The organism is Rhodococcus sp. 15-649-2-2, from assembly GCF_002258645.1.
GTDB lineage: Bacteria > Actinomycetota > Actinomycetes > Mycobacteriales > Mycobacteriaceae > Rhodococcoides.
Genome location: NZ_NPFM01000014.1, coordinates 1 through 55,897, shown reverse-complemented (window position 1 = coordinate 55,897; position 55,897 = coordinate 1). Strand labels below are relative to the sequence as shown.

General features: G+C 65.1%; 56 protein-coding genes, 1 tRNA gene and 1 riboswitch (1 of these 58 cut by a window edge). Of the genes, 24 read left to right on the top strand and 33 right to left on the bottom strand.

Annotation, left to right across the window (positions count from 1 at the left end; genetic code table 11):
• The 3 genes in view from CH305_RS07230 to CH305_RS07220 are tightly spaced (at most 9 nt apart) and all read left to right on the top strand, a layout consistent with a single transcriptional unit that may run on beyond the window.
• Positions 1-199 carry the end of a type 1 glutamine amidotransferase gene (locus CH305_RS07230; RefSeq protein WP_094703274.1) on the top strand. Its footprint begins 515 nt before the window's first position, so 199 of the gene's 714 nt are visible here — the last part of the coding sequence; its start codon lies beyond the left edge, outside the window; its stop codon occupies positions 197-199.
• Between the two features lie 9 nt (positions 200-208).
• A complete protein-coding gene (locus CH305_RS07225; RefSeq protein ID WP_094608810.1) occupies positions 209-1,387 on the top strand; it encodes an alpha-hydroxy-acid oxidizing protein in 1,179 nt (392 codons plus the stop codon).
• On the top strand, positions 1,387-2,682 hold the full coding sequence (locus CH305_RS07220) for an alpha-amylase family protein (protein WP_094703269.1): 1,296 nt from the start codon (positions 1,387-1,389) through the stop codon (positions 2,680-2,682). Before CH305_RS07225 ends, CH305_RS07220 begins: the two co-directional genes overlap by 1 nt.
• On the opposite strand, the gene CH305_RS07215 is transcribed toward CH305_RS07220, so the two are convergent.
• A complete protein-coding gene (locus tag CH305_RS07215; RefSeq protein WP_094608808.1) occupies positions 2,672-2,986 on the bottom strand; it encodes a hypothetical protein in 315 nt (104 codons plus the stop codon). The two genes, CH305_RS07220 and CH305_RS07215, sit on opposite strands and share 11 nt — an antisense overlap.
• Before the next feature lie 105 nt (positions 2,987-3,091).
• Positions 3,092-3,184, top strand: a riboswitch (TPP riboswitch).
• A gap of 49 nt (positions 3,185-3,233) precedes the next feature.
• Here CH305_RS07215 and CH305_RS07210 point away from each other — a divergent pair.
• On the top strand, positions 3,234-3,995 hold the full coding sequence (locus tag CH305_RS07210) for a 3-oxoacyl-ACP reductase (RefSeq protein ID WP_032402187.1): 762 nt from the start codon (positions 3,234-3,236) through the stop codon (positions 3,993-3,995).
• Position 3,996: 1 nt separating this feature from the next.
• The gene (locus CH305_RS07205) at positions 3,997-5,265 is read left to right on the top strand and encodes an LLM class flavin-dependent oxidoreductase (protein ID WP_094703268.1); all 1,269 of its coding nucleotides are present in this window, start codon (positions 3,997-3,999) and stop codon (positions 5,263-5,265) included.
• Here the strand turns inward: CH305_RS07205 and CH305_RS07200 are convergent.
• Positions 5,259-5,846 (bottom strand): TetR/AcrR family transcriptional regulator, encoded by a 588-nt coding sequence (locus CH305_RS07200; RefSeq protein WP_032402185.1) that lies wholly within the window; start codon positions 5,844-5,846, stop codon positions 5,259-5,261. The genes CH305_RS07205 and CH305_RS07200 overlap by 7 nt on opposite strands.
• An 87-nt stretch (positions 5,847-5,933) precedes the next feature.
• Between CH305_RS07200 and CH305_RS07195 the strand changes: the two genes are divergently transcribed.
• Positions 5,934-6,869, top strand: coding sequence for a zinc-binding dehydrogenase (locus tag CH305_RS07195; RefSeq protein ID WP_094703267.1), 936 nt, complete (start codon positions 5,934-5,936; stop codon positions 6,867-6,869).
• Positions 6,870-6,881: 12 nt separating this feature from the next.
• Here CH305_RS07195 and CH305_RS07190 read toward each other — a convergent pair whose 3' ends face one another.
• The 3 genes from CH305_RS07190 to CH305_RS07180 are packed head-to-tail and all read right to left on the bottom strand — an operon-like array spanning position 6,882 to position 9,787.
• Positions 6,882-7,772 carry an alpha/beta fold hydrolase gene (locus tag CH305_RS07190; RefSeq protein ID WP_032402258.1) on the bottom strand — a complete coding sequence of 297 codons (891 nt, stop codon included), beginning with the start codon at positions 7,770-7,772 and terminating at the stop codon, positions 6,882-6,884.
• 12 nt (positions 7,773-7,784) lie between these two features.
• A complete protein-coding gene (locus tag CH305_RS07185; protein WP_094703266.1) occupies positions 7,785-8,891 on the bottom strand; it encodes a PDR/VanB family oxidoreductase in 1,107 nt (368 codons plus the stop codon).
• Entirely contained in the window at positions 8,888-9,787 is a 900-nt protein-coding gene (locus CH305_RS07180) for a metal-dependent hydrolase (RefSeq protein WP_094608849.1), read from the bottom strand. Before CH305_RS07180 ends, CH305_RS07185 begins: the two co-directional genes overlap by 4 nt.
• A gap of 114 nt (positions 9,788-9,901) precedes the next feature.
• Here CH305_RS07180 and CH305_RS07175 point away from each other — a divergent pair, with 114 nt between their 5' ends.
• Entirely contained in the window at positions 9,902-10,417 is a 516-nt protein-coding gene (locus CH305_RS07175; protein ID WP_052058510.1) for a hypothetical protein, read from the top strand.
• A 48-nt stretch (positions 10,418-10,465) separates the two neighbouring features.
• On the opposite strand, the gene CH305_RS07170 is transcribed toward CH305_RS07175, so the two are convergent.
• The gene (locus CH305_RS07170) at positions 10,466-10,933 is read right to left on the bottom strand and encodes an alpha-isopropylmalate synthase regulatory domain-containing protein (protein ID WP_094703265.1); all 468 of its coding nucleotides are present in this window, start codon (positions 10,931-10,933) and stop codon (positions 10,466-10,468) included.
• 228 nt (positions 10,934-11,161) lie between these two features.
• On the opposite strand from CH305_RS07170, the gene CH305_RS07165 reads away from it, so the two are divergent.
• The gene (locus CH305_RS07165; RefSeq protein WP_094703264.1) at positions 11,162-12,364 is read left to right on the top strand and encodes an ATP-binding protein; all 1,203 of its coding nucleotides are present in this window, start codon (positions 11,162-11,164) and stop codon (positions 12,362-12,364) included.
• Position 12,365: 1 nt separating this feature from the next.
• Here the strand turns inward: CH305_RS07165 and CH305_RS07160 are convergent, their stop codons facing one another.
• Positions 12,366-13,553 carry an alkane 1-monooxygenase gene (locus tag CH305_RS07160; protein WP_094703263.1) on the bottom strand — a complete coding sequence of 396 codons (1,188 nt, stop codon included), beginning with the start codon at positions 13,551-13,553 and terminating at the stop codon, positions 12,366-12,368.
• A gap of 166 nt (positions 13,554-13,719) precedes the next feature.
• Between CH305_RS07160 and CH305_RS07155 the strand changes: the two genes are divergently transcribed.
• Positions 13,720-14,586 (top strand): alpha/beta hydrolase, encoded by an 867-nt coding sequence (locus tag CH305_RS07155; protein WP_094703262.1) that lies wholly within the window; start codon positions 13,720-13,722, stop codon positions 14,584-14,586.
• 29 nt (positions 14,587-14,615) lie between these two features.
• Positions 14,616-15,461 carry a patatin-like phospholipase family protein gene (locus tag CH305_RS07150; RefSeq protein ID WP_037172468.1) on the top strand — a complete coding sequence of 282 codons (846 nt, stop codon included), beginning with the start codon at positions 14,616-14,618 and terminating at the stop codon, positions 15,459-15,461.
• Between the two features lie 22 nt (positions 15,462-15,483).
• Here the strand turns inward: CH305_RS07150 and CH305_RS07145 are convergent, their stop codons facing one another.
• Positions 15,484-16,392: an amidohydrolase family protein gene (locus CH305_RS07145; protein ID WP_094703261.1), complete on the bottom strand. Its 909-nt coding sequence runs from the start codon at positions 16,390-16,392 to the stop codon at positions 15,484-15,486.
• The gene (locus CH305_RS07140) at positions 16,379-17,065 is read right to left on the bottom strand and encodes a dienelactone hydrolase family protein (RefSeq protein WP_256983588.1); all 687 of its coding nucleotides are present in this window, start codon (positions 17,063-17,065) and stop codon (positions 16,379-16,381) included. Before CH305_RS07140 ends, CH305_RS07145 begins: the two co-directional genes overlap by 14 nt.
• A 173-nt stretch (positions 17,066-17,238) precedes the next feature.
• Here CH305_RS07140 and CH305_RS07135 point away from each other — a divergent pair, with 173 nt between their 5' ends.
• A complete protein-coding gene (locus CH305_RS07135; protein WP_032378580.1) occupies positions 17,239-18,216 on the top strand; it encodes an NADPH:quinone oxidoreductase family protein in 978 nt (325 codons plus the stop codon).
• 21 nt (positions 18,217-18,237) lie between these two features.
• Here CH305_RS07135 and CH305_RS07130 read toward each other — a convergent pair whose 3' ends face one another.
• Complete coding sequence (locus CH305_RS07130; protein ID WP_094703259.1) at positions 18,238-19,623, bottom strand: AarF/ABC1/UbiB kinase family protein; 1,386 nt, start codon at positions 19,621-19,623, stop codon at positions 18,238-18,240.
• The gene (locus tag CH305_RS07125; RefSeq protein ID WP_179278219.1) at positions 19,620-20,183 is read right to left on the bottom strand and encodes a TetR/AcrR family transcriptional regulator; all 564 of its coding nucleotides are present in this window, start codon (positions 20,181-20,183) and stop codon (positions 19,620-19,622) included. The genes CH305_RS07130 and CH305_RS07125 overlap by 4 nt, the downstream gene beginning before the upstream one ends.
• A 69-nt stretch (positions 20,184-20,252) precedes the next feature.
• Here CH305_RS07125 and CH305_RS07120 point away from each other — a divergent pair, with 69 nt between their 5' ends.
• On the top strand, positions 20,253-20,870 hold the full coding sequence (locus CH305_RS07120) for a DUF998 domain-containing protein (protein WP_032402177.1): 618 nt from the start codon (positions 20,253-20,255) through the stop codon (positions 20,868-20,870).
• Here CH305_RS07120 and CH305_RS07115 read toward each other — a convergent pair.
• Positions 20,853-21,632, bottom strand: coding sequence for an enoyl-CoA hydratase/isomerase family protein (locus CH305_RS07115; protein WP_094703258.1), 780 nt, complete (start codon positions 21,630-21,632; stop codon positions 20,853-20,855). The genes CH305_RS07120 and CH305_RS07115 overlap by 18 nt on opposite strands.
• A 73-nt stretch (positions 21,633-21,705) precedes the next feature.
• Here CH305_RS07115 and CH305_RS07110 point away from each other — a divergent pair.
• Positions 21,706-21,779, top strand: a tRNA-Met gene (locus tag CH305_RS07110).
• A 53-nt stretch (positions 21,780-21,832) separates the two neighbouring features.
• Here the strand turns inward: CH305_RS07110 and CH305_RS07105 are convergent.
• From CH305_RS07105 to CH305_RS07085, 5 genes are all read right to left on the bottom strand, one after another.
• The gene (locus CH305_RS07105; protein WP_094620305.1) at positions 21,833-22,471 is read right to left on the bottom strand and encodes an LON peptidase substrate-binding domain-containing protein; all 639 of its coding nucleotides are present in this window, start codon (positions 22,469-22,471) and stop codon (positions 21,833-21,835) included.
• Positions 22,468-23,400: an alpha/beta fold hydrolase gene (locus tag CH305_RS07100; RefSeq protein ID WP_037172476.1), complete on the bottom strand. Its 933-nt coding sequence runs from the start codon at positions 23,398-23,400 to the stop codon at positions 22,468-22,470. The genes CH305_RS07105 and CH305_RS07100 overlap by 4 nt, the downstream gene beginning before the upstream one ends.
• Before the next feature lie 102 nt (positions 23,401-23,502).
• On the bottom strand, positions 23,503-26,043 hold the full coding sequence (locus CH305_RS07095; RefSeq protein WP_094703257.1) for an alpha/beta fold hydrolase: 2,541 nt from the start codon (positions 26,041-26,043) through the stop codon (positions 23,503-23,505).
• A gap of 180 nt (positions 26,044-26,223) precedes the next feature.
• Positions 26,224-28,746 (bottom strand): ABC transporter permease, encoded by a 2,523-nt coding sequence (locus CH305_RS07090; protein WP_094703272.1) that lies wholly within the window; start codon positions 28,744-28,746, stop codon positions 26,224-26,226.
• A gap of 53 nt (positions 28,747-28,799) precedes the next feature.
• Entirely contained in the window at positions 28,800-29,534 is a 735-nt protein-coding gene (locus tag CH305_RS07085) for an ABC transporter ATP-binding protein (protein ID WP_032378575.1), read from the bottom strand.
• A 75-nt stretch (positions 29,535-29,609) separates the two neighbouring features.
• Here CH305_RS07085 and CH305_RS07080 point away from each other — a divergent pair, with 75 nt between their 5' ends.
• The gene (locus CH305_RS07080) at positions 29,610-30,374 is read left to right on the top strand and encodes a deoxyribonuclease IV (RefSeq protein ID WP_037152447.1); all 765 of its coding nucleotides are present in this window, start codon (positions 29,610-29,612) and stop codon (positions 30,372-30,374) included.
• Here the strand turns inward: CH305_RS07080 and CH305_RS07075 are convergent.
• From CH305_RS07075 to CH305_RS07055, 5 genes are all read right to left on the bottom strand, one after another.
• Complete coding sequence (locus tag CH305_RS07075; RefSeq protein WP_143545261.1) at positions 30,352-31,077, bottom strand: hypothetical protein; 726 nt, start codon at positions 31,075-31,077, stop codon at positions 30,352-30,354. The two genes, CH305_RS07080 and CH305_RS07075, sit on opposite strands and share 23 nt — an antisense overlap.
• 56 nt (positions 31,078-31,133) lie before the next feature.
• The gene (locus CH305_RS07070; protein WP_052058574.1) at positions 31,134-31,649 is read right to left on the bottom strand and encodes a DUF309 domain-containing protein; all 516 of its coding nucleotides are present in this window, start codon (positions 31,647-31,649) and stop codon (positions 31,134-31,136) included.
• Positions 31,650-31,659: 10 nt separating this feature from the next.
• Entirely contained in the window at positions 31,660-32,907 is a 1,248-nt protein-coding gene (locus CH305_RS07065) for a multidrug effflux MFS transporter (protein WP_032402171.1), read from the bottom strand.
• A gap of 115 nt (positions 32,908-33,022) precedes the next feature.
• Positions 33,023-33,967: an aldo/keto reductase gene (locus tag CH305_RS07060; RefSeq protein WP_094703255.1), complete on the bottom strand. Its 945-nt coding sequence runs from the start codon at positions 33,965-33,967 to the stop codon at positions 33,023-33,025.
• A gap of 51 nt (positions 33,968-34,018) precedes the next feature.
• Positions 34,019-34,951 carry a DNA-3-methyladenine glycosylase gene (locus CH305_RS07055; RefSeq protein WP_094703254.1) on the bottom strand — a complete coding sequence of 311 codons (933 nt, stop codon included), beginning with the start codon at positions 34,949-34,951 and terminating at the stop codon, positions 34,019-34,021.
• A gap of 122 nt (positions 34,952-35,073) precedes the next feature.
• Between CH305_RS07055 and CH305_RS07050 the strand changes: the two genes are divergently transcribed.
• Entirely contained in the window at positions 35,074-36,267 is a 1,194-nt protein-coding gene (locus CH305_RS07050) for an MFS transporter (protein ID WP_094703253.1), read from the top strand.
• Between the two features lie 112 nt (positions 36,268-36,379).
• The gene (locus CH305_RS07045; protein WP_037151792.1) at positions 36,380-36,904 is read left to right on the top strand and encodes a ribonuclease H; all 525 of its coding nucleotides are present in this window, start codon (positions 36,380-36,382) and stop codon (positions 36,902-36,904) included.
• 16 nt (positions 36,905-36,920) lie between these two features.
• On the opposite strand, the gene CH305_RS07040 is transcribed toward CH305_RS07045, so the two are convergent.
• From CH305_RS07040 to CH305_RS07025, 4 genes are all read right to left on the bottom strand, one after another.
• Positions 36,921-37,805, bottom strand: a complete 885-nt coding sequence (locus CH305_RS07040; protein WP_094703252.1) for a pirin family protein — start codon at positions 37,803-37,805, stop codon at positions 36,921-36,923.
• Positions 37,802-38,260 (bottom strand): MarR family winged helix-turn-helix transcriptional regulator, encoded by a 459-nt coding sequence (locus CH305_RS07035; protein WP_037151786.1) that lies wholly within the window; start codon positions 38,258-38,260, stop codon positions 37,802-37,804. Before CH305_RS07035 ends, CH305_RS07040 begins: the two co-directional genes overlap by 4 nt.
• A complete protein-coding gene (locus CH305_RS07030; RefSeq protein WP_094703251.1) occupies positions 38,250-39,341 on the bottom strand; it encodes an LLM class flavin-dependent oxidoreductase in 1,092 nt (363 codons plus the stop codon). Before CH305_RS07030 ends, CH305_RS07035 begins: the two co-directional genes overlap by 11 nt.
• Before the next feature lie 84 nt (positions 39,342-39,425).
• Positions 39,426-39,800 carry a hypothetical protein gene (locus tag CH305_RS07025; protein ID WP_143545260.1) on the bottom strand — a complete coding sequence of 125 codons (375 nt, stop codon included), beginning with the start codon at positions 39,798-39,800 and terminating at the stop codon, positions 39,426-39,428.
• A gap of 195 nt (positions 39,801-39,995) precedes the next feature.
• On the opposite strand from CH305_RS07025, the gene CH305_RS07020 reads away from it, so the two are divergent.
• On the top strand, positions 39,996-40,508 hold the full coding sequence (locus CH305_RS07020) for an N-acetyltransferase (RefSeq protein ID WP_094703249.1): 513 nt from the start codon (positions 39,996-39,998) through the stop codon (positions 40,506-40,508).
• 83 nt (positions 40,509-40,591) lie between these two features.
• Here CH305_RS07020 and zapE read toward each other — a convergent pair whose 3' ends face one another.
• Positions 40,592-41,464, bottom strand: a complete 873-nt coding sequence (gene zapE / locus CH305_RS07015) for a cell division protein ZapE (RefSeq protein WP_094703248.1) — start codon at positions 41,462-41,464, stop codon at positions 40,592-40,594.
• Positions 41,465-41,524: 60 nt separating this feature from the next.
• On the opposite strand from zapE, the gene CH305_RS07010 reads away from it, so the two are divergent.
• Positions 41,525-42,067 (top strand): TetR/AcrR family transcriptional regulator, encoded by a 543-nt coding sequence (locus CH305_RS07010; RefSeq protein ID WP_094703247.1) that lies wholly within the window; start codon positions 41,525-41,527, stop codon positions 42,065-42,067.
• Here CH305_RS07010 and CH305_RS07005 read toward each other — a convergent pair.
• On the bottom strand, positions 42,055-42,942 hold the full coding sequence (locus CH305_RS07005) for an oxidoreductase (RefSeq protein WP_094703246.1): 888 nt from the start codon (positions 42,940-42,942) through the stop codon (positions 42,055-42,057). The genes CH305_RS07010 and CH305_RS07005 overlap by 13 nt on opposite strands.
• A gap of 35 nt (positions 42,943-42,977) precedes the next feature.
• Between CH305_RS07005 and CH305_RS07000 the strand changes: the two genes are divergently transcribed.
• On the top strand, positions 42,978-43,187 hold the full coding sequence (locus CH305_RS07000) for a DNA-binding protein (protein ID WP_094703245.1): 210 nt from the start codon (positions 42,978-42,980) through the stop codon (positions 43,185-43,187).
• Positions 43,188-43,190: 3 nt separating this feature from the next.
• Here the strand turns inward: CH305_RS07000 and CH305_RS06995 are convergent, their stop codons facing one another.
• Positions 43,191-44,000, bottom strand: coding sequence for a pentapeptide repeat-containing protein (locus CH305_RS06995; RefSeq protein WP_094703271.1), 810 nt, complete (start codon positions 43,998-44,000; stop codon positions 43,191-43,193).
• Between the two features lie 43 nt (positions 44,001-44,043).
• Positions 44,044-44,427, bottom strand: coding sequence for an MmcQ/YjbR family DNA-binding protein (locus CH305_RS06990; RefSeq protein WP_037172505.1), 384 nt, complete (start codon positions 44,425-44,427; stop codon positions 44,044-44,046).
• Between the two features lie 83 nt (positions 44,428-44,510).
• Between CH305_RS06990 and CH305_RS06985 the strand changes: the two genes are divergently transcribed.
• The 4 genes from CH305_RS06985 to CH305_RS06970 all read left to right on the top strand — a co-directional run bounded on the left by CH305_RS06985 (position 44,511) and on the right by CH305_RS06970 (position 50,517).
• Complete coding sequence (locus CH305_RS06985; protein ID WP_094608782.1) at positions 44,511-45,272, top strand: putative protein N(5)-glutamine methyltransferase; 762 nt, start codon at positions 44,511-44,513, stop codon at positions 45,270-45,272.
• Between the two features lie 48 nt (positions 45,273-45,320).
• Complete coding sequence (locus CH305_RS06980; RefSeq protein WP_037151761.1) at positions 45,321-46,022, top strand: type 1 glutamine amidotransferase domain-containing protein; 702 nt, start codon at positions 45,321-45,323, stop codon at positions 46,020-46,022.
• 120 nt (positions 46,023-46,142) lie between these two features.
• Positions 46,143-48,458, top strand: coding sequence for an endopeptidase La (gene lon / locus CH305_RS06975; RefSeq protein ID WP_037151758.1), 2,316 nt, complete (start codon positions 46,143-46,145; stop codon positions 48,456-48,458).
• A 100-nt stretch (positions 48,459-48,558) separates the two neighbouring features.
• Positions 48,559-50,517, top strand: a complete 1,959-nt coding sequence (locus CH305_RS06970; protein ID WP_037151756.1) for an ABC transporter ATP-binding protein — start codon at positions 48,559-48,561, stop codon at positions 50,515-50,517.
• On the opposite strand, the gene CH305_RS06965 is transcribed toward CH305_RS06970, so the two are convergent.
• The 3 genes from CH305_RS06965 to CH305_RS06955 all read right to left on the bottom strand — a co-directional run bounded on the left by CH305_RS06965 (position 50,439) and on the right by CH305_RS06955 (position 55,283).
• Positions 50,439-51,428 carry an iron-siderophore ABC transporter substrate-binding protein gene (locus tag CH305_RS06965; protein WP_032402153.1) on the bottom strand — a complete coding sequence of 330 codons (990 nt, stop codon included), beginning with the start codon at positions 51,426-51,428 and terminating at the stop codon, positions 50,439-50,441. The two genes, CH305_RS06970 and CH305_RS06965, sit on opposite strands and share 79 nt — an antisense overlap.
• 85 nt (positions 51,429-51,513) lie before the next feature.
• Positions 51,514-52,728 carry a lipase family protein gene (locus tag CH305_RS06960; protein WP_032402152.1) on the bottom strand — a complete coding sequence of 405 codons (1,215 nt, stop codon included), beginning with the start codon at positions 52,726-52,728 and terminating at the stop codon, positions 51,514-51,516.
• Between the two features lie 233 nt (positions 52,729-52,961).
• Positions 52,962-55,283: an ATP-dependent DNA ligase gene (locus CH305_RS06955; RefSeq protein WP_094703244.1), complete on the bottom strand. Its 2,322-nt coding sequence runs from the start codon at positions 55,281-55,283 to the stop codon at positions 52,962-52,964.
• A 59-nt stretch (positions 55,284-55,342) separates the two neighbouring features.
• Here CH305_RS06955 and CH305_RS06950 point away from each other — a divergent pair, with 59 nt between their 5' ends.
• On the top strand, positions 55,343-55,771 hold the full coding sequence (locus CH305_RS06950; RefSeq protein WP_032378553.1) for an SRPBCC family protein: 429 nt from the start codon (positions 55,343-55,345) through the stop codon (positions 55,769-55,771).
• Positions 55,772-55,897: the final 126 nt, after the last annotated feature.

Here is a 55,897-nt window from a genome sequence, read left to right as displayed (position 1 = left end):
CGGGTTGCAGTTCCACCCCGAGATCGACCTCGACACCTACGACGCGTGGGCGGCCGCGTGGGACCGCGACGGCGTCGAACACGGGGTCGACGTGCACGAGATCAGGAGAGAGATCGCCGACGCGGAACTGGCAGCTCGGGCGCGGTGCTCGGCTCTGCTGGACGCCTTTTTCGCCCGATCCTCGGCGGTGCCCCGGTAGGGTCGAACGATGACCGAGGCCAGGCCCAGCAACTTCAGCGATCACCAACTCGGCATCTACGCCGCCGGGATGTTCGCCCAGCAGACACCGCCGATCACCACCAACCTGGCACGGCTGGAGGACCAAGCTGCCGAGAAGCTTTCGCCCGAGGCGTTGGGCTACATCGTCGCCAGCGCGGGCAGCGGATCGACGGCGCGGGCGAACCGGGCGGCGTTCGACAAATGGGCCATCACGCCGCGCATGCTCCGCAGTTCGGCCTCGCGTGATCACGCATGCACCGTGCTCGGCACCGATATGCCGGCTCCGCTGCTGATTGCGCCGGTCGGCATCCAGACTCTCGCCCATCCCGACGGTGAGCTCGCGACGGTTCGAGCGGCTGCGGAACTCGGTGTGCCGTACATCCATTCGACACAGGCATCGCATTCGTTCGAGCAGATCGCCGAGGCAGGCGGAGACGCTCCGCGCTGGTATCAGTTGTACTGGCCGACGGACGAATCTGTACTGCTGAGTTTCCTGCAGCGCGCGAAGGCCACCGGGTTCACCACCTTGGTGCTGACTCTCGACACCACGTTGCTGGGCTGGCGGCCTGCCGATCTCGACCGCGGGTACCTTCCCTTCCTCGCCAACCTCGGCATCGAGAACTACCTGACCGATCCGGCGTTCCAGGCCGGACTGGCGCAGCCCGTCGAGGAGAATCCTGTTGCCGCCGCGATGCATTGGGCGCAGATGTTCCCCAATCCCGGCTTGTCCTGGAAGAACCTGGCGTTCCTGCGGGAGCACTGGAGTGGGCCGATCGTGCTCAAGGGAATCTGCACCGTCGGCGACGCCCGTGAAGCAGCAGCGCACGGAGTCGACGGCATCGTGGTCTCGAACCACGGCGGTCGTCAGATCGACGGTGCCAGACCGTCACTCGACGCGTTGCCGTCCATCGTCGAGGCTGTGGGCGACGATCTGACGATCCTGTTCGACTCCGGTGTACGCACCGGTGCCGATATGGCCAAAGCGCTGGCGCTCGGAGCGGATGCGGTCTTGCTCGGCCGGCCGTTCCTGTACGGTCTCGCGCTCGGTGGGCAAGAAGGTGTTGCACACGTATTGCGTTGTCTGCTAGCCGAATTCGACCTGGTAACGAGTTTGTCGGGTCACACCGGTGCCGGCGAACTGGGCCTCGACTCGATCTTGGAGTCCTGATGGAGTGGACGAAGCACGCAATCTGGTGGCACCTGTACCCGCTCGGCTTCACCGGTGCGCCGGTGCACGGCTGGGACGGTGAATCGCAGTCGGATCTGCACCGGCTGAACAGAATCGAGAAGTGGCTCGACTACACACTCGAGCTCGGCGCGTCGGGAATTGCCCTCGGTCCGATCTTCGAATCCGAGAAGCACGGCTACGACACGGTCGACTATTTCCACGTCGACGGCAGGCTCGGCACCGACGAGGACATCGACTCCTTGATCGCTGCTGCACACGGTCGGGGCCTGAAGGTCATGTTCGACGGTGTCTTCAACCATGTGGCGCAGAGCTTTCCGAAGTTTCGGCAGGCCCTGGCCGAGGGGCCTGATTCCGAGGCCGCGCAGTGGTTCCACCTCGACTGGTCCGGGGATACGCCGACGCACCGAAACTTCGAGGGCCACGACGAACTGGTCGCGCTCAACCACGAGAGCCCGCACGTGCAGGAGTACGTCGTGGACGTGCTCTCGCACTGGCTCGAGCGCGGCGTCGACGCCTGGCGGCTCGACGCTGCCTACGCTGTGTCGCCACGCTTCTGGGCCGCGGTGCTGCCGAAGGTTCGCGAGAAGCATTCGGATGCATACTTTCTCGGCGAGGTAATCCACGGTGATTACGACCGGATCGTCTCCGCCTCCACGCTGGACTCGGTTACCCAGTACGAACTGTGGAAGGCGATCTGGAGTGGCCTGAGCGAGAAGAACTTCTTCGAGCTCTCGCATGCTCTGGAACGTCACAACGGGTGGCTCGACGCGTTCGTGCCCGCCACGTTCGTCGGAAATCACGACGTCAATCGCATTGCCAGCGTAGTGGAGGACGAGCGACATCTGCTGCACGCGTTGGTGGTTCTGTTCACCGTGGGTGGGATGCCGATGATCTACTACGGCGACGAACAGGCGTTCCGCGGTATCAAGGAAGATCGCGTCGGCGGTGACGACGACGTGCGTCCCGAGTATCCACAATCCCCGGACGATCTGGCCCCGTACGGTTGGCCGGTCTATCGCGTGCATCAGGAGTTGATCGGAGTACGGCGTCGTAATCCATGGTTGTACTCCGCGCGCACCGAGACGCTCGAGCTCACCAACACGGCGCTGCTCTACCGCGTGTCCGGGGAAGACAATTCGATGACGGTGGCGCTCAACCTCGGCGACGATGCCATCGAATACCGGGCTCAGGGTAGCGAAGTACTGGCCGGTGAGGCGCACCTGAACGACGGCCGGGTGAGCGTTCCGCCGCACGGCTGGGCCGTCATCGGCTGAGGGTCCTGGCTGCCTTCGCGCGGTCGAAGAACGCCAGCAGATGCGGCAGCTGTTCGTCGGTCACGGTGAACTTCATTCGGTCGCCCGAGTAGCCGATGCTGCCGTCGGATGCACGCAGACCGAGGACGATCTTGGTGCCGTCTCGCGTCGGCTTCGCGTCCACGCCGAGCTGATCCACGTGCCATCGACAGCGCCCACCGGCTGCGGTCCTCACGGCGGCGTCGAACGCTTCGACCGTGCGGTGGTCGAGTACAAAAATCACGTTCTCGTCGAGGCGATACTCCAGGTAGTCGCGTTCGGCCATGGCGGCACAGTAACTTGTCATCGCTGCATTCGGCTATCTATCACTTGCGCTAGAGAGTTGTATAGACGGCAATGCATTGCCCTACCGAGACCGGTGGGTACAGTCGAGCGCGACACGGGGTGCCCCCAGGGGCTGAGAACACACCCGTCGAACCTGATCTGGTTAGGACCAGCGAAGGGAATGTCGTGACGTTTCGGTATTTCCTGTCCCTCGTGACGGTCCCGACCTCGAACGAGAGGCGAGGCGCATGAAATTCGACGAGCAGACAGTGTTGATCACCGGCGGCGGCCGCGGACTGGGAGCAGCGATTGCCGCTGCTTTCGCCGGTGAGGGCGCACGCGTGGTGATCGACTACCGCACCAGCAAAGAAGCCGCCGAAGCGCTTGCCGACCGCCTCGGCGGAAATGCTTTCGCGGTTCAGGGCGACGTGACCGACGAGCGTGCGGTGGCCACGGTGTTCGACTCGGCGCGTGAGCATTTCGGCACTCCGATCACCACCGTCGTCAACAACGCACTGGCCGACTTCTCGTTCGACGGTGATGCGAGGCCCAAAGCCGACACCATCACGTGGGACCGCTTCGACGCTCAGCTGCGCGGCAGTGTCCGTGCAGCGTTGCTCACCACCCAGGCGGCGCTGCCGGGTATGCGTGAGGTGGGCTTCGGCCGAATCATCAACGTGGGCACCAACTTGTTCCAGAATCCGGTGGTGCCGTACCACGACTACACCGCGTCCAAGGCCGCACTGCTCTCGCTGACCCGCACTCTGTCCGCGGACCTCGGAGCAGACAACATCACCGTCAACATGGTCTCGGGTGGATTGCTGCGCACCACCGACGCCAGTGCCGCCACCCCGGCCGAGGTGTTCGATTTCATCGCGGCCTCGACCCCGCTGCAACGGGTCACCACCCCGGAGGAGTTCGCCGACGCCCTGTTGTTCTTCGCCTCGCCCTGGGCGCGGTCGGTGACCGGTCAGAATCTCGTCGTCGACGGCGGCCTGGTCAAGGACTGACATGCACCTGAACGCGTTTCTCTACGGCTGCGGCCACCACAGCGCGGCGTGGCGTCATCCCGATTCACGAGTGGAGGACCTGGGCAACATCTCGTACTACGAGGAACTTGCCCAGCTCGCCGAGCGGGGCAAGTTCGACGCGGTGTTCTTCGCCGACGGACATTCGGTTCGAGACCCGGCCGGGGCAGGGACCTGGTTTCTCGAACCGATCACCGCGCTGTCGGCCATGGCACGAGCGACCACCCATATCGGGCTGGTCACCACCGTGTCCTCGACGTTCTACACCCCGTTCCATGCCGCGCGCATGCTGGCGTCGTTGGATCACATCAGCAGCGGCCGGGCGGGCTGGAACGTCGTCACCTCCATGTTCGACGCCGAGGCACGCAATCACGGGATGGATGTCATCCCGGCTCGTGAGGAGCGCTATGCTCGCGCCGAAGAGTTCGTCGATACTGCACTGGCGCTGTGGGATTCGTGGGATGCCGACGCGTTGACGCTCGATCGCGCTGGAGCGTATGCGGACCCGGCCAAGGTGCATGCCATCGATCACGACGGCAAACACTTTCGCGTCGACGGCCCGTTGACGGTGCCGCGTTCACCGCAGGGTCGGCCGGTGCTGTTCCAGGCCGGGGCGTCGGGGCCGGGTCGTGATCTCGCTGCGAAGTACGCCGAGGCGATCTATGCCGTCGCCTACGATCTCGTTGCAGCGCAAAGCTACTACGACGACGTGAAGTCGAGAATCGATCGAGCCGGCCGCGACAGTACAGCCGTGGGCATCATGCCGGGTTTGGTGACGTACATCGGATCGACGATGGACGAGGCTCGACGCAAGAAGGCCGAACTGGATCGGCTGCTCCCCACCGAGCAGTCGCTGGCAATGTTGTCGACCTTCACCGGACAGGACTGTGCTGCTTGGGAACTCGATGAACCGGTGCCGCCGCTACCGCCGGCCGCCGAGTTCACTGGACCGCAGGGTCGCTACGAGACGATTCTGCGGATCATCGAGAAGGACGCTCCCACCGTGCGGGAACTGCTCGGCACCCTGGCGGCCGGGGGCGGGCACGCCACCATGATCGGCACGCCGGAGTCCATCGCCGACGAGATGGAATCGTGGATCGGTCGCGGTGCCGACGGATTCAACCTGATGTGCCCGCGCTACCCGGACTCGCTCACCGACTTCGTCGATCAAGTGGTCCCTATTCTGCAGCAGCGCAGTCTCTTTCGTGCGGACTACACCTCGTCGACGCTTCGCGGGCACCTCGCTCACTGAGCGGCCGGCCCGAAGACTCCCCGATCGACGAACGTCACCAGAGCGTCGAGACCGTCCTCGGGCGAGCCCTGCCACAGCCGGGCGAAATTCTCCGCCGCACCGCCGATCAGCACCGCAGTGGTGGCGGGGGACGCCGGTAGCTCGACTCCTGCCTTCTCGAAGGTGCCGAGGCGTTCGACCCAGGGCTCGAACTGGACCTGCGTGAATCTCTGTACCCGTTCGGCGAACTCGGGACTCACCAGTGCGGCGTCTCGAAGCGCATCGATCACGACCCGGTGCCGTGTGAGCAACTGCCAGAAGACCTCCAGATGCGGACGCATGGTGGGGTGATCGCGAGCGGAAGGATCCTGCGCCGCGACGATGACGTCGGCGTCCTCACCGATCTGCTCGGCGAGGGCCAACAGCAGCTCGTCCTTGCCGGAGTAGTGGTTGTAGAACGACCCTGCGGCCCGGCCTGCTTCGCGGGTGATGTCGACGATCTTGGTGTTGAGGTACCCGGACCGGGCGAAGACGGTGCGGGCGGCATTCTCGAGTTCGATTCGAGTCTGCTCGGCCTGTTGTGCGCGACCAGTGGCTGCCACCGCTGTTCCCTTCCTGTTGACATCTCAGCAGTCACGTTACACACTGAATCCAGATTCACTGAATGATAATTCGTCGAAGGGCCGGATATGAAAGCAGTAGTTCTGACCGAATTCGGGGTACCGACATACACGGACCACGACAACCCAGCAGCTGTAGAGGGTTCTGAGGTGATCGACGTGGCGGCTGCGACGCTCAATGCCGTCGACATCGTCATCGCCGCGGGCACGCACTACCTGAGCCCTCGGTCGCTGCCGACTGTGAGCGGCATCGAAGGCGCGGGTACGACGCAGGACGGTCGCCGCGTCTATTTCTCCCTGCCGGTCTCGCCCTACGGTTCGATGGCTCAGCAGGCGTTGGTACGGACGTCGTCGCTTGTCGAACTACCGTGCGGACTGGACTTCTCGACCGCCGCGACGCTGGGCAATGCCGGCCTTGCGGCGCTGATGCCACTGACCCATGGGGGTCGCATGACGCCAGGGGAGAACGTGGTGATCCTCGGAGGTACCGGGGTGGTCGGCCGCCTCGCGGTTCAGGCTGCGCGGTTACTCGGCGCAGGATCGATCACGGTCGTGGGGCGCGATGAGGCCGCACTCGAATCCACCCGTGATCTCGGGGCCACGGCGACGGTTGCCATCGGTGAGAGGAGCGTCGACGAGCTGAGCACGGCCATTCGGCAGGCATCCTCCGGCGCGGATGTGATCGTCGATTACACCTGGGGCGCAGTCGCTCTGGCCGCACTACGTGCCGGCAACCGGCTCGTTCGTCTGGTGCAGATCGGCGACCGAGCCGGTGCCGAGGTCGCCGTTCCTGCGCAGCTCCTGCGATCACTCGGGGCGAGCATCGTCGGATTCATGCCGATGCACTACGGACCCGACGCAACCTCGCAGGCGTATCGCACCCTCACCGACTGGGCCGTCAGCGGGCGGATCGCAGTGGAATACGAGAATGTGCCACTGGCAGAGGTCGCGAGTGCATGGGAGCGAGCCCCACGCAACCGTCACAAGCTGGTACTGGTCCCCTGACCCACCAGCCCATCAGCCCAGCGAGTCGATGAATTCCTTTGTCAGTCTGGCGATGTCGTCGGCATGGGAGATCGGCGACCAATGCCCCGCCGGAATGTCGTTGCGCGTGAGGTTCTTCACCCACTTGCCGGTGTCGTCGTAGTGGTACGGACGCACCGCGACGTCCTCGGTGTTGACGATGAGGTGAACGGGGATGTCGATGTATCGATCCCGCGGATTGGTCAGCAGCGGAATGATGTTGGCCCGATACAGATTGGTGCCGTTGGTAGCATCCGACCACAGAGTGGAGTTCTGGGTGACGAGCTTCGGGTCGACTCCCGAGAACTCCTGGAGGAACGCCGGCCAACCCTTGGCGAACTGTCGCTTGATCCGCAGCGTCGACAGGCCGGGGATGTGGAAGGTGACGGTGTACCAGGACGCCCGTGTCTGGGCGAGGACCTGCTTGATGCCGGTGAGAGTGGGTTTGCGGAGCCGCGACTGCGACCACTTACCGAGATGGTCGAGATTGGGTCCCGAAATCGATGTGTAGGAACGAATTCGGTCCTTCGCCTGCGGTTGAGCTGCCGCCTCCCATACCTCCACGGCACCCCAGTCGTGAGCGAGCACGTGAACGGGAGCATCGGGGCTGACCGCATCGGCAACGGCATAGAAGTCCGATGCCAGCCGCGCCAATTTGTACGCCGACTGCTCGGTGGGCACCGTGCTCTCGCCGGCTCCGCGGGAGTCGTAGCTGATCACCCGGAAGCGATCCTCGAGCTGGGGCACGATGTGACTCCACAGTTCGTGAGTATCGGGCCAGCCGTGCACGAGGACGATCGGATCGCCGTTCGGGTTTCCGCTCTCGAACACCGCCAACCGAATTCCTTCGTTGACGACCGTCGTACGAACCGCATTGCTGCTCAACAATTTTCCGTTCTATAGATCGAGTACGAGACGCCCGCTGCGTGCGCGGGAGACGCAGATGAGCATGTGATCGCGCTGCTCTTCGGGGGTCAATCGCGTTTCGAGGTGCTCGGGCTCACCGGAGAGCACACGCACCTTGCAGGTACCGCAGAAGCCCTGCTGGCACGAGTACGCGATATTGGGCTTCTGTTCCTTGACCGCGGTCAATACGGAGGCGTCGGCGGCTACGTCGAGCACGGCTCCGGTGCTGATCAGCTGCACCTCGAAGGGTCGGCCGTCGAGAATCGGCGGCGGGCCGAAGCGCTCGAAATGCAGTGCGGTGGCCGGGGACTGACGGAAGTCGCGGCGGACGGCGTCGAGCATGGGGGTGGGGCCGCAGCAGTAGACGGCACCGCCGGCTGGGGCGCGCTCGAGCAGTTCGCCCTCACCGGGGTATCCGTGTACATCGTCGGTCCGGACGAACACGCGGTCCGATTCCCAGCTCTCGATCTCGTCGAGAAAGGGCATCGTGTCGCGGGAGCGACCGCAGTAGACGAACTGCCAGTCCATGCCGAGAATCCGTGCGGCACGGACCATCGCGATGATGGGAGTGATTCCGATCCCGCCGGCGATGAAGAGTGCACTGCCGTCGCCGACGAAGGGAAAACCGTTGCGGGGACCGCGAACAGTGACCTCGGTGCCGGGTTGCAGTCCGTGCATCTCGATGGACCCGCCTGCGCCGGTGGGGATTCGGCGCACCGCGATGCGATAGGAACTACGGTCGGATGGGTTGCCGCACAAAGAGTATTGCCGACGGCGACCCGACGGTAGGTGCAGATCGAGGTGGCAGCCCGGATGCCAGATCGGGAGCTGTTCGCCCGTCGGCGACGCGAGGGTGAGGGCAGCGACATCGTTGTCCTCGGCGACGATCTCGCGTTCTGTGACGACCAATCGCAACGCGGAATCGGGATTGTGTCCGGCGACGGCATCGTTGTACTCCGCGCCGGCAGCCGCCTGCATGTACCCGTTGAGGAATGTGCCTAGCAGCTGCATCGAACGATCCGGGCGTCCGCGTCCGCGCAGATCCGGCGGTGCATCCTTGGGGAGCAGCCGTGGGACGCGGCGTGAGGTGAGCTTCACCTCGCCGCAGCCTGCGCGGCCGGGGAGGACGCCAGGTACCGGACGGCCTGGGCAGTGGAGCCTTCCTGGCTGGGGTGGTAGGACTTCTTGAGGTAGCGCGACATGCTGCGGCCGACGTGCGTCAGCGCGGGCAGGGTGCCGCGGCGGACCGACTTTCTCCACAGTGCCGAGCGCGGCTTGCGTACGGATTTCGGTGCCGACTGCAGCTCCGGATCGTTCTTCATCAAGAAGATGATCCCGCGCATCCAGATGTACGCCATCAACGGCACGACGACCACGAACGTGCGCAGCCGACGAACTTCGCGCTTGTCGAAGTAGCGGAGCGTGTCGTAGGCGACCGAGCGATGCTCGACCTCTTCGGCACCGTGCCAGCGCAGAAGGTCGAGCATGGTGGGGTGGATGCCCGCGCGGTCGAGACCGTCGGCGTTGAGCACCCAGTCGCCGAGAAATGCCGTCACGTGTTCGATGGCGGCGATCAGAGCCAGTCGTTCGACCAGGTTGTTCTTCGATCGCAGACTGGTCACCGAGTCGGATCCGAGGACCTTGCCGAAGGCCCACTCCATCTGGTCGGTGAACGGTGTGGGGTCGAGGCCCTTGGTTTGCAGGTGCACGAGCACGCCGGTGTGCGCCTCGGCGTGAACGGCCTCCTGCCCGATGAAACCGATGACGTCGTCGCGCAGCTTCTCGTCGTCGATGTACGGCAGAGCTTCTTTGAAGGTGTCCACGAACCAGTGCTCGCCTGCGGGCAGCAACAGGTGCAGCACGTTGAGAACGTGCGTGGTGTACGGATCGCCCGGCACCCAGTGCATCGGCAGATCGCTCCAGTCGAACTTGACGTTCCTGGCTTGCAGCATCACTTCGCCGGGATCCGATGCAACAGTCTTCCGTTGGCTCATCGAGTCCACCTCCTCCACTCCGCGTGTGTGGCCGATGCCACAGAGCGCAACTTAGTATAAACACCGGTTACAGGTAAAAGGAACCATGTCGGTCGCGAATGAGAGACTTCTGCAATGACCGACCCCTCCCCAGCGGCAGTTCCCCCGAGCACCGTCCCCATCACGTGGCCTGCCGAGTGGCCGGCCGAGGTTCGACGGATCGCCGATGCCACGAACGATGCCCTGGCCGCTGTTGCGGCGGGGGATCCGATCGCGTTCGACGACGCCGTCGAGCTGTTGGGCCGCTCGGACTCGGCGCAAGCCGGTCACGTGCATGCCGAAATGGTACGCACGTTGCTGGAAGAGGTATATAGCGACGGATTGACCGGCGAGAACGTCCAGGAGGTGCTCGGCCGCACCGTACGAGGTGCGCACTGGCTGCCGAATCTGGATATCGCCGGGTTCGTCGAAGTGCTCACCGGAGCCCTGGGTGTCGCAGACACGGAAGAGCAATCCCGCTCCAGGCCCCGTCCGGGGCACGCGTTGTTGGTGGTCGCTGACCTACTTGCGGTGCGCCGCGCCAGGGCCGAGACCTACCTGCGCCGCGCATTGGCCGAGGTCCACCGAGCCGAGACGATCGAGATGCCCTAGCGAGATCTTCGCCTGTCTTGCACGAATGCTAGACAGGCGAAGAAAGTGCTACCGATCCAGAAGGTTGGCGCCGGCGATGACTGCCCTGATGGACGACAGGGTCGCGTCGGCATCCATGCCCATCGACCATTCGCGTCGACCGTCACGCTCGGCCAGCACGAATGTGGCCGTCTCCGAACCGATGCTCTGCTGGTGGAACGAGAGAATCTCGATGCGGAATCCGGCATCGTGCAACATCGACGACAGTGCCTCGATCGGCCCGTATGTCGTTGCGGCACAGTTGATGATGGTGTCGCCGATACCGAAGGTGGCGTCGAATTCGGTCCTGCCACCAGGTGCCCTGCAGGCAGTCCACGACCCCAGTCGGAGCGGTCCGGTGGTGGGTGAGAAGCGTTCGGTGAAATTCGCCCACGACTTGTGTTGCCAGGTGATCTCGTCGCGCATCGTGCGCGGTAGGGCGCAGCCGAAACGGGCATGGAAGGGATCTGTGGCGAAAGAAGAAGCAAGTGCATTCATGAGGATGGTCTTCCGAATGTGAAGGGAGGACCGAGAGAGCACGACGACCCGCAGCGAGGGGTCGGTCCGAATCAGACCCCGCTACGGCGGCGTACTACGAGAATGCGCTTCACACCCCAGAAAGTAGTCCTTCGTCGCAGCCGCGCGCAAGTATCGAGTGAATACAGATCTCTAGGACACGAGCTAGATGTCCGCATATATCGCACGACTCGTTGTAACTTTGGCCCCATGGACCCCGTGCGTAACCCTTACGCTCCCGGCGCCGGCCAGCGCCCACCCGAGCTCGCAGGCCGAAAGAAGCAGCTCGACGCCTTCGATGTGGTGCTCGAACGCATCACCCGCGGCAGACCGGAGCGCAGTGTCGTTCTCACCGGTCTGCGGGGCGTCGGGAAAACGGTGCTGCTCAATCAGCTCCGGTCCGCAGCCATCGCCCGCGGATGGGGAACCGGGAAGATCGAGGCCCGCCCGGACCAGGAACTGCGTCGACCGCTGTCCTCGGCCCTGCACATGGCGGTCCGCGGTATCGCGGCCTCGCATCGCGATCCCGAACGCGTCGACGAATTCCTCGGGGTGCTCAAGGCCTTCGCTCTGCGCTCCACCGCCGACAAGGGCATGCGGGAGCGATGGCAACCAGGCATCGACGTCCCGGCCAAGACCGGCCGCGCCGACTCCGGCGACATCGAGATCGACCTCGTCGAACTGCTGCTCGACGCCTCCGCGCTGGCCGGCGACGTGGGCGTGGGCATCTCCATCTTCATCGACGAGATGCAGGACCTCGGGCCCGCAGACATCTCCGCGCTGTGTGCGGCCTGCCACGAACTCAGTCAGGACGCCGCCCCGCTGATCATCGTCGGAGCCGGTTTGCCGCACCTGCCTGCGGTGCTGTCGGCATCCAAGAGTTACTCCGAGCGCCTGTTCAGCTACCACCGGATCGGTCGGCTCGAACGAGCCGCGGCCGACCTGGCGCTGATCGCACCGGCCGATCGAGAGGACGTGGAATTCACCCCCGACGCCCTCGACGCGCTGTACGCGGCCGCTGACGGCTACCCGTATTTCGTCCAGGCCTACGGCAAGGCGACCTGGGATCTTGCGGCCGACACCCCGATCACCGTCGAGGACGTACGCGTCGCCGCCCCGACGGCGGAAGAGGAACTGGCCGTCGGATTCTTCGGTTCTCGCTACGAACGCGCCACGCCTGCCGAGCGTGAATACATGCGCGCGATGGCCGAACTGTCGGTGGACGACGGCTCGGTGCCGACCTCGGCCGTGGCGACCGAACTGAAGCGCAAGCCGGCGTCACTGTCCCCGGCCCGCGACGGCCTGATCAAGAAGGGCCTGATCTACTCGGCCGAGCGCGGCACCATCGCATTCACGGTGCCGCACTTCGGTCGCTATCTGCGCGCGCAGACCGACGAACCCGCGGCGGTGTGAACTATCGGTGCGCCTCGGCTCGCTCGACGCACAGTTGCTCGAGCTTCCGCACTGCCCTCGGGTCGGAGCGATCGACGTTGACGAGGTCCGCGTCACCGCCGTAGAAATCGATCAGTCGCTGATCCATCACTCTGCGCCACAGCGGCGGAACCAGCGAGCAGAAGATCATCACGGCGTACCCGGCCGGTAGCTGCGGGGACTCGTCGACGGTGCGCAGGGCCTGGTAGCGGCGCACCGGATTCGCGTGATGATCGCTGTGTCGCTGCAGGTGGTACAGAAACAGATTGCTCCAGAGGTGATCGCTGTTCCAGCTGTCCCGATGAGTCGGTTTGCCGTATCGCCCACTGGGCCGCTTCCGCCGCAACAGCCCGTAGTGCTTGAGGTAGTTGGCCGCCTCGTACAGAACGATGGCGATCGCGGCCTGCAGCACCAGATACGGCACGATCACGGTGCCGAAGACGGCGATCAGTACGCCGAACAGTGCGACGCTCATGGCCGCGGCGTTGAACAGATTGTTTCGGTGCGACCACCGCGACAGGCCTTGCCGGGCGAGGCGTCGGGATTCGAGCTCCCAGGCCGATCGCAGGCCGTGCACGACGGTGCGCGGCAGAAACTTCCAGAACGACTCGCCGAACTTCGCCGATGCCGGATCCTCCGGGGTGGCAACGCGGAGGTGGTGGCCGTGATTGTGTTCGACGTAGAAGTGGCCGTACAGAGTCTGTGCCAACGTCACCTTGGAGAGCCATCGTTCGAGGCGGGCACGCTTGTGGCCGAGTTCGTGGGCGGCGTTGATGCCGACTCCGCCGACGATGCCGACGGTGATGGCCAGGCCGACTCGCTCGGGAACCCCCAGCGGCCCGTGCGCCCACAGGTAGCAGGCGGCAACGAGTCCCGCGTACTGCAGCGGCAGGAACAGGTAGACGCACCACCGGTAGTAGGGGTCCTTCTCCAGCGCAGCGATGGCCTCGTCGGGGGGATTGCTGCGGTCGACACCGGCGAACTTGTCCACCAGGGGCAACGCGATGCCCATGATCATCAGGCCGAGGGTCCAGAAAGCGCCGGGACCGAGGAGGGTCACCAGACCCCAGGCCAGGAACGGACTCAACGGAATCGTCAATCCCAGCGGCCACAGGTAGCGCTTGGGGTCGCGCCACCGAGGCGACGTGCTGGTGGCGGACTGATCACGCATTCTGGATTCGTAACTCCTGGTTTGTGGCCGAACCTCGGGCGGAGGTTCGGAGGTAGTGGCGTCTCACAATGACATCGCCCGCTCGGCCAGGATAGTTACTCGAGCGAATCTTTGCGGGTTCGCCGATGGGCCGTCGCACGACCCGCCACCCTTGTACGGTGACCGCATGAAGCATGTCGATTCGTCGTTCACCGGAGTCCACGGAACCCGAATCGTCTACGACGTCTGGACCCCTGAGACTGCAGCCGAGAACACACCGACCGGGGTTGTCGTGCTGGCCCACGGCCTGGCCGAGCACGCGGGCCGGTACCGGCACGTCATCGAACGGCTCGGCTCTCTCGGCCTTGTCGTCTACGCGCCCGATCACCGCGGGCACGGGCGCTCCGGTGGCAAGCGGGTGGCATTGGCGAAGTGGTCCGACTTCACCGACGACCTGCACACGCTGTTCGGAATCGCAGCCGACGAGTACCCGAACAAGCGCACTTTCCTGCTCGGCCACAGCATGGGCGGCGCGATCGCACTGTCCTACGCCCTCGACCATCAGGCCGACCTCGATGGGCTGATGCTGTCCGGCCCAGCAGTGGTTCCCAGCGTCGGGCAACCGAAAGCCCTGGTGGCGGTGGGCAAGATCCTCGGCCGCTTGGTACCGGCCGCTCCCGTACTGAAGCTCGACCCCAACCTGGTCTCGCGGGACAAGAACGTCGTCGACGCCTACGTTTCCGATCCGTTGGGCTACCACGGCAGTGTCTCGGCGGGCCTGGCCGCAGCGATGCTCGGTGCCGGTGACAGTTTCCCGGCGCGCCTGCCGTCGCTGACGATCCCGGTGTTGCTTCAGCACGGAACCGCGGACGGATTGGCCGATGTCTCCGGCAGCGAACTCATCGCCGAGCTGGCCGGATCCGACGACCTGACCCTGAAGAAGTACGACGGGCTGTTCCACGAAGTGTTCAACGAACCGGAGAAGGAGCGCGTCCTCGACGACCTCATCGCCTGGCTGCGTCCGCGAGTACAGACCAGCGCTGTAAGTTCCTGACGGATCTTTTCGATGAAGGGAGTAAGGCCATGACCAGGCGAGCACTCGTATTGGGCGGCGGCGGAGTCGCAGGTATTGCGTGGCAGACGGGTGTCCTACTGGGATTGGCGGAATCCGGAGCCGACGTCACCGATGCCGAGATGCTGCTGGGAACATCGGCAGGCTCCTCGGTGGCAGCGCAGATCTCGAGTGGTGCCACGTTGGCCGAGTTGTTCGAGCGTCAGGCGGACGAATCGAAACAGGACGACGAGCCGCACGCCGAGGCAACCATCGACGAGCTGGTCTCCATGCTGGCTCGGGCGGCCCAGAATTCGGACGGAAGTGCCATCGACACTCGCCGTCGCATCGGCAGCGAGGCGCTGGCGGCCTCGACGATCACCGAGCGTGAGCGCAGGGCAATCATCGAGCGACGGCTGCCGTCGCACTCATGGCCGATCCGCGACCTGCGGATCGTCACCGTCGACGCGCTGACCGGCCGGCATCGGGTACTCGATCGTGGCTCGGGCGTTCAGCTGGTCGATGCGGTGGCTGCGAGCTGCGCCATCCCGGGAATGTGGCCCCCGGTGACGATCGGTGATCATCGTTACGTCGACGGAGGTATCCGCGCGAGCGAAAACGCGGATCTGGCAGTCGGTTTCGAGAAGGTGCTGGTGTTCAGAGTGGGCGCACTCGACCTGGAGCACGATCCCTTCGACATCGAACGAGAGCGGTTGGTCAAGGGTGGCTCGAAGGTGGAAGTGGTTGCACCCGACGCCGATTCGTCGGCGGCAATCGGCCCCGACGCCACCGACGTCGCCGTCCGATCCGCTGCAGCCGTGGCCGGACGAGCGCAGGGCAATGCCATCGCCGAGCGTATCGCCGAGTTCTGGGTCTAGAGAACTGCTCTGCCCTGGGCGCTCAGCCGAACAGTGCGGCCCCGTTTTCCCAGCACACTGCGCGAACCCAGTCGTCTCCCAGGTCGAGTCGGCGCACCGCCTGCAGGGCGTGCAGATACGGGTAAGGGATGTTCGGGTAGTCGCTGCCGAACAGAATGCGATTCTGTAGATCGAGTAGCCGTGGCAGCTCGTGTCTCGGAAACGGTGCGCCCGCCTCCGAGAAGTCGGTGAACGACATCGTGGTGTCCAGTCGAACGTTCTCGTAGCGATCGGCCAGGTCGAGGAAGTCGACATACTCGGGCATGCCCATGTGCGCGATGATCAACGGGAGCGCGGGGAACCGTTGCAGCAGTGCGGCAATCGGCTCCGGTCCGGTGTGGGTGCCGGGTGCCGGACCGGAGCCGCAGTGGATCACCACGGGTACCTGCGCGTCCGAGAGCGCGCCCCAGACGCCGTCGAGCAAGGGATCGTTCGGTGAGTAGTTGCCGACCTGGATGTGCGACTTGAAGATTCGGGCACCGTTCGTCAATGCCTGCTCGACGTACTCGGCGGCACCGTCCTCGGGGTAGAAGGTAGCGGTCTGCAGGCAGTCGGGAGTACGCGCCGCGAAATCGGCACCCCACGAGTTGAGCCACGCCGCCATCGACGGCTTGTGCGGGTAGATCATCGAGGTGAACTTGCGCACCCCGAACCCGCGAATGACCTGTAGTCGTCGGTCTTCGGCAAAGCGATACGAAATGGGCCACACGCTGCCGGTCAACGGCCCGGCACTGTCGAAGTAGCTCCACACCTTGTCCATCACGTTCTTCGGCATGAAGTGTGTGTGGACGTCGAACAGGCCGGGCAACGACAGCTCGGTCCAGAAGGCGACGATGCGTTCCGTCTCTTCGAGAAGTTCGGCGTCGGAGCGCGGTTGTTCAGCGTGCGACATGGGCGTCGAACCACTCGAGAGTCTTGCCCCAGGCATCGGCCGCGGCGTCGGCGTCGAACACGGCGGGGCGGTCGTCGCAGTGGAACCCGTGCTTGCCGTGGGCGTAACGGGTGATCTCGGTGTCGACCGGGGCCGTCGCGGTGATCTCGCGCAGCGTCTCGACGTCCTGGAACGGAATGCCCTCGTCCAGATCTCCGAAGAATCCGTGCCAGGGTGTCTGGAGTGCGTCGCCCACCGAGTCCATCGCGGGATAACCGAAGCGGCCCTTCGTGATTCCACCTCCGTAGAACGTCGATGCCGCACCGAGTTGCCGTCGGACAGCGGTATGGAACGCGACAGTGCCGCCCATGCAGAAGCCGACGATCGCGATGGACGAGGGCTCGAATCCGAGTTCGGCGAGCGCACTCGCCGCCGCGTCCACGTCGGAGTCCACTTCGTCCGCCTTCAATTTCCCGATGGCCGCCATGGCCGAGTCCATGTCCGAGTAGTCGAGCACGGTGACGCCCTCCTGCCGGTGGAACAGATGCGGAGCGACCGCGACCCACCCTGCGGCCGCTACCCGATTGCATACGTCGACGATGTGGTCGGTGACGCCGAAGGCTTCTTGGATGACGATGACGCCGCCGCGGGCGGTTCCGTCGGACTGGACGACGGTGAGGGGAGTGGTGTTCACCCTTCGATTGGAGCACAGCAGGAGTGGAGCCTGCGGAATGACCCAGTAATGCAGGAGTGGAGCCTGCGGAATGACCCATTCGGCCAGCCGGTACCGCATGCCGGTAGCCGCGGTGAGTTCGGCTGTTTTGTACGGTGGCGTGCAGGGAACGATCCCGACCGAGAGGACCATTCATGCGCGCGGTACAGATCTCCAGCCTCGACGGACCCGACTCGGTGAGCGTGGTGGACATCGACGAACCTGCCCCGCGCGACGGGTCGGTGGTCATCGAGGTCCATGCCGCGGGCGTCGCCTTTCCCGATGCGCTGCTCACCCGTGGGCTGTACCAGTACAAGCCGGAATTGCCGTTCGTTCCCGGAAGCGAGATCGCCGGTGTCGTCCGGTCGGCTCCGGCGGAGTCCGGCTTTTCGGCAGGCGATCGCGTCGCGGCGCTGACGGGCTTGAGCGACGGTATGGCCGAGGTCGCCGTGGTCTCACCCGATACGGTGTTCGCACTCCCGGAGTCGGTATCGCTCACTGCAGGGGCTGGGCTGTTGTTCAACGACTTGACGGTGCACTTCGCACTGCGTGAACGCGGCCGGCTGGCGGCGGGCGAGACGGTGCTGGTGCACGGTGCCGCCGGCGGTATCGGAACCTCCGCGCTGCGGATGGCTCCGGTGCTCGGTGCGTCCCGGGTGATCGCCGTCGTGAGCTCGGAGGCCAAGGCCGACATCGCCCGCTCCGCCGGAGCCACCGACGTCGTTCTCGTCGACGGGTGGAAGGACGCGGTCAAGGAACTGACCGGCGGACGCGGCGTCGATGTGGTCGTGGATCCGGTGGGCGGCGATCGGTTCACCGACAGCATCCGATCGCTCGCACCGTCGGGTCGAATTCTGGTGCTGGGCTTCACCGGTGGTGAGATTCCGACGGTGAAGGTGAATCGGCTACTGCTCAACAACGTCGATGTCGTCGGCGTCGGTTGGGGCGCGTGGTGGATGACGCGGCCGGGCTACCTTGCCACCCAGTGGGCCGAGATCGAACCGCTGCTCGCCGACGGTTCGCTCGTCGCTCCCGAGCCCTCTGTGTTCCCGGCTGCCGATGCCGCTGCGGCCATCGCGTCACTGGAAAACCGCACTGCCGCAGGTAAAGTGGTGCTCGACTTCAGTCTGTGATCGGGTGTGCGGGCTGCCGGGTCACTCCGGCAGTTCGACGCCCCTCGCCTCGGCCAAGGCGGCTATCTCGGCGGGGAAGACATTCTTGAAGACGAACGGGTCGGTGCCCAGGGCCCAGTTGGGTGCGAGTTCGATGGCGTATCTCTCGAAGTAGCCGAGTTGCTTGGCCACCAGGATCAACTCCTCGGGGCTCGACGTCTTGTACTGCTTGCCCATGTTCACCAGGGCTCGGATGAAGTCCGCCAGACTGAAGTGCGCGAGGGTCGTCGAGAGCATCGGGGCGAAGACCGACTGCAGTATTGCTCCGACCTCGGCGTCCGAACCCATCTGTGGTGCAACGATTCCCAGGCGTTTGACGGTGCCTGCGAGCCGGGTGAAGTCGCCGTCGATCACGGTGGCATGGAACAGGTCCAGTAGCAGTGCGCGCCACTGTTCGTCCACCTCGCCCATGACTCCGAAGTCGAGGAACGCCACCCTGCCGTCGTCGAGCACCCACACGTTGCCCGCGTGCACGTCGCCGTGAAAAAGGCCGTGCAGCACAAGCGCTTCCATCCAGACCTTGGCCGCTCGGCGGACGATGAGCTCGGACTGCTCCCCGGGCTCGTAGCGGTCGAGTGGGGAACCGTGCATGCGTTCCATACAGATGACGCGGCCGCCGCAGTAGTCGAGGAACACCTCGGGGGCGGTGACGTGCTCGTTGTCGCCGAACGCGCCGATGGCCGCGCGAAAGCTGTCCTGCCGCTTCGCTTCCACGGCGCTGTCGAGTTCCGCGAAGGTGGCAGCATGCAGGTCCACGATGATGGCCGACGCATTGGCGGTGGCGAAGAACGGAATGAACTTCTCCAGCCCCCGGGCGATGAGGTACGCGATCCGTAGATCGATCTTCATGCGGTGGTAGATCCCCCGCCGCTGCACCTTCATGACCACTTCGCGCCCGTTGTCGCGGCGCACGCACAGGTGTACCTGAGCAACCGACGCGGACGAGAGCGGCACGTCGTCGAACGAAGAGAACAGATCGTCGATTCCGCGGCCGAGATCGGCCTCGATCACCGCGCGTGCTTGCGAGCCGGGGAACGGTGGAACCTCGTCGAGGCACCGCAGGCACGTATCGGCGAGGACCTTCGGGAACAGCCCCGGCGACGAGCCCATGAGCTGCCCGACTTTGACGAATGTGGGTCCGAGAGCGAAGAACGCGTCGACGACGGCCTCCGATGCATGTACCGGCCACCCGCGTCGGGGCGCACGAACCCAGCGTCCGATCGCGACGACCTGGAAGTACGTCAACACCGAACCGATGACGATCAGCCGCAGCAGTTCTCGTATGCCGAAAGTCCTCAGCTCGGGTGCGGGCTCGGGCGTCAAGGCTTCGGGTACAGCGGGCTCGGGTGTCGTTGCATCGGGAGTCATGCGTGTACTCCTGCGGGCAGGCGTGCGGCCGATGCTTCCAGCCGCGACAACAGTCGATCGAATCTCGTCGCGTCGTCCGATGCGCGCGAGAGCACCAACGCACCTTGGATGCCGGCGACGATCTCCTCGGCCAGTTCGGCCGCCGACTCGCCGTGTCCGAGCCGATTCAGTACCGGGGTGAGTGCCTCGATCCAGTGCGCGAAATGTGCTGCGACGCGTCCGGAGAAGGCCACCCGCTCCAGTCCGAGTGTGAACGCCCCGAACAGGCACACCAAGCGATTGGAGCGGAAGTAGCGGGCGGTCTGCTCGAACATGTCGTGCGTGGTCGACGCGGCATCGGTGCCGTGCCGCAGCGGCTCGAACACGTTGTGGTGAAACCACTGCTCCACGTCGTCGAGGACGGCCTCGGCCATCTCCTGCTTGCCGCGCGGAAAGTAGTGGTAGAGACTGCCTTTGCCCAGGCCGGTCTGCCTGCTGATGACCGCGAGAGACGAACCGTCGAACCCGTGGTCGCGGAACACCCCTGCGAGTATCGGCACCACGTCGTGGCGATCGCTCATGAGCCGGTACTGTACCAATCGGTACACGCCGGGTGTATCGGGGTCGAGTAGGCAGTGAATACTGCAGTTGTGAAGAGAACTACGGTCCTGGCCGCTGGAGCCTTTCTCGTCGGCGGGGTGACCTATCTGGCCGCCGAAGCAGTTGCGGCGCTGGGCTGGACCGATCGGCCGTACAGCTACGCGCGCAACAACATCAGTGACCTCGGGATTCCGGACATCTCACCGTGGCACTCGGTGATGAACACCGGGTTTGTGGTCGACGGCACGCTGTTCGTTCTTGCCGGCCTCGGATTGTCGGTGTTGTTCGAGGGTCGAGCGCGGTGGATCGTGCTGGGTACCTCGGTTGTGCACGGCGTCGGCAGCATCGTGGTCGGGCTCGCGCATGCTTCGGTCGACGGAGCGTCGGCACCGCACGCGGCGGGCGCGGGTATGGCCATCATCGGCGGAAACCTGGTGCTCCTGGCTGCAGGCCGGTACGGCGGCCGCGTCGGAGCGCCGCGGTGGTACACGGCGGGCAGCGCCCTGGCCGGTGTCGCGGGGCTGGCAGGTTTCGCGCTGTTTCTCGCCGACACGGGCATCCTCGGAGGCGGAACGTTCGAGCGGATCTCGGTCTACACCATCATCGGTTGGGAGATCGTCACCGGCGCAACGATTCTCGCGGAGCGACGCCTATCGAAATCTCGGTGACTCCTTGGCGAGAAAGGCGCGCACGCCTTCCCGGCCGTCCGTCGACCCGAACGCTTCCTCGAACACCGGCAATGCCCGTTGTGCCGGTTCGTACGGGGATGGCCCGAAGGTGAGCTCGAGTGCTCGCTTGTTCGCGTGCACCGCAGAACGGGATTTCCGAGCGAGCGTCTGCGCCAGGTCCAAGGCGACCGACAGCGATGCACCGCGCGGCGCCACCCGATTGATCAGACCCCACTCGAGCGCGGTCTCGGCGGTGATCGGCTCGCCGAGCAAGACGATTTCGGCTGCGCGGGCCTGACCCACACGGCGCAGCGCGCGCATCGATCCGCCGCTGCTGGGGATGACGCCGAGGTCGATCTCCGGCAGTCCGAGTCGAGCTCCTGCATCGGCGACGACAAGATCGCAGCACAGCGCCATCTCGAGTCCGCCGCCCAATGCGAATCCGTCGATCGCCGCGACCGTCGGAAGCGGCAGTGCGGCCAGCAGATCGAGCGTGGCGTTCTCGAGGGTGCTCTTGCGTGCGAGCACGTCACCGTCGTTCTGCATCTCCGGCATTTCGGAGATGTCCGAACCGGCGCTGAACACCCGCTCGCCGGTGACGACCACCGCTCGAATTGTGGCGTCCCGAGCCAGTTCTCGCAGAACGGCATGCAGCCGCCGCGTCGCCGGACGGGTCAGCGCGTTGACCGGTGGATTGTTCAGCGTGACCTGTGCGACGGCATCGAACGGATACGACAGGACAGGCGAAGACTCGGTGGGCATACCGAGAACCGTAGAGCGTTGACCAGGCGATTGGGAGACTGCCGGGATGGCATGTACGGTTGTGAACACACAGCGCGGGGTGGAGCAGCTCGGTAGCTCGCTGGGCTCATAACCCAGAGGTCGCAGGTTCAAATCCTGTCCCCGCTACTACGTACGTCAGGCCCGACACATCGTGTCGGGCCTGACGTGTTTCGTACGTATCAGGGTTGCAGTCTGAACTGCACGACGGCCGTGACGTTCTCGATGGCGTCGTCGAGTGCCGTCTTGCGGGCCCGGGCGTCCGGTGCCGACAGAATGTCGAGGCGATCGGACTGACCCATCGGAATCAGTGCAGCCAGTGACCAGATTTTCTCGGCGGCCGAGATCGGCAGGCTCAGAAAGTCCGGAAAGCCCGGAGTGGCAATGTTTTCGGTGGATTCGAGTCGGCCGATGAGCTCGTACAGATCCTCGACCCGCGCCCAGGTGGTGTCGAATTCGGTATCGGCGATCACCGACTCGGCGTCCTCGTCGAGCCACGGTCGAACGTCTGCCAAGGGGTAGGGATCGTCGGGCAGCCAGGCGTCGATCCGGATCCGTTCGCCGCCGACACACTCGAGTAGGTACCTGCCGTCACCGATGGCCTCGTGTCCGATGATGTGCGCAACCGTCGCCACGTCGTGCCGAACGTCGCCGCCCCCGGCCTCGTGGCCACGCGCGATGAGCACAACGCCGAAGCTCGGGTCGTCCTGCTTCAGACAGTCTTGGACCAGCGCCTGGTAGCGAGGCTCGAAAATGTGCAGCGGTAGACGTTCGCCGGGAAGCAGCACGCTCCCGAGCGGGAACATCGGGATGACACTCACGGGCGTTGCAGCGGCATGACTGCCGGAGTGATGTCTTCACGCGCGTCGGTCCCTGCCGCGACGTCCTTCCCCTGTCCGTTCGAGTCCAGGAACTCGTCCAGAAGTCGGAAGAAGAAATCGGGCTCGTCGAGCTGCGGAAAGTGGCCGGCATCGGGGAAGATCTCGACGCGGCTGTTGGGCACCTCGCGTCGGATGTTGTCCGCGTGTTTGGCGGGAATCATGCGATCTTTACCGCCCCAGACGAGCAGAGACGGAATCGACTCGAACTTCTCGAAATGCTGCTTGGCGCTCACGGTCTGACCGCGCGGGCCGACCACTGCTCGCGTCGACGCCAGAAAGGCCTCGCGAGTGGAGCGGTCGGCGACCGACCGGAACGATCGCCAGGTCTCGGCCATGCTCGGACCGGGCTTGACCGGAAGGCCCCACTTGCCCAGCTGCGACAGTGCGCCCTCGGCGTTCTTGCGGAACCAATCGGACGCAAGCAGCGGCAGTACCAACTCGCTGCCGGGCAGCGTCGCGGCCTTGAGCAGGAGGCTCACTTCGGGGCCGAGGCCGCCACTGCTGACCAGGGCGAGGCGATCGACCCGTTCGGGGAAGAGATACGTCAACTGCATGATGATGCCGCCGCCGAGGGAGTGACCGACCAGGGGAGCGGAGTCGATCTTCAGATGATCCATCAGATCGCGAATGGTGGCCGAGTGCGAGCTCAGCGAGTAGTCACCGGTCGGCTTGTCGGACTCGCCGTGCCCGAACAGGTCCGGCGCGATCACCCGGTACTTGTGCGAGAGGCGCTCGAGCTGGGGGGCCCACGATTGATGCGACCCGAGCAGGCCGTGCACGAGGATCACGGGCGGACCGTCGCCGATGTCGACGTAACGCAGGACGTCCTTGTGTAGTTCCACGGACTGCAATTCGTACGATGAACTCATTGTCGGCCTCCCTGTCGAATAGTTCGGACCTGTCGCGCCTTCTGGCACAAACGTACAAGCTGTACCGCGGTCGCGACAGACCGTCCTACGGGCTGCCGGGCTTCAGCGCCCGCTGCCGACGGTGTCGTCGATGATCTTGGCCAGCTCCTCGGCCATCGGTTCGCTCAGCATGTCACCGTGATCGCCGTTGATGTCAACGAAAGTCAGTTCACCACGAGCAACTGTCTGCCACGACCGGGCATCTTTCACGTTCTCCGCTGTGCGAACCACGGTCATCGAGCCCGACCACGGAGTCGGCACGTGCTTGTTCAACGCCACGTACCCGATGCTTGCGAAGACCAACCATTCCATGGTCGTCGGGTACCGCAGCAACCCGGCGAACTGCATGCGGATCCACAGAGCGGCCGTGCCGAGGCGGCCGAGGTGGAAGCCCGCTTCTTCCCGCGTCTGGGCCGGAGGTGCAGCCGGAACGTCGGTACCGCCGGGCAGCTTGTCCAGCAGATGCCGAAACAGCCGGGTGTCCAACAGAAGCAGGTGCGGAGATCCGAGACCACAGTCTCGGATTCTCTCGGCCATCGCGATGGCGATCCACCCGCCGAGCGAATGGCCGACCAGATGGAACGGTCCCTCGGGCTGGACGGTGCGTATCGCGTCGACGTATCGCCTCGCGGTTCGCCGGATGGTGCGGTCCGGTCGTCCGCGCTTACCCCGGCCGTGCGCCTGCAATGCGTACACCGGATGGTCGTCGTCGATGTGCTTGACGAGTTTGAGGAATGCCATCGCGCCGACGCCGGCTCCGCCGATCAGGAAGATCGGTGCCTTGCTGCCCTCGGTGCGCAGGGGCACCAGCACGTCGTGTTCGCCGGACGTGCGTCGACGAACGGTGGCCGCGTCTCGCAGGCGGGCATCGACCGTCGTTGCGAGCGTTCGAACGGTCGTCGCCGCGAACACGTCCTCCGCCGTGAGATCGACCTTCAACGTGTCCCGCAGTTGGGCCAGCATCGCCGTTGTCGTCAGCGAGTTACCGCCGAGAGCCAGGAAGTCCTCGTCTCGGCCGATGGAGTCCAGACCGATGGCAGCCCGGGCAGCCTCGGCGACGATGTATTCGGTCGGCCCGGCCGCTGTTCGCTCGACCCGCCGATCCGCAGGCTCGGGCAATGCCCTGCGATCGAGCTTGCCGCGTTCGTTGCGCGGCATCGCGTCGAGCGCAACTATGTGCGTGGGCACCATCCATTCCGGCAAGGTCCGGCGCAGCGACGCTCTGATCTCGCCGACGGAGGGCCGCTTGGCCGATCCCGCCGAGCACACGTAGGCCACCAGGTCGGTGTCGGTACCCGAGTGTCTGCCGATCACCGCGGCCTCGTCGATCTCCGGCATGGCTCGCAGGGCTGCCTCGATCTCGGCCGGCTCGACCAGGTAGCCGCGAACCTTGACGGCGTCGTCGATGCGTCCGGCCAGATGCAGCGTCCCGTGTTCGTCCAGACGCCCCAGATCGCCGGTTCGGTACCGGAACAGGCCATCGTCGAGGGCGGCGAATCGTTCGGAATCCAGACCGGCATCGCCGAGGTAACCGTCGGCCAGGCAGGTGGACGTCACCCGAACTTCGCCGATCGCGTCGGGCACACACACCGAGCCGTCGGTGGCGACGACCTCTACGAGCTTGCCGGGGATGGGCCTTCCGGCCGGTAGGAAGCCGGACGGCAGCGTTCGCTCCGGAGGGAACTCGCTGTAGGCGACGGCACCCGCCTCCGTGGTCGCGTACCAGTTCACCACCGTGGCTCGCCCGTCGAACATTTGCCTGAAATTGTCGACGTCGTCGGAATGCAGGGACTCCCCGTACGTGGTGACCACGCGCAGACTGGGCACGGCAGCGTGCCCGTGGTCGGCTGCCGCGATCGTGCGCAGAAGTGACGAGGAGCAGTGCAGCGTGGTCAGTGACTGTTCGGCGATCCATTCGGCGGTGTCGGACGGGACACCCGACCGAGGGTCTCGGCAGTGGACCGCGGCACCGCTGAGCAGCCCTGCGAAGAGCGTGTTCAACCCGGCACCGAAACTGACCGGCAGCGAATTTCCGATGCGATCGTGCGGGCCGACCGACAACGCGGTGGCGACCTCGTATGCCTTGGTCAGACACATGCGATGGCTGAGGATCACGCCCTTGGCGGTGCCTGTCGATCCCGAGGTGTAGTTGATCACCGCGGTGTGATCACCCGACAGTGTCGGTAGCGGCACGCAGGAATCCACGGTCTCGGCAACGGTGGAAGCGTCGATCGCCGTCGCACCGGCTCGGTCGATGATCGTGGCGCGTCGCTCGGCGGGAAGCATGGGATCGAGGGGCACGAGAGGGTGACCGGAGGCGACGACGGCCAGCATCAGCACGATCGAGATCGGAGTGTCGTCGGTATCGACGGCAAGCGGCCGAGAGTCCCCGGGGAAGAGGGTGGCGATCTTCCGGGCCTGCGAGTATGCGCGGTGCAGCAGTTCGTCGAAGGTGAGCGAGGTTCCGCCTACGGAGAGTGCAACGGCGTCCGGCAGGACGTGAGCGACTTCCCGGTAGCGCGCCATCAGCGTGTCGCGGCTCTCGGGCCGGCACAGTGGAGCCAGTGCGGGACGGGTGGGTGCATCGATGTCTTGAACCGACATGATTCTCCTTGCACGAGCCCGACCCGTGATGACAGAGTTGGTTTGCGGACTGCAAACCTACTTGAAGACTGTTTTACCGTCTCAAAGGTAGACGTGCATCACCTTTCGGCGCAAGCCAAAAACCGGACATTTCACAACAAATAGGTGTCGTTGCGAAATGCCCGGTCGGGTTCGGCAGTACTAGAGGTCTGCGATCGCCTCCAGAGGCTTCGTGCGAGCCGCCCGCACAGCAGGCCACAGTGCGGCCAGAACTCCTACGACGGCGGATCCCACCAACATGGACGCCACCTGACCCCAGGGGACGGTCATGGTTCCCAGGCCCTCGTCGCGCAGGGTCTGCACGAATCCCCAGCCGAAGGCGATGCCGAGGACGACGCCCACGATCGCGCCGAACAGCGCGATGAGCAACGACTCGAGGTAGATGATGCGGCGAACCTGTGGACGCTGCATGCCGATGGCCCGCAGCATCCCGATTTCTCGCCGACGTTCCACGACGGACAGGGCCAGCGTGTTGACGATACCGAGCACGGCGATGACGACGGCCAGTGCCAACAATCCGTACAGCACCGCGAGCAGGGTGTCGATCTGTTGTCCCTGGCTGCCCTTGAACTCTTCGACGTCCTGAACCTGAACGACGACGAACGGCTTGGTGGCGGCCTCGAGGTCGGTGCGAAGCGTCCCGAGATCGGTCCCCGGCACCGCCTTGACGAGCACCAGAAGATCCGACCGCGTGATTGATGGCGTCACTTTCTGATAGATGTCGCCCGAGACGATCCAGTTTCCGATCAGCGGATTGTCGGTGAACACCCCGGTGACCGTGACCGGCACCGAAGCCCCGTCCACGGTGTCGAAGGTGACCTGGGTGCCCACGGTCCATCCGCGGCCGGCGGCCTCGGTTTCCGATACCGAGAAGCCGTTGCTGTCGAGGTCTGCCGTGCCCTGGACCATCGACAGATCGAGCAGGCCTTCCGGCGAACCGTCGATGGCGGCTCCGTACTCCTCCTGGCCGGCGATCGTGACGAACACCGGGTGCAGAACTGCGGTTCGGTCCACGCCGTTCACCTGTTGCGCTGCTGTGGTGGCACCGGTCGGAACGCCGATCGACTGGGGGCCCGAGAGGATGTAGTCGGCCTCCACACCGGTGTCGACGAGCGAATCGACGCTGGCCTTCGCAGTGGATCCCAGTACGCCGATGACGGTGACGAGCATGAGGCCGAGCATCAGAGCGAAGGCGGTGGCCGCGGTGCGACGCGGGTTGCGCACGGAGTTGGTCCTGGCCAGCCGTCCGATCGCTCCGAACGGACGGGTGATGACGGCACCGAGTGCACCGACGATGGGCCGCGACAGGGACGGCGCGGCCAGTGCGGTGGCGACGATGAGTGCGACCGCACCTGCCCCGACCGTCGCGGCCGCGGCTCCGCCGGTCGATTGTGCGCCGATGACCAGTGCAGCCGCACCGGCGATTCCCAGCCCGACGCCCACGAACGTCCGAGTGCGCAGGGTGTCGCCGGCCGAGGCGAACTCCTCGCGCATCGCGGCGACCGGCGGAATCTTGGCCGCTCGACGCGCCGGTGCGTATGCGCTCAGGACGGTGACGATGATGCCGACCGCGAAGGCGACAGCGACGGTGCGGGGTTCGAGTGCCAGTGGTCCCGACGGCAATCCCAGATCGAAGGCGTTGAGCAGTGCGCGCAGGCCGTAGGCCAGCCCGACTCCGCCCGCGAAGCCGAGGACACTGCCGATGACGCCGACGACGAGTGCTTCGAGTACCACCGAGCGGCTGACCTGGCCGCGGCTGGCCCCGATGGCCCGCAGCAGCGCCAGCTCACGGACTCGCTGGGCAACGATCATCGAGAACGTGTTGTAGATGATGAAGGTGCCGACGAGCAGTGCGATTCCGCCGAAGGCGAGCAGGAAGTAATTGATGAACGACAGGGCCGACTCCACCTCGGCCTGGGTCTCTTCCTGTACGTCCGCGGCCGTCTGCACCTTCAGGCCGGGGAGCGCCGCGGAAATCTCGTCCCGCAGATTGCTCTGCGTGAGCCCCTGGGCGGTGAGATCGTTACCCGCGACGTCGATGTACTGCACGTGGGCCCCGTCGGTGAACAACTCGTTCGCCTGGCTCTGCACGAACTGGATTCCGATGTAGCCGCCGGATTCTGTTGCAGTGGAATAGATTCCAGAAATCGTGATATCGGTGATGCCCTTGGACGGCACGAGCACCTGGGTGGCGTCGCCCACTTTCAACCCGGCGCGCTCGGCACCACCGGCATTGATCGCGACCTGCCCGGGAGCGGTGGGAGCCGAGCCGTCGACGAAGGTCGTCGGATCGCCCAGTCGTTGGTCTTCCGGTAGGTAGGACTCGCCGATGGTCGGCGCCCCACCGGATTGCACGGCGGCACCGTCGGAGCCGAGCAGTACGAGCTGTCCGCCGACGTACGGCGACACGGCGCGCACGTTCGGCAGGGCCGAGATCGCTGCGATGTCCTCGTTGGGCACCCCGCTCGAGCGCGCGTCCTCCGGGCTCACTCGGACGTCTGCGCCTTGCGCAGTATCGGCGAACAACGAGGAGAAGGTGCGCTGGAGGGTGTCGGTGAAGACGAACGAACCCGCGACGAACGCGGTGCCCAGGACCACGGACAGAACCGTCAGTGCCAACCGAACCTTGTGTGCTGCAAGGTTTCTCAGTGACACCTTGCGCATCGGATTGCCCGCCGACTTTTGTCGTGGAGGCTTGTTGGAGACAGAATGCGCCATTATCGGACCGTCTCCAGCTTCTTCATCCGCTCGAGTACGGCGTCGGCCGTGGGCGAGTTCAGCTGATCGATGACGGCACCGTCGGCGAGAAACACGACGCGGTCCGCATAGCTGGCCGCGCGTGGATCGTGGGTGACGATGACGACGGTCTGGTCGAATTCGTCTGCGGCAGTGCGCAGAATCGACAGGACCTCGCCGGAGGAACGGGAATCCAGGTTGCCGGTGGGCTCGTCGCCGAACACGATGTCGGGTCGGCCGGCGAGCGCGCGGGCGCACGCCACTCGCTGTTGCTGCCCGCCCGAGAGTTCGCTGGGGCGGTGATCGAGGCGATCGCGGAGGCCGAGTCGGTCGACGACGGTGTCGAGCCACCCCTGATCCGGGGCGCGGCCCGCGATGTCGAGCGGCAGGGTGATGTTCTCCAGCGCGGTCAGCGTGGGCACCAGATTGAATGCCTGGAACACGAATCCGATTCGGTCCCTGCGCAATCCGGTCATCTCCTTGTCGGAGAGCGCCGTCAGCTCGGTGTCTCCGATGGTCACCGTGCCCGACGAAGCGGTGTCCAATCCGGCCAGGCAATGCATGAGAGTGGACTTGCCCGAACCCGACGGGCCCATGATGGCGGTGAATTCTCCGCGAGCGAACTCGACGCTCACCCCGGACAGTGCGTGCACCTGGGTGTCCCCGGAACCGTAGACCTTCGATACGTCGACCGCGCGCGCGGCAATGTCGCTCATACGCTCCAGTGTTTCAGTGTTCTGCGCCGGTTGCTATCAGGGGAGACCCTGAACACGACCCCTATGATGGACGTCATGCGCATCGGAGCACACGTCCGCGACAGCACCGACCCTCTCGGTACCGCCGAGGCGCTCGGCGTCGATCTCGTCCAGATGTTTCTCACCGATCCGCAGAAGTGGAACAAGCTCGAACCACACCCGCAGGGCGAGGCTCTGTTGACCGGCTCGGTCGATGTGGTGGTGCACTCGTCGTACGTGCTCAACGTCGCGAGCTTGAACAATCGGATTCGCATCCCGTCCAGGAAGGCCGTCGTCGAGCAGGCGGCTGCAGCAGCCGAGATCGGGGCCATCGGGCTGGTCGTCCACGGCGGCCACGTCCGCGAGGGCGAGGACACCGCCAAGGGAATCGACAACTGGCGCAAGCTCTTCGAGCGTCAGGCTGAGCAGGGCGGCTTCGCGGTGCCGATCTTCGTCGAGAACACCGCGGGTGGGGATTCGGCGATGGCGCGCCACTTCGACGACATCGCCCGGCTCTGGGATGCGATCGGCGAGTTCGGTGCCGGCTTCTGCCTCGACACCTGCCATGCGTGGGCCGGGGGCGAGGATCTCGTCGACGTCGTCGACCGCATCAAAGCCATCACCGGGCGAATCGATCTGGTGCACCTGAACAACTCGCGCGACGAGTTCGACTCGGCCAGGGACCGACACGCGAACCTCGGCACCGGAACCATCGACGCCGAGATTCTGACCGCCGTCGCATTGGCCGCCGACGCGCCGGTGATTCTCGAGACACCGCCCGAGGGCATCGAGGACGACGTCAGGCTGCTGAAGAGCCTGTAGCGGCGGCGACCATCGTGGTCAGGTGGTGGACGGCTACCGGCCACAGTCGGATCAGCTCGTCGACTCCCTGCAGTTCGCCGGCCCAGCTGACCCGTGCCGCCGCGGTACCGGCGTCCGTGACGGCAATCCTGACATCGATCGCGTACCCGTCCTTCGGCTCCGTCGATGTGTGGTCACGCACGATGATCTGCGCCCCGGCGCGTGAGGCGAGCGCGGGATAGTTACGGGTGAGCGCGTAGTCGCGGCCGCCGTTCGGCACCGAGTCCAGCTTCCTGGAGACATCGTCGACGAGGTTCTTGCCGTGCGCGGGCACGGCGAGCGCGTCGGTGTGGACGGCGGGGAGGCGAACCGGGTGCACCGCGTTCGTGGCGTCGAGGTCCAGATCCACCAGGACGCCGGCCGACGAGCCACGCCGATTGTTCCTCTGCCACGTACACACCGCCGAGCCGAGCGCCGCGAGCAGCAGGGCATGGGGTCGGTGAGGGCTCTGGGGAAGTTCGAGCGTCACCGAAGCCTGCTCGGAACGACCCGATGCCGATCGGGCGTCGAGCAGAGGCCGCTCGGCGGGGGTCAACACGGCAACCCAGTACGGAACCTGTTCGGCGACCTCGGTGCACAGGGTGCGTCCGAGCTGAGCTGGGCTGATGGTCTCCCCGCCCGAGAGTCCCTGTCGCGCGACTCTCAGCGGTGCGAACACGGTCACGCCGACGAACCCCACTTCCGGTGCAGATTGTCCTAGCCTTACCTAATTCTCTCAGGCTAGCTCGAGCCGGAATCGGGTGCCAGCACACCCCGGTGCGGATCGGTGGCGCGCAGCATCGGAATGCCGGGGGAGACCGGCAGGGTTCCGGTCTCCAGGTCGTCGAGCAGCCCTTCGGACCAGACCAACAAGCCGCTGACGTCGACACTGTGCGGTGGGTCGGCTTCGAAGCCGATCAAGCGATCGTGTCCCTGTCGAAGCAGCGACGCGGCACCGATGCGATTACCGCGCAGGAGGTGCGTCAGCCCGACGGCGAGTTGGGCGAGACCCTGCCACAGCGGACGCTCGTCGGTCGGGCAGCTCTTCCACGTTCCTTCGAGTACTTCGTGTGCGTGGAACGGCATGTTCGCATCGAGGAATTTCTGCGCCTCGACGAGAGCTGCGCCGGGCGGAAGTCGTACGTCGTCGGGCACGCGTGGGATTCCGCTTCCGCCGCGGGCGAGTGGCCGCCCGAGACCGTCGCGAGGCCTGGCATTGAGGGGTTTACCGCGCGCATCGCGCTCGCGTTCGGTCATGGCGGTCACCCTAGTGGGTAGGCGCTGCTCCCTCGGCAGGTTGCCGCGCGGACGACCGCGCGGTGATGACGCCCAGGGCGATCAGTGCTGCAGCGGACGTCACGACCATCGTTGTGGACACTGCCACCGCATCGTTTCCGAGTGCGCCGACGATGGGCGCGACGATGGCACCGAGACCGAACTGCGCAGCTCCGAGAAGTGCGGCAGCACCACCTGCGGCCTCGCCGTGCCGGGACAGGGCGAGTGCAGGCGCGTTGGGCATCACGAATCCGACGGCCCCCAGCACGAACCACAGGGGGACGACGAATCCCGCCATACCGCCGGTCCCGGTCACCGCCAACGCCACCATGACTCCGCCGGCGACGACGCCGAACGACAGTGCCGACAGGACGATCTGTACCGGTGCGAAGCGTCCGAGCAGCAGGACGTTGAGCTGGGATGCACCGATCAGCGAAATCGCGCCGGCAGCGAAGACGATCGCGAACTGCTGCTCGTCGAGGCCGAACTCCTCCTGCAGCACGAACGACGACCCGGCCACGTAGGCGAACAGCGACGACATTGCCAGCGCGGCGACCAGGACGAGTACGACGAACTGGGCGTCACGCAGCAGCGAGCGGTAGGTACGCAACACCGGCATGACGCCACTGGCGCGACGACGCTCGGGTGGCAGGGTCTCGCGCAGCGACACGATCGCCAACGTCAACAGGCCGACGCCCAGGATCGCCAGCGCAGCGAAAACGAGACGCCATGATCCGACCAGCAGCACGGCACCGCCGAGCGACGGAGCCAGCACGGGCGCGACGCCCATCACGAGCATCAGACGCGACAGCACGGTGGCGGCAGCGCGGCCGGTGAACAGATCGCGCACGATGGCCATCGCCACTACCGCTGCCGCCGCAGCTCCGAGACCCTGCACGACGCGTAAGCCACCGAGCACGGCGATGTTCGGGGCCACGATGCAGGCCACGGAAGCGAGGATGTGCACGCCGGTACCGACGATCAGGGGAAGCCGTCGGCCGACGATGTCCGACAGCGGACCGATGACGAGTTGGCCGAGGGCGAGCCCGACCAACGTGCCGGCGAGCGTGAGCTGCACGGCGGACGACGGAGTGTTCAGGTCGTCGGCGATGGCCGGTAGAGCCGGCAGGTACATGTCGATGGTCAGCGGACCGAGGGCGATGAGCGCGCCGAGTACGAGGATCACCCGCAGGCGCTCCCGCGACGTCGGCTCGGTCACCGGAGCCGAGGTGTCGGTCACCGGTGTGTTGGTTACGACTGTGTCCGTAGAAGACGTGTTCGATGCTGGGGCCACCCGAAGGTCAGCAACCGGGGAACTCGTTCTGTTCCCGGTTGCTGACTACAACTTTCGTGTTCTATGCCACGGCGTCGGACAGAACCGTCAGTTTCTCGACCTCCTGACTGGTCAGAGCCAAGGCCGGTGCGTCGAGCAGGGCGGGCAGCTGAGAAATCTTGCTCGCACTGGCAATGGGCGCCGTGATGCCCGGACGAGCCAGCAGCCAGGCCAGAGCAACGCTCGAAATCTCCGCGGATCGCGATTCGGCGATCTCACGCAGACCCTGCACCACATCGAGCCCGGCATCGGAGAAGTATCCCGTGGTCAGCCGCTCGCGCTGTTTGCCGGCCAGGTCCTCGCGGGTGCGGTACTTGCCCGTCAGGAATCCGGCGGCGAGGGAGAAGTAGGGAAACACGCCGAGGTCGTGATCGACGGCCAGCTTCTGCAGTTCGCCCTCGTAGTCGCGGCGGGCGACCAGGTTGTAGTGCGGTTGCAGCGCGATCGGAGCGGCGAACCCGTTCTCCTTCGCCAGTTCGAGCCACTCGCGCACCCGCGCCGGGGTGTAGTTCGAGATGGCGACATAGCGAACCTTGCCAGCCGTGACCAACTCGTCGAACGCGGCGAGGGACTCCACCAGCGGGGTCTTGTCGTCGTCGTAGTGCGCGTAGTAGACGTCGATGCGGTCGGTCTGCAACCGAGTCAACGACGCGTCGGCGGCCGCTCGGATGTTGTCCGGGGCCAGCCCGCGAAAGTCGGGATGCTGGCTGACTTTGGTGGCGATGACCACGTCGTCGCGGTTGCCACGAGCGTCGGTCCACTTGCCGATGATCGTCTCCGACTCGCCGCCGGAGTTGCCGTCGGCAAAGGCCGAGTACGAGTCGGCGGTGTCGACGAAGTTGCCTCCGCCGGCGGTGAAGGCGTCGAGAATCTCGAAGGACGCAGCCTCGTCGCTGGTCCAGCCGAAGGTGTTCCCGCCGAGGGCGAGCGGAAAGATGTCGAGGTCGGACGTGCCGATGGCAACCACGAAGTACTCCTTACGTTGGCGAACAACTCGACTGTACGAGCAGCCGAGGGCTCAGTGCCACGTGTGATCCACCAGAGCGGTTCGCGGACCGAACTTCGGCTTGGTGGCCTTCCCGCTCAGATACAGCAAGCGAATTGCGCGATGTCGATGCGGAGCCAGGGGCCGCATGTACTCGACCATTTCGGCGTCGTCGATGGGCCTGCCCAACAGCGACCAACCCACCACCGCAGCCAGGTGATAGTCGCCGACCGACAACGCGTCGGGGTCCCCCAGGGCGCGCTGCGCGGTCTCTGCCGCGGTCCAGATGCCGATGCCCGGGATCGCCCGCAGCCTGCGTTGCGCATCCTCGGGCGTCATCGTCGACGCCTCCTCCAGGCGTCCGGCCGCCTGCGCGGCGCGGACGATGGTCTTCGACCGGGCCGGGTCGACGTTGGCGCGGTGGTACTCCCACGAGGGGATACGACGCCACACGTCGGGTGTGGGGAAGACGAACATCGGCTTGGGAGTCGGCCCCGGTGCGCTCTCGCCGAACTTGCTCACCAGATACCGCCACGAACCGAACGCCGAAATGCCGTGTACACGTTGCTCGATGATCGCCGGGATCAACGCCTCGAGCACCAGGTCGGTTCGGCCGAGACGCAGGTGCGGCAGCTGCCGGTGTGCCTCTCGCAGAATCGGGTGCTCCGGTACGAATGTGCTGGCGTCGTCGCCGTGGCCGAGCAGCGCGGGCACCGCGTCCAGCAGTTCGAGTGCGCCGGGGCCCCATGCTCGGGCCTGGACGCTGGTCGGCGACGCTTGGGTCAGACGGTAGGTCACCGGACCCGACTTCATCCTCGACGTGCGCCAGATTCCGCCGTCCGGCGTCGACTCGTAGGTGGGATCGCCGCGGCCCCGACGCAACGGCGACAGCGACATCCGCACGTCGAGCCGCTTCTCGGACGTGACAACGCGTACGGTTCCGCTCGACCCGGTGGCGTCGGACATTGCGGTTCGTCACCTCCCGGACTGTCAGGACCAGCGTCGACGGTGTATCTCTGGCAGAGCCCAGTCAACACCTTCGGCGGAGTCGACGGGAAATATCGTGTACCCGGACAAGGAGGACAACCGTGACTCGATCGAGGGCAGCATCGTTCGTCGGGGTCGCATTCGCGTTCGTCGTCGCGATGATGGGCACGACGATGCCGACGCCGCTCTACGCGTTGTACGAGGTCGAATTCGGGTTCTCCGTCTTCGTCGTCACATTGGTGTTCGCCGCGTACGCCGTAGGCGTGCTCGGGGCACTGTTGGCCTTCGGTCGCTGGTCCGATTCGCTCGGTCGACGTCCGATGTTGTTGGCGGCGATCGCTTTCGGTCTCGTCAGTGCCGTGGTGTTCGTGACCGCGGACTCGCTGACGGCCCTGGTGGTCGGGCGCGTGTTGTCCGGTGTCTCGGCCGGGATCTTCGTGGGTACCGCCACGGTGACCCTGCTCGAACTGGTTCCCGACGCGTGGCGTGATCGGGCTCCGGCGATCGCCACGGCCGCCAATATCGGAGGTCTGGGTCTCGGGCCGCTGGTGGCAGGTCTGTTGGTGGAATACCTGCCGCAGCCCTTGCGGCTGACGTTCTTCGTCGACATCGCGCTGCTTCTCGTGGCTGCAGCGGCGGTGTACTTCGCGCCCGAAACCGTCCGAGTCGTCGCCGGTGCGCGTCCGCACGTGCAGCGTCTGTCCGTTCCGGTGGAGGTGCGCGGCACGTTCTTGCGCGCTGCGGTGGGTGGTTTCGCAGGGTTCGCGGTACTGGGATTGTTCACCGCCGTCTCACCGGGATTCATTGCCGGTGTGCTGGGGATCGACAATCACGCCATCACAGGTGTGGTGGTGTTCGCCGTCTTCGCCGCGTCCGCGACCGCCCAGATCACGCTGCGCGCAGCCGATCCCACCTCGGCTCAGCGCTGGGGATGCCTGGTCTTGGTGTTCGGTCTGGTGCTGCTTGCCGCGTCGTTGCTGCTGACGTCTCTGTTCGTGTTGGTGTGCGCGGCGCTGCTCTGCGGAATCGGGCAGGGCGTGACGTTCAGCAACGGGATGGCCGCGATCGGTGCGCAGCTTCCGCAGCACCGGCGTGCCGAAGTGACCTCCACCTTCTTCGTCGTGCTCTACGTTGCGATTTCGGTCCCGGTGATCGGTGCCGGGGCTGCGGCGACGGAGTGGGGCCTGGTGACTGCGGGGCTGGTGTTCTCGGCGCTGATCGCGGCGCTGGCAGCGGTGGCGTTCGTGCTGCTCACCCTCGACGGCCGAAGGGCCACGGATACCGGCACGTCGTGACCCGGTTCGCCGAGATCGGTTCTCGGCACAGCGCAGACGGCCGCCAAGTAACTCGATGTTCTCGAGCGAGTCACCCGGAGTTTGTCGGTGGCCCGACGTAGGGTCTGAGACCGTGATCATCGTGAGTACGGACGGCTCGTGTCTGCGTAACCCCGGCGGAGCAATCGGGTGGGCGTGGGTCAATCACACGGGGCCGAGCAACTCCGGTGGTGAGCCCTCGGGCACCAACCAGGTAGCCGAGCTCCGTGCCCTGCTCGAGGCAGTTCTGGCTCACCCCGGCCCCGAACCGCTGTTGATCGAGTCCGATTCTCAGTACGCAATCAAGTGTGCGTCCGAGTGGCTCGCCGGCTGGAAGCGCAAGGGTTGGAAGACGGCGAGCGGCACTCCGGTACGCAACCTCGAGCTCGTGCAGAACATCGAGCGGGCCATCACCGACCGTGAAGGGCCCGTACGGTTCCGATGGGTCCGTGGACACGTCGGCAATCATTTCAACGAAGCAGCCGACGCCTTGGCAGGCGAAGCTGCGCGTGCCATCGCAGCAGCGGGTGCAAACGCCGGATCCAAGCCGGCCGTGACCAAGCCTGCTGGGAGTGCTGCACCGCAGTCCTCGGAGCCGGAGATCGCGACGCTGTTCTGACGGCCGTGCTCGGTAGTCAGCCGCGAGGTTTCATGCGGGCGTTCGGAAGTTCGGGCGCATGGAGCCGCGGCCCGGGATAGCCCTCGACTGTGCCGAACTGGCCATTCTCGGCCTCGTAGGCCGCTCGATACTCGACGACGTCTTCGTGACTGCGGCCGACGAAGTTCCACCACATCACGATCTGCTCGCCGAACGGCGGGCCGCCCAGTAGCAGGAACCGAACCGGCTCCTGCGTCGAATTGTGCAGGTGCAGTTCGTGTTCACCGGGTTCGACATAACCCAGTTCGGCAGCGCTCAGATCGGCGTCGGCCAGGGTCAACGATCCTCGGTCGACGATGATCCCGTGCTCGAACGTCGGGTCGACTTCGAGAGTGACCCGCGCGCCGGCGTCGAGCACCATCTCTGCCCCGAGCAGTGGGGTGTACGTCGACACCGGCGAGGTCTCGCCGAGCACGGTGCCGAGGAACACCCGGGCGGCGAGTCCGGGTGCAGTGACCGGTTTCGGCACATAGTGCTCGAATGTCGGTGCAACAAAACGGGATACGGCCGGAAGGGCGACCCACAACTGCATGCCGTGCAGGATGTCGGTCTGCGGGGTGGAGACCTCGGAGTGACTGATGCCATGCCCGGCCGTCATCAGGTTCAGTTCGCCGGGCCGGACCATGGCATGCGAACCCACACTGTCGCGGTGCTCGATCTCGCCCGAGAACAGCCAACTGACCGTCTGCAATCCGGTGTGCGGGTGCGGTGCGACATCCATGCGCGAGCGTTCCGGGCCGTAGTGGTCGGCGAAACACCATGCGCCGATGAGGGATCGGTCCTTGTGGGGCAGGGTGCGTCGAACCTTCATGGCGCGGGGACCGCCGAGTGGAACTTCACGAGGGGTGAGGACCTGGATCATGTGTTCTCCCGGATGTCGGTCTGGGCGAGTCTGAGCTTGCTGCACAGACTGTGGAGTGTCTTCAGCTCGTCGGCATTCAAAGCATCGCCGACGTACCGTCTGATGCGGGCGGCGTGTTTCCGTCCGATCGTCGTCTGCACGTGTGCTCCCGCATCGGTCAGGCAGATGACCGTCCCACGTTTGTCCGACGGATCGGGTTCTCGGGCAACGTAACCCAACGCTGCGAGGCGGTCGCACATCCGACTGAGCGACGGTTGGCTGAGCAGGATCTCGTCGTTGAGTTCGTGCAATCGGAGTCTGTGATTCGGACTGGCACTCAGGGTGAACAACACGTCGTACTCACGCATGCCGATCGGATCCCAGATGTCGTCGGCCGTGAACCGGCGCATCAGGGCGACCTGGGAGCGAAACAGTGCCTCCCAGGCCTCGATCGACAACTCTGTGTCAGACGGCAACAGCTGCTTCTTTCTCCGCCAGCATCGACGCGTGAGTCGGGGGATTCTCCGGAACACCCTCGGGGCGTCGGGCAGCGAATTCCTTCCGCAGTACCGGCACCACGTCCTCGCCCAGGATGTCGAGCTGTTCGAGCACGGTCTTCAACGGCAGACCCGCGTGGTCCATCAGGAACAGTTGACGCTGGTAGTCGCCGAAGTAGTCCGCGAATGCGAGCGTCCTTTCGATCACCTGCTGCGGAGATCCGACCGTCAGCGGCGTCTGCTCGGTGAAGTCCTCCATCGTGGGACCGTGGCCGTAGACGGGTGCGTTGTCGAAATACGGCCGGAACTCGGTCACCGCGTCTTGGCTGTTCTTGCGCATGAACACCTGACCGCCGAGTCCCACGATGGCCTGGTCGGCACGGCCGTGGCCGTAGTGCTCGTAGCGTTCCCGGTAGAGGTCGATGAGCTGGACGTAGTGCTCCTTCGGCCAGAAGATGTTGTTCGCGAAGAAACCGTCACCGTGATACGCGGCGATCTCTGCGATCTCCGGGCTGCGGATCGACCCGTGCCAGACGAACGGCGCAATGCCGTCGAGTGGCCGCGGTGTCGAGGTGAACCCGTCGAGCGGGGTGCGGAAGTTGCCCTTCCAGTTCACGACGTCCTCGGTCCACAGTCGTCGGAGCAGCTGGTAGTTCTCCAGCGCCAGCGGAATTCCCTGACGGATGTCCTGGCCGAACCACGGGTAGACCGGACCGGTGTTGCCGCGACCCATGATGAGGTCGACGCGTCCCTCGGAGAGATGCTGGAGCATCGCGTAGTCCTCGGCGATCTTCACCGGGTCGTTGGTGGTGATCAGCGTGGTCGACGTGGACAGAATCAGCTTCTCGGTCCGGGCCGCGATGTAGCCGAGCATCGTTGTGGGCGACGACGGCACGAACGGCGGGTTGTGGTGCTCGCCGGTGGCGAAAACGTCGAGGCCCACTTCTTCGGCATGTTCGGCGATGGTGATCATCGAGCGGATGCGCTCGTGTTCGGTGGGCGTCGCACCTGTCGTGGGGTCGGTCGTGACGTCTCCGACAGAGAAAATTCCGAACTGCATGGTGCGCTCCTACCGAACAAAGTTCATGCGTTTGCATCGACTACGTCGTACAACCGGTGCGTGGTCCGGGCTATTCCGTATCGACTACTGGACGAGCGACGCGGTTCCGACGAGCGAACGCACGTCGTACGACTCGGCAGCGCCGTGCTGCTCGGAGGACCCGCCGTGCACGGTGTACAGCACTGCGTAAGAGGTGAACGTGACGTCTTGGCCGTCATCCGTATCGATGGTGACACGCGGCAGAACGATGAGTAGGTGGGTCCGGTTGCCGTCCGAGAGAGTCTTCACGAGGGTGCGCACCTCGAATCCCAGATCGGAGCGGGTGACGTCCGTGGATTCCAGCGTCTCACCACTGAGGACGAGCTGCGCCGCCCAGACGCCGGCGGATCGATGGGCGTCGACGGTTCCGGTGATGTCGTCGCCACTGAACTCGTAGTGGTTCGCTGCTGTGAAAGGCATGGTCACAGGCTATGCCCGGGCGGGTGAAAAAACTTCGAAAGAATTTCCCATCCGATACCCATCCACCCGGTGACGGGCCCCGAATGGTCAATGAGACACCCGCTGCTGCTGTCGCCCCCGACCGCCGTCAGTAGTGGGTGTCTCCCTTAATTTGTGAGCCCTCGTCGGCCTGACTCTTTCCCTAGCATCGACGTCATGGCGTTTCGCATCGTTCCCGTCACGGCTGAGTCCTGGCCGCTGTTCCGCGCTCTTCGGCTCGAGATGTTGGCAGACTCGCCGAAGGCGTTCGTCGAGACTCTCGATGCTGCGTCGCGGCAATCGGATGACGACTGGCAGCGGCGAGCCGCCGAAACCAATTCTGCGTTGTCGTGTGGTTTCGCCGCGGTGGACGACGCGGGTCGGTGGGTAGGGATCATGCGGGCGCGGGTCGAAGACGGTAGGACATTTCTGCTGGGCGTCTACGTGACGCCTCTCCTGCGCGGCGAAGGCTTGGCCGAAGCGTTGCTGCTCGAAATCGAGCGGTGGGCCAGCGAACGCGGGCACGACCAGCTGACACTGGAGGTGCACGAGCACAACCAACGCGCCCAGGCCTTCTATCGGCGCAGAGGATTCAGCGCCACCGGTGACAGAGTTCCCTACCCCTTGGCTCCCCATGAGCACGAAGTTGTGATGATCAAACCACTTGGGGCGCGACCACAGACCCGTTGATGACGGGCGCGGCAGGGAGAATCGCTCGCGGCGAAGAGCTACTGCGAGCCGGGGATCCGGACGCTGTCCGCCGCGCACTGGCGTTAAGGAGACCCCAATTCACTGAGCCGACTGACCAATCGATCGGTGTCGAGACCGGCACACCCGACGGCAAATTCATGCCGCGGGACGAGAGCGTGGAAGTCGGTCCGTACGTCCCGGTCGTACAGGACATCCACGAGATTCGCGAAGCGCTGAGCGGCGAACTCGTCGACACTCGCAAGAGCCGGAATCTCTGTGATCGTCACACTCGTTGCCGTCTCGATCATCTGGAGGTAGTCACCTGTCGAACGAGCGGCGCAGCACAACTCGGCAAACGTATGACCACCCAAGACCGGCTCGAGACTCCAACTCCCCGAAGCGAATCGCGATCCGCTGGCGCCGCCGGAACGGTAGTCGACGGGACCGTCGACGCAGACCACGTCGAGTTCTTCCTTCAGTTTCTCGATCGTCGGCAGGAACGTCGGGTGGTACAGCGGATTCGGCAGCAACTCGTCGGGCGCGTAGTTCGACGTGACGACCAGGACGACGCCGCGAGCGAAGAGCGCGTCGAGCATGCGGGTGATGAGGCGGGCATCGCCGATGTCGTGGACGTGGAATTCGTCGAAGCACAGCAGTGATGCAGGAGACGATTCTGTCGACAGGATGTCGTCGATGGCCGCGTCGATCGAGAAGTTGCGGCGAAAGTACGCCGCGTGCAGGTCGCGGAAGAAGCTGTGGAAATGGACGCGCTTTTTGGCCGTGACGTCGATGTTCTCGAAATAGGTATCGAGCAGCCAGGTCTTACCGCGTCCGACCGGACCCCACAGATAGAGGCCCTTCGTGCCGGGCGTGGACAGCGCGTCGGCTGCTGCGGCCTGGGCATCGTCCAGGATGAAGTCGGTGTCGAAGGTGCATCGCGGCGGAGTCGGCCTCATGAACCGAACCGTACGCCGACAGGCTCTACATTTGTAGAGGGAGTGTGTAGGCTCACGCCCATGGATCGTCGAACCGCCATCGCCGACGCCGCGCTCGGCGTCGTTGCTCGCGACGGCCTGCGCGCGCTGACCCACCGCGCGATCGACTCGACGCTCGACTACCCGGCGGGGTCCACGTCGTACTACTTCCGAACCAAGTCCGATCTGCTCGCTGCGGTGGCCGCCAGACTGGTCGAGCTGTCGCACGCGTCGTTCGTGGACATTGCCGACAACGAGACCGATGTGGCCACGGTGGTAGGGCAGTATCTCCACGGTGCGCTCACCCATCGCATGACCGAGCTGCGGGCTCGTTACGCGTTGATGCTCGATCCTGCTGTCGCGCAGGATGTTCGAGACGTTCTGGCGCGCTCGTTCTTTTCGCTCGAACTGGCCCGGGAGCTGTTCGAGGAACCCGCCCACGGCGACGGACTCGTCTCGCTGTGCGAGGGCTTGATTGCCGACGTGGTGTTCGGTCGTCGGACATCGAATACCGTTGCAGCGCTACGGCATCCGATCGCCGTCTACCTCCAGGGCGCTGAGGGCTCGGAGGATCAGAGTGGGTAGCCGACTCCGGTCAACTTCTCGCTGACGTCCCACAGCTTTGCCGCGAGTGCGGGATCCTGCGCCATGCGAGTCATCGACGCCGGGCCCGGCTTGCCGCGTGACTCGAACAGCGATGTGGGGCCGCTGTAGGTGCCGCCGCCTGCGACGTCGACGGCATAGATCGTGGGAAGTGCTCCGGCACGGGCGGATTGCGAGATGAACTTCAGTCCGATGGGTGCCAGTGCCGCCAGGATCTTGTTGCTGCCCAAGCCGTCCGGGCTCGAGTACAGCTCGGTCGAGGAGATGCCGGGGTGCGCAGCATTGCTGGTCACCTTGGATCCGGCCTTGTCGATCCGACGCTGCAATTCCAGCGCGAACAAGATGTTCGCGAGCTTGGAGTTCGCGTACCCACGCTGAGCGCTGTAGCCCCGCTCGAGCTGGAGATTGTCGAAGTCGAGCTTGGGGCGCTGACGGTGCGCGACGGACGCGATGGTGGTGATCTTCGCGTCGTCGGCGAGCTTGGGAAACAGTAGGCCGGTCAGGGCGAAGTGGCCGAGGTGATTGGTGCCGAGCTGAAGCTCGAATCCGTCCTCGGTCTCGGTCCGCGAGGCCGGCATCATGACGCCTGCATTGTTGATCAGTACGTCGATCGACTCGGGAGCCGACGCGGCATATTCCCGCACCGAGGCCAGGTCGGCGAGATTCAGGTTCGCCGTGTCGACGGTTCCGTTCGGTGCCTCCGCTCGGATCTTCGCCGCTGCGGACTCGGCTTTCTCCTGGTTACGGCAGGCGAGCGTCACGTGGTCGCCACGGTTCGCGAACTCCAAGGCGGTGAAATAGCCGATACCGGTGTTCGCTCCGGTGATGACAACGCGTCTCTGCTTGGTTTCAGGCACGGCGCCAGGCTACCGGTCTGCTTTAGGATGCGCCCGTGAGCACAGCAGAAAGCGGTGAACATCCGGCCTTTCCGAAGGGGACCGGAACTCCTGCGTCTCGGGCGTTCCGCGCGGCGGGCTACCTGTGCCTGGACGACCTCGCAGGTGTGTCGGCGGCCGAGTTGAGAAAACTGCACGGTGTAGGTCCGAAGGCGCTCACGGTCGTCCAAGCAGCATTGGAGCAGACCGGTAGATCACTCGGCTGATGGTCAGGCCCAGTGACTCGGACGGGTCAGGGATTCGGGTAGCCGTGTTGCTCGGTCACCCCGTGCGGCGTTGATCTGGAACTGCGTGGCATAGATGCTGCCGCGCAGGTCTGCGCCTCTGAGGTCGGCACCGCGAAGATCCGCACCGATCACGTCCGCCAGTCGCAGGTCGGCCCCGCGCAGGTCGGCTCCGATGAGGTAGGTGCCGCGCAAGCTTGCGCCGCGCAGATCGGCACCGGCGAGCTTCGCGCCGATCATGTCGCGTCCGCGGTAGTTCGTCTTCTTGCCCACGACCTCGGCGCGCACCTGGTCGCCGGCATCGAGCAGGACGTCGTTGATTCGCAAGCGCAGGACGGAGATGTCGACCGACATCAGGATCTCGGGAGTCGCCGACGTGAGCGCATCCAGCTCGTCGTACTCGCTGCTGAGCCGGGTGTGCAGGCTTTCGGTCGATGTCCGACCACGTGCATCCGCCAGATACCAGAGTAGTTCGTGCAGATCACGCATCACCGGAAAGACCGCGAACATCTCCGACGCGTTCGACGGCTGCTGCCGCCAGTCCCGTCCCTCGAACGTGGATTGCGACACCTTCTGGCCCGCACCGAAGCAGTCGTACACCGTGCACCCGGGAAAACCCTTCTCCCGGAGCGACGAGTGAATCCCGCACCGCGAGTCCTCCAGGAGGTTGCGGCATGGCTCCCCTGCGGCCTTGTCCATTGCGAAATCCGATGACTTCGCGAAGGGCAGAGCGACGCAACAGAGCCCGAAACAACTGCCGCAATTGGCCAGCAAGTTCTCGCTCGGGGCAGCCATGCGTCCACTGTGTCCCTCGGCGTGCGTCAGCGTCAAACGAGATTCACTCGGGTAGATCGAGTAATGCGACGAGCTTCTTCGGTGCCCGGTTGCAATAACTCTCGGTGATCAGCTCGCCGAGTTCCACGCGGTCCACGGAGCCGTCGAGTTTCATGCCGATGATCTCGGGTCCCCAACCCGGAGCGAAGAAGCCGTCCCGCTTCGACAATGCGTCGAGTTCGATTCCGCGAGAACGGAAGATGAGGACATGGGCTGGGCCGTCGGTGCCTGCGGCCTTCGCGAATGCCGGCGGACTACCGTCGCGAATCTCGAGCAGGTGGGCAAACGTGCGACCGCGTATCCGCCAGCGCTCACCGACCCAGGCCTGTTCCTCGTACGTCTCGGGCAGCGCCAAGCACATTCGACGGACTGTGGCATCCCAGCTCATCGCCTCTCCTTCACTGCGACATACCGGGCTACAGTATTTCAGCGGGGTAGCTGGACGCACAGCAATCCAGGAGGTCGAGCGCGTTGGAACCAGGGTTCGACGACGTGGTGTCCGCGCTGCGCGCTGCCGGGTGTGTGTTCGCCGAGGAGGAAGCACGCATCCTCGTCGAGTCCGCCTCGAACCCGGCAGAGCTCGCCCACCTGCTGGGGCGACGCGTCGCCGGTGAACCGCTCGAGCACGTCGTCGGGTGGGTGTGGTTCTGTGGTCGACGCATCGCCGTCGAACCGGGTGTGTTCGTTCCCCGCCGCCGCACCGAATTCCTCGTGGAATGCGCTGCAGCACTGCATCCTTCGACGCTCCTCGACCTGTGTTGTGGTTCCGGTGCGATCGGCCTGTCGGTTCCGGGTGTCACCGAGTTGCATGCGGCCGATGTCGACGCCGCTGCGGTGGAGTGCGCCGAACGCAACCTGGAGGCCGTCGGAGGAACGGTGCACCGCGGCGACCTGTTCGACGCGCTGCCGCCGGAGCTGCACGGCAGATTCGACGCGATAGTCGTCAACGCCCCGTACGTCCCCACGGGCGAGATCGAGCTGATGCCGAGAGAGGCGCGACTTCACGAGCCGCACATCGCACTCGACGGCGGCGAGGACGGTGCTCGTCTCCATCGGCGGGTTGCGGCGCACGCCCACGAGTGGCTGGCTCCGCACGGCAGTCTGCTCATCGAAACCAGTGCCCTGCTGGCGAATTCGACGTTCGAGGCCATCCACGAGGCCGGGTTCACGGCCGGTATCAGCGAATCCGAGATGTTCGACGCCGTCGTGGTGATCGGTTCGACAAGCGAGTAGTGATCCACATCGTGTTTCGATAGTGGGTCTTGGTGGCATGCGTCGATCATGACTACTTTGCTGTTTGCGGTAACCGCTGCCGACCACTGGACCTTGAACGACGGAAGCAAGCACCCCACCGGGTACTGGGCCGAAGAGCTCGTCGAATCCCACCGCACCTTCGTCGACGCAGGATGGGACGTCACGGTGGCCACGCCGGGCGGCAAGGCACCGGTCGTCGACGAGGGCAGCCTGGCGGTCGACGCCAACGGCGGTGACGAGCAGAAGGTAGCTGATCAGAAAAGCTACCTCGCGTCCATCGAGTCCATTCTGTCCTCCCCCGCAGTGCTGGAGGAGCAGAAGGCGTCGGACTTCGATGTCGTGTTCGTTCCCGGCGGTCACGGACCGATGGAGGATCTCGCCGTGTCCGAGAGTTTCGGCGCGCTGGTGGTCGACTTCCTCGACGCCGACAAGGTGGTCTCCGCGGTGTGCCACGCGCCGGCGGCCCTGCTTCCTGCCGTGCGTTCCGATGGATCCTGGGCGTTCGACGGGTACGAGCTCACCGGCTTCACCGACGAGGAGGAGACCCAGGCCGGGCTCGCAGACAAGGCCCCGTGGCTCCTGGAAACCCGGTTGCGTGAGAACGGTGCGAAGTTCGAGAACGCCGACGCATGGTCACCGCATGTGGTCGTCGACCGGAACCTCTACACCGGCCAGAACCCGGCCTCGACGCGTCCGCTCGCGGAGAAGCTGGTCAGCGCGCTGAAGTAGTCGCCCTGATGTAAAGACGGTGGCGGCCGGTGTTCTGCCCACGGAGAACACCGGCCAGCAGCGGGAACATCACTACTGCTTTCGAAGTTGAGTCCCGATAGCTCAATCTTTGGAGGAGAAGTGACCGAAACCGTTCGTGTCCCCGTACTGTTCCTGACCGACCCGATAGTCCTGCCCGGAATGGTGGTGCCCGTCGAACTCGACGAGGCCGCGCGCGCCGCCGTCGATGCGGCGAAGGCGAGCAATGACGGCACGCTGCTCGTCGCACCCCGTCTGGAAGACCGCTATGCCGCGTACGGAGTCCTCGCGACGATCGTGCAGATGGGCCGCCTGGCCGACGGGCGACCGGCCGCCGTCATCAAGGCCACGCGCCGCGCGCACATCGGCCACGGAGTCAGCGGTCCCGGTGCCGCCCTGTGGGTCGAGGCCGAGACCGTCGCAGACGTGGCCGCGAGTGATGACCTCAAAGCCCTTGCGGCCGAGTACAAACAGCTCGTCGTGGCGATGCTGCAACGCCGAGACGCCTGGCAGGTGATCGACTCGGTCAACAAGCTCACGGATCCGAGTGCCATCGCCGACACGGCCGGTTACGCGTCCTACCTCACCGACGTGCAGAAGCGTGACCTTCTCGAAACCCCGGATGTGGCAACGCGTCTGGATTCGCTGATCGAGTGGACCAAGGCCCATCTCGCCGAGGTCGAGGTGAACGACAAGATCTCCGGCGACGTACGCGAGGGGATGGAGAAGACCCAGAAGGAATTCCTGCTCCGGCAGCAGCTGGCCGCCATTCGCAAGGAACTCGGCGAGGACGAGCCCGACGGTGCCGACGACTATCGTGGCCGCGTCGAGGCCGCCGACCTGCCCGAGAAGGTGCGCGAACAGGCGCTCCGCGAGGTCGGCAAGCTGGAGCGCGCCAGTGATCAGAGTCCGGAATCGGGCTGGATCCGTACCTGGCTCGACACCGTGCTCGACCTACCGTGGAACAACACCACGACCGACAACACCGACATCGATTCTGCGCGTGCCGTCCTCGACGCGGATCATCACGGACTCGACGATGTGAAGGATCGAATCGTGGAGTACCTGGCGGTCCGTGCGCGACGCTCCGAACGGGGCCTGCAGTCCGTCGGTGGGCGCGGATCCGGTGCCGTCATGGTGCTCGCGGGCCCACCCGGGGTAGGCAAGACCTCGCTCGGCGAGTCCGTCGCACGTGCGCTCGGCCGTACCTTCGTGCGCGTCGCTCTCGGTGGAGTTCGAGACGAGGCCGAGATCCGTGGGCACCGTCGCACCTACGTCGGCGCACTGCCGGGCCGAATCGTGCGGGCCATCGGTGAGGCGGGATCGATGAATCCCGTTGTGCTGCTGGACGAGATCGACAAGGTCGGTTCGGACTACCGCGGCGACCCGAGTGCCGCACTGCTCGAGGTGCTGGACCCGGCGCAGAACCACACGTTCCGTGATCACTACCTCGATCTGGATCTCGACCTGTCCGACGTGGTGTTCCTCGCCACGGCCAATGTGATCGATCAGATTCCCGGCCCGTTGCTCGATCGCATGGAACTGGTGACCATCGACGGATACACCGAGGACGACAAGGTCGTCATTGCGCGGAACTACCTGCTTCCCCGTCAGATGGACAGGGCTGCAGTCACGTCCGAGGAGGTCACGGTGACCGACGCCGCACTGCGCAAGATCGCTGCCGACTACACCCGCGAGCCCGGGGTGCGGCAGCTGGAGCGGTTGTTGGCAAAGGCCCTACGTAAGGTGGCGACGAAACTCGCGGGTACCGCTGACGTTCTGCAGATCGACGAGCCGGATCTGGTGACCTACCTCGGTCGTCCACGCTTCACGCCCGAGGCGCATGAGCGAACGGAAGTGCCAGGTGTGGCAACGGGTCTGGCGGTCACCGGACTCGGCGGCGATGTGCTGTTCATCGAGGCGGCCTCGACCGACGGCGATCCCGGGTTGAAGCTCACCGGTCAGTTGGGCGATGTGATGAAGGAATCCGCGCAGATCGCGCTGTCCTATGTGCGTTCGCACGCAGCACAATTCGGCGTCACGCCCGAATCGCTCGATCGCAGCATTCACGTGCACGTTCCGGCGGGCGCGGTGCCGAAGGACGGCCCGTCGGCAGGGGTGACCATGGTGACGGCATTGGTGTCGATGGCCACCGGACGGCCGGTGCGATCGGATGTCGGCATGACCGGTGAGGTCACGTTGAACGGTCGAGTGCTGCCGATCGGCGGGGTGAAGCAGAAGTTGCTCGCTGCGCAACGAGCGGGGCTGAAGACGGTGTTCATTCCGGCTCGCAACGAACCGGATCTGGACGACGTGCCCGCAGAAGTGCTGGAAGCGTTGGACGTCCGTCCGATGACCGATGTCGCCGACATCCTGGCGCTCGCGCTGGAACCGGTGGCAGCGTCCGCGGCGGCTTGATCGTGGAGACGGGAGCCGCGCTTGACCTCGAGCTATGTCGAGGTTCTACCGTGATGACATGAGATCGACGACATGAGGGTGATGACATGAGGGTGCTGGCATGAGTATGGAGATGACCGCCTGGAACCAGATGTATCGGTCGATGAACAGGCCCGATACCCAGTCGTCGTTCTCGAAGGAGACAGCCCGCAGGATCCTGACGTTCGCGGCACCGCATCGTCGCGCTCTCGGCGGGTTCCTGGTGCTGAGCGTGGCCTCCGCTGTTCTCGCGGTGGCCACGCCGGTACTGGCAGGCCGGGTGGTGAACGCCATCGTCGACGGGCGCGAGCTGCGCGTGGTTGTGCTGCTGGCAATCGCCATCGCGGCGATCGCTCTGGTGGACGCCGTGGTCGGTCTGATCAATCGGTGGCTCTCGGCGAACATCGGCGAAAGCTTGATCCTGGATCTGCGGACCGCGGTGTTCGACCACGTCCAGCGCATGCCGATCGCCTTCTTCACGCGAACGCGTACCGGTGCGCTGGTGAGCCGGCTCAACAACGACGTGATCGGAGCGCAGCGTGCATTCAGCACCACGCTGTCCGGGGTCGTCAGCAACCTGGTGACGTTGGCGCTGACGTTGGTGGTCATGATCGGAATTTCCTGGCAGATCACGCTTCTCGCACTGATTCTGCTGCCGGTGTTCGTGCTTCCCGCGCGACGAATGGGTCGACGCCTCGCTCGGCTGCAGCGTGAAGCGGCAGCGCACAATTCGGCGATGAGCACGCAGATGACCGAGCGATTCTCGGCTCCTGGAGCGACGCTGGTGAAGCTGTTCGGTCATCCCGAGCAGGAATCGGTCGAGTTCGCGGTACGCGCCCGGCGCGTGCGCGACATCGGCGTTCGCAGTGCCATGGTGCAAACGGTGTTCGTGACGGCACTGACGCTGGTCTCGGCGCTGGCTCTGGCCGTGGTGTACGGTCTGGGCGGCTTCTATGCCCTCCGGGGGTCACTCGACCCGGGTTCGGTTGTGGCACTGTCACTTCTGCTTGCGCGGCTCTACTCTCCCCTGACCGCGCTGGCCAGCGCGCGCGTCGAGGTGATGAGCGCGCTGGTGAGTTTCGAGCGGGTCTTCGAGGTGCTCGATCTCGTTCCGCTCATCACCGACAAGCCCGATGCAAAGACTCTGCCGGCGGGGCCGGTGGCCGTCGAACTCGACGATGTTCGGTTCGCGTACCCCTCGGCGGACAAGGTTTCGCTCGCCTCGCTGGAAGAGGTGGCGACCTTGGATTCGCGCGGCGGAGAACAGGTTCTGCACGGTGTGTCGTTCCGCGCCGAGCCGGGCCAGATGGTGGCGTTGGTCGGGACCTCCGGTGCCGGCAAGTCCACGATTGCGCAGATGATTGCCCGCCTGTACGACGTCGACGGCGGCGCCGTCCGCCTCGGCGGTATCGACGTGCGAGATCTGACGGCCGAATCAGTCCGCGGCACAGTCGGTATGGTGACCCAGGACGGTCACCTGTTCCACGAGAGCATCCGGTCCAACCTGTTGTTGCCCAGGCCCGATGCCACCGACGACGAAGTGTGGGATGCCCTGTCGAGGGCGCGGCTCGCAGATCTCGTACGCTCCTTGCCCGACGGCCTGGACACGGTCGTCGGTGAGCGTGGATACCGGCTCTCCGGTGGTGAGCGTCAGCGCCTGACGATCGCGCGGTTGCTGATCGCGCAGCCACGGGTCGTCATTCTCGACGAGGCCACGGCGTCACTGGATTCCACGTCCGAGGCCGCGGTGCAGGCGGCGTTGGCCGAGGCGTTGGAAGGGAAGACCTCGGTGGTGATCGCGCACCGACTGTCGACCATCAGGGCAGCCGACGTGATCCTGGTGATCGAGGACGGGCGAATCGCAGAGCGAGGCACGCACGACGAGCTCCTCGCGGCGGGAGGCCGCTACGAGGAGCTGCATCGGACGCAGTTCGCTCAGTCGGGCAGGTCGGACCAGGCACTTCAGGGCGCCGGCACCACTGTGGACGGGTCGTCGTCGGTTGCCGCGGCGAGCATCGGGGTGAATCCGTCGATTGCGTAGTCCAGCGACAGCGGGCTCGAATAGCCAAGAGCCGAGGGCAGATCCGTGCTGAACGAGCCGATGTAGACCGTTCGATCCTGCTTCACGACGTCGAGGGCCGCGATCAGTGGGTTCGCCTGGAGTTGCTCGCGGGTCTGGCCGGCGATGACGAGGACGTCGGTGTCCAGACGCCCGAGGTTCTCGGGACTGATCGTCTCGGATGCGTCGGGAATCTCGAAGCCGAGGTCGGTGAAGAACAGCGCCCGGATGTCGTCTTTGCCGAGCAGTAGGTAGCTGCCGTCGTCCATGACGAACGCGAGAGACAGTGACTTGCCGGTGAACTGGGGGTTCTCGGCCTCGGTGGTGGCGAACTTCTGCTCGAGCGTGGCCGTCTGGTCCTGGGCTTCCTGACTCTTGCCGAGGGCTTTGCCGACGACCGCGAACTCCTCTTGCCAGGTTGCCGCGGGCACGTTGTCGTAGCCGCCGATGTCGGCGATCGTCGGAGCCATTCCCGAAAGTTGGTCGTACTGACCCTGATCGATGAAGGAGTACGGCCCGAGGATCAGATCGGGTGCCTGCGCGGCGATCTGTTCGAGGTTGAGGTCGGTGCTGCCGACCTCGGGAATCTCGGTGCCGCCCAGTGCCTCCTGGGCCCACGGGCGCTGGCGGTAGTCGTAGCTCAGGTTGCCGCGCGTCGCCACAGGCTTGACTCCGAGAGCGAGCGTGAAGTCCTGCTCGTTGAACCCGATCGTCACTACGCGGGTGGGCTCGGCGTCGACGACCGTCTCACCGAAATGGTGCTCGATGGTGACGGGAAAGCCCGCCTCGCTTCCGGAGTCACCGGATGTGGCGGTTGTGTTGTCGGACGAACAGCCGACCGCCAGTGCCAGAACTGAGGCACCGGCGGCGACGAGCTGTACAGACTTCTTCATGTGATCTCCTCGCGCGGTAACTGAGCGAGGTTAGCCTAACCGACCTATCAAGGCTTCGATCACGTGCCATAGGTCGGTGGTGCGATCAGCAGTTGGTCGTGGCCGGCACACCCGCGAATCGCTGGTCGATCCATTCGAGGGCTTGCGGCAGGCCCAGTACTGCAGCGGTCAGGTGATCGTTGCTGGGCACCTTGACCTCGGTCACCAGCACCCCGGCGCGGCAGTATCGGGCGATCGTGTTGTCGATTGCGCTGACCGGGATCAACGCGTCGGTGGGGCTGTGCCACTCGAAATACGGGGCCTTCGGCACTCCGGGATACAACTCGACGCTGTTCTCGTTGACGGCGGCGATCATCTCCGGGCTGTTCATCAGGTCCAGCGTGCCGGCGACCTCCATGGCACTCTTGCCTGCGCCCGCGGCGATGATGTCGTTGGTGCACCCGTTCTGGATCTTGCTCTCGATCTCCTTACCCACCGGGTTGAGCTGAGAGCTGATCGGGATGCGGGTGGGGTACTCGCGTTCGATACCGAGCGCGGCCGCAAACGCGAGGCCGAACATGGGGTGCGGGGCGAAACCGAGATCGCGGGCCATGCGCTCGAGGTTCATCGGAGCGCCACCGTTCGCGCTGCCGACGATGTTCAGCTCGGGTGCGTAATCGTTCTGCAACGCCGCCGCCCATGCCGTGGCCATGCCGCCGCCGGAGTAGCCGGCCAACGCAACCGGGCTCTGCTGAACCTGGATGGGCTCGAAGCGCTGAGTGGCGCGAATGCTGTCGAGCACGATCTGCCCGCCGAGCTTGGCGGCACCGTAGGCGCTTCTCGGTCCGAGGTGATCGGCGATGACGACAGTCCAGCCGCGCTGCAGGACAGCGTTCAGTGCCGGTGCCTCGCGAATCGCCAAATTGGGGTCATTGGACCAGAGTGCTTGTGAAGGTGCACATTCGAGACCGAGTGCATTGATGATGTGTTGGTAAGAAAGCAATGGGCCGTTGGGCGCTTTGTTATGCGGAACCATAATCGTATTGATTGCAGCAATGGGATCACCCGCCGAGTCGGTCGAGCGGAACTTCAGCTGCCACACGTCGATATCGAAGAATCCGGGCGGCGGGGGCATGGGTCGGCTGGAGATCACGTCGCCCGGTTGGAGGGCGTCCAGATCCGCAGGCGGCGCACCGAACCCGTCCGCGATGGGGGTCGGCATCAGTGGCTCCGCCGCCGCCTGACCTGCGCCGACGACCGACGAACACAGCAGTGCTACCGCCGTCATTCCGGCAGCGCCTGCCAATTTGAGAACCCGCATGTGTTAAACCCCTCCGTGCCTGAATCGAAACGACGCGCGTTCCGATGATCCGGCAAGCCCCCGTAGAGCCGGCCCGCAAATCGGTATAGCTGTTAGAGCGTGACTCGTTACGCTCCCCCCGGAAACGATAGGACGAACGGTACGCACTCGGACATTCTATGGCAACAGAAGAACGGTCTCCGTGCCGGTTTCTCTCGAAAGTGCCGAACGTCGTGTCGGGCGTGACGGTATCGCTATTCGGGAGCGACGTCGTCGGGTGCCTTGTCGGGGCGCAGACCGCGCCAACTCGGATGCCGTAGATGACCCGATTCGGTCGATTCGTAGAACCGGACCTCGCCGACGAGAGTCGGTTCCACCCACACCGCACCGTTCCTGTCGGCGGTGGGCAGCGCCGAGGAGAAGGGACTGTCCGACGTCTCGAGAGGCGTGAGAAGGGCGGCGAGAGTGTCGAGTGCGCGATCGTCGAACCCGGTCCCGACGCGACCCACGTAGCGGAGGCCGTGGCCGTCGGGGATCCCCATCAACAACGAGCCGAACCCGCCCGCGCGACGACCCTGGCCCCGACGCCACCCACCGATCACGACTTCCTGCGTCCGCCAGTTCTTGTGTTTGATCCACGTGTGGGCGCGCTTGCCGGGTTGGTAGACGGAGTCGGTTCGCTTGGCGACGACGCCCTCCCACCCGCGTTCTCGGCTTTCGGCGACGGCATCCGCGGCGGAGCCGGTCAGTTGCGGAGGCACCAGCACCGAGTCGAGTCCGGTGGTGAGAAGCTCGAGCAGCCGTCGTCGATCGGAGTACTTCTTACGCAGCAGTGAGGTGCCGTCGAGGTAGAGCAGATCGAAGGCGATGAAACGGATGTCGTCACGGTTCGCGTTCTGCAGCATCTCGAAGCTGCTGATGCCGTTGTCGTCGAACACGACGACCTCTCCATCGACGACGGCGTCGTGGTCGGAAAGGTCGTCCGCCAGAGATTGAAGCGCACCGAACTTCTCGGTGTAGTCGTTGCCGCTGCGGGTGCGGAGCGTCATGGACCCGTGCGTGAGTTCTGCGACGATGCGGAACCCGTCCCACTTGCCCTCGAACGACCACTCGTCGTCGCCGAGACCCAGAATGTCGCCGGCGGTGGCGAGCATCGGCGAGATGTTCTTGGGTGGGGAATTGTCGCTCGTTGCATTCTCGGTCGTTGTATTTTCCGTCGTCGCGCTGGAAGCGCCCTTCATCAGATGCATCAGCCACTGGTTGCCCTTGGTGCGAATCAGGGCGAACCTGCCGCGGGCCTTCGATCCGTTCAGGACGACGATGACTTCGTCGTCGCGCCATTTCTCCAGCTCGTAGGTTCCGCTGTCCCAGATCGATACGTCGCCACCGCCGTACTCGCCCTTCGGTATCCGACCGGAGAACGTCGCGTACTCGAGTGGGTGGTCCTCGGTGTGTACCGCCAGCCGGTTCTGCTTGGGATCGTCCGGGATGTTCTTGGGGACGGCCCACGAGACCAGGACGCCGTCGTGTTCGAGTCGAAAGTCGTAATGCAGGCGTCGGGCATGATGCTCTTGGATGACGAAGGTGTCGTTGTTGCCCTGCGGCTCGGCGGTCTCGGGCACCGGCTCGGGAGTTCGGTCGGCGCTCCGCATGCTGCGATACTTGTCGAGTTTGTCTGTGGTGGTGCCGCTTTGGGGTTGCTTCTCGTCCGAGTTCACGGCGGGATCCAGGTCGGCGAGTAGATCGCCGACATCGCTGAGGCGCTCGAGCACTTCCTCGAACCGAAGCTGTTGCAGGCCAGGCGCTTCCAGCTCGTCCCAGGTGCGAGGTGCCGCGACGGTGGGGAGTGCTCGCCCGCGGAGTGAGTACGGTGCGACCGTCGTCTTCTTGCCGTTGTTCTGGCTCCAGTCGACGAACACTCTCCCGGTGCGCTTCGCCTTTGCCATGGTGGCGGTCACCCGATCCGGCGAGCGCTCTTCGAGCAGCGTGGCAACACGTTTGGCGACGGTGGACGCGCCCGACGTCGACAGTGGCTTCTCGAGCGGAACGTACAGGTGAATTCCCTTGCTGCCGCTGGTGACCGGATATGCCGTCATGCCGATATCGCCGATCAGATCTCTTATCTCGCAGGCTACTTCGGCGCATCGGGCGAGGTCGACGTCATCACCGGGATCGAGATCGAAGACCATGCGGGTGGCGGGGCCGGGCTCGTTGCCGTCGAACCGCCATTGGGGCACATGCGCTTCGATGGCTGCCTGTTGGCCGAGCCACGCCAGATCGGCTGCGGTGGAAAACAGTGGGTAGGTGACGACGCGATCCGAATGTTGCATCGACCGGCGATCGAGCCAGTCGGGTGCCGATGCTGCGAGGTTCTTCTCGAAGAACGAGGACTGGTCGACGCCGTTCGGCCAACGTTTGCGGGTCACGGCGCGGCCGACGAGGTGCGGCAGCATCGCATGCGCGGCGGCAACGTAGTACTCGATGATGTTGCCCTTGGTGGTGCCGGTGTCGGGGAACAGCACTTTGTCGAGGTTGGTGACGGAGACCTTCCGTCCTTCGATCTCGAGCGTGGCCATCGTCTCAGGTTAGTGGCCGACGTCAGAACCTGCGGGCAAGTTGTGACAGGCTCGATCCCATGGCGACGATCAGTGTCTCGGTACAGATGCCCGAGAATCCGCAGGGCGCGTGGGACAAGGCTTCCGCGCTCGACCGCTTCGACGAGTGGATGACCATCCATGGTGGGTGGTGCAGCCCACCACCGAAGAAGGTCGGCAAGGGCACCGAAGTGGAGTCGCTGGTGAAGGTGAAGGGCTTCAAGAACACGATCAACTGGACCTTCACCCAATACGACGAGCCCAAGCTGATCGAGATGTCCGGACGCGGCAAGGGCGGGGTGCGAATCTCGCTGACCGTCCATGTGCGTGAGGCCGAGGGCGGATCGGAGCTGACGCTCGACGCGAAATTCGGCGGGGGTGTGCTGTTCGGTCCGGTGGGATCGGTGGTGGCGCGCGCTCTGGACACCGATGTCAAGAAATCCGTTGCGAACCTGGCGGCGTTGAAGTGACCGATCCATGCTGAAGTAGCTGCACGACAACCTCTTCCAGCCCCGCACCGTGTTCTCGGTGCGGGGCTGGATTGTTTGTATGGGCTTACGCGATGTGGGGCCCGGCTCGGGCGTGGGATTGTCTGG

Bases quoted from the DNA above. Each gene is read 5' to 3' on its own strand.
- CH305_RS07195 (WP_094703267.1), top strand. From the start codon at position 5,934: ATGAAAGCAGTAGTTCTGACCGAATTCGGGGTACCGACATACACGGAC.
- CH305_RS07225 (WP_094608810.1), top strand. From the start codon at position 209: ATGACCGAGGCCAGGCCCAGCAACTTCAGCGATCACCAACTCGGCATC.
- CH305_RS07080 (WP_037152447.1), top strand. From the start codon at position 29,610: ATGCGCATCGGAGCACACGTCCGCGACAGCACCGACCCTCTCGGTACC.
- CH305_RS07135 (WP_032378580.1), top strand. From the start codon at position 17,239: ATGCGCGCGGTACAGATCTCCAGCCTCGACGGACCCGACTCGGTGAGC.
- CH305_RS07040 (WP_094703252.1), bottom strand. From the start codon at position 37,805: ATGATCCAGGTCCTCACCCCTCGTGAAGTTCCACTCGGCGGTCCCCGC.
- CH305_RS07115 (WP_094703258.1), bottom strand. From the start codon at position 21,632: ATGCCCACCGAGTCTTCGCCTGTCCTGTCGTATCCGTTCGATGCCGTC.
- CH305_RS07070 (WP_052058574.1), bottom strand. From the start codon at position 31,649: ATGACCGAACGCGAGCGCGATGCGCGCGGTAAACCCCTCAATGCCAGG.
- CH305_RS07055 (WP_094703254.1), bottom strand. From the start codon at position 34,951: ATGTCCGACGCCACCGGGTCGAGCGGAACCGTACGCGTTGTCACGTCC.
- CH305_RS06950 (WP_032378553.1), top strand. From the start codon at position 55,343: ATGGCGACGATCAGTGTCTCGGTACAGATGCCCGAGAATCCGCAGGGC.
- zapE (WP_094703248.1), bottom strand. From the start codon at position 41,464: ATGAGGCCGACTCCGCCGCGATGCACCTTCGACACCGACTTCATCCTG.
- CH305_RS07170 (WP_094703265.1), bottom strand. From the start codon at position 10,933: ATGAATGCACTTGCTTCTTCTTTCGCCACAGATCCCTTCCATGCCCGT.
- CH305_RS07090 (WP_094703272.1), bottom strand. From the start codon at position 28,746: ATGCGCAAGGTGTCACTGAGAAACCTTGCAGCACACAAGGTTCGGTTG.
- CH305_RS07030 (WP_094703251.1), bottom strand. From the start codon at position 39,341: ATGCAGTTCGGAATTTTCTCTGTCGGAGACGTCACGACCGACCCCACG.
- CH305_RS06980 (WP_037151761.1), top strand. From the start codon at position 45,321: ATGACTACTTTGCTGTTTGCGGTAACCGCTGCCGACCACTGGACCTTG.
- CH305_RS07180 (WP_094608849.1), bottom strand. From the start codon at position 9,787: ATGAGCCAACGGAAGACTGTTGCATCGGATCCCGGCGAAGTGATGCTG.
- CH305_RS06995 (WP_094703271.1), bottom strand. From the start codon at position 44,000: ATGGCTGCCCCGAGCGAGAACTTGCTGGCCAATTGCGGCAGTTGTTTC.
- CH305_RS07205 (WP_094703268.1), top strand. From the start codon at position 3,997: ATGCACCTGAACGCGTTTCTCTACGGCTGCGGCCACCACAGCGCGGCG.
- CH305_RS07085 (WP_032378575.1), bottom strand. From the start codon at position 29,534: ATGAGCGACATTGCCGCGCGCGCGGTCGACGTATCGAAGGTCTACGGT.
- CH305_RS07165 (WP_094703264.1), top strand. From the start codon at position 11,162: ATGGACCCCGTGCGTAACCCTTACGCTCCCGGCGCCGGCCAGCGCCCA.
- CH305_RS07215 (WP_094608808.1), bottom strand. From the start codon at position 2,986: ATGGCCGAACGCGACTACCTGGAGTATCGCCTCGACGAGAACGTGATT.
- CH305_RS07160 (WP_094703263.1), bottom strand. From the start codon at position 13,553: ATGCGTGATCAGTCCGCCACCAGCACGTCGCCTCGGTGGCGCGACCCC.
- CH305_RS07025 (WP_143545260.1), bottom strand. From the start codon at position 39,800: ATGCCTTTCACAGCAGCGAACCACTACGAGTTCAGTGGCGACGACATC.
- CH305_RS06970 (WP_037151756.1), top strand. From the start codon at position 48,559: ATGAGTATGGAGATGACCGCCTGGAACCAGATGTATCGGTCGATGAAC.
- CH305_RS07095 (WP_094703257.1), bottom strand. From the start codon at position 26,043: ATGTCGGTTCAAGACATCGATGCACCCACCCGTCCCGCACTGGCTCCA.
- CH305_RS07100 (WP_037172476.1), bottom strand. From the start codon at position 23,400: ATGAGTTCATCGTACGAATTGCAGTCCGTGGAACTACACAAGGACGTC.
- CH305_RS07210 (WP_032402187.1), top strand. From the start codon at position 3,234: ATGAAATTCGACGAGCAGACAGTGTTGATCACCGGCGGCGGCCGCGGA.
- CH305_RS07020 (WP_094703249.1), top strand. From the start codon at position 39,996: ATGGCGTTTCGCATCGTTCCCGTCACGGCTGAGTCCTGGCCGCTGTTC.
- CH305_RS07220 (WP_094703269.1), top strand. From the start codon at position 1,387: ATGGAGTGGACGAAGCACGCAATCTGGTGGCACCTGTACCCGCTCGGC.
- CH305_RS07150 (WP_037172468.1), top strand. From the start codon at position 14,616: ATGACCAGGCGAGCACTCGTATTGGGCGGCGGCGGAGTCGCAGGTATT.
- CH305_RS06965 (WP_032402153.1), bottom strand. From the start codon at position 51,428: ATGAAGAAGTCTGTACAGCTCGTCGCCGCCGGTGCCTCAGTTCTGGCA.
- CH305_RS07145 (WP_094703261.1), bottom strand. From the start codon at position 16,392: ATGTCGCACGCTGAACAACCGCGCTCCGACGCCGAACTTCTCGAAGAG.
- CH305_RS07130 (WP_094703259.1), bottom strand. From the start codon at position 19,623: ATGACTCCCGATGCAACGACACCCGAGCCCGCTGTACCCGAAGCCTTG.
- CH305_RS06955 (WP_094703244.1), bottom strand. From the start codon at position 55,283: ATGGCCACGCTCGAGATCGAAGGACGGAAGGTCTCCGTCACCAACCTC.
- CH305_RS07155 (WP_094703262.1), top strand. From the start codon at position 13,720: ATGAAGCATGTCGATTCGTCGTTCACCGGAGTCCACGGAACCCGAATC.
- CH305_RS06960 (WP_032402152.1), bottom strand. From the start codon at position 52,728: ATGCGGGTTCTCAAATTGGCAGGCGCTGCCGGAATGACGGCGGTAGCA.
- CH305_RS07125 (WP_179278219.1), bottom strand. From the start codon at position 20,183: ATGAGCGATCGCCACGACGTGGTGCCGATACTCGCAGGGGTGTTCCGC.
- CH305_RS07010 (WP_094703247.1), top strand. From the start codon at position 41,525: ATGGATCGTCGAACCGCCATCGCCGACGCCGCGCTCGGCGTCGTTGCT.
- CH305_RS07175 (WP_052058510.1), top strand. From the start codon at position 9,902: ATGACCGACCCCTCCCCAGCGGCAGTTCCCCCGAGCACCGTCCCCATC.
- CH305_RS06990 (WP_037172505.1), bottom strand. From the start codon at position 44,427: ATGAGCTGGGATGCCACAGTCCGTCGAATGTGCTTGGCGCTGCCCGAG.